This window comes from Monoglobus pectinilyticus (assembly GCF_002874775.1).
Lineage (GTDB): Bacteria > Bacillota > Clostridia > Monoglobales > Monoglobaceae > Monoglobus > Monoglobus pectinilyticus.
The window spans coordinates 2,438,164-2,495,834 of record NZ_CP020991.1 but is presented as its reverse complement, the minus strand read 5'-3'; the positions used below and the strand labels follow the sequence as shown (position 1 = coordinate 2,495,834).

Sequence of the window (57,671 nt, the reverse complement as noted above, 5' to 3'; positions counted from 1 at the left end):
GAATACTTTTTGTAATGTTATTGACAGAATGACAATAAATATAACTGGTGAGAGTCAAAACAATATTGACCCTGAGGAACTCCTTCGACTTAAACCAAGACACCACCACTGCGAAAAGTTCAACGACTGTATAGATTTTTATGACAAGGAGGACAATGATAAATGATAAAGACCCTGGTAAAACAGATGTCCAAAAAGGATAGAAAATTTTCTATAATAACTCCATTTCTGATTATTGGAGAAGTAACTATGGAAACCACAATTCCTATGCTTATGGCAACTTTGGTTGATGTCGGAATTCAAAATTCCGATATAGGCTATGTTGTTAAAATGGGATTATTAATGGTGCTTATGGCAATGCTTTCACTCGCGTTCGGAGCCGGAGCCGCCAGAACCGCTTCTGTCGCTTCAGCAGGATTTGCGGCGAATATAAGAAAAGCATTATTTTATAAAATTCAGGACTTTTCTTTCGGAAACATAGATAAGTTCAGCACCTCATCATTGGTTACAAGAATGACTACTGATGTTACAAACATACAAAACTCTACTATGATGATACTTCGAATGTGCGTCAGAGCCCCTGTTATGTTTGTAATGGCGCTTATAATGTCTATCTCCATAAACGCAAGACTAGCGTCTATCTTTTTAGTCGCTATCCCTATAATCGGAATAATGGTTGTTATTGTCTCTAAATTCGCTATGCCGAAGTTCAGAATAATGCTCAAAAAGATGGACCAATTAAACCGAGTTGTTCAGGAAAACTTATCCGGAATACGTGTTGTAAAGGCTTTTGTCCGCGGAGAATATGAAGACGGAAAGTTTGAAACAACAACGCGTGAAGTAAGAGACACCCAAAAAGCCGCTGAAAAACTTATCGTTGTGAATATGCCGATAATGCAGCTTGTTGTTTACTGCTGTATAGTAGCTATACTGTGGTTCGGCGGAAACATGATAATGGTCGGCGATATGCAGACCGGTCAGCTTATTAGTTTTATTTCATACGTAACCCAAATACTTATGTCGCTTATGATGATTTCTATGGCTTTTATTATGCTTGTAAACTCAAAAGCCAGCGGCGATAGAATTGTTGAAATAATAGACGAAAAAATTGATATTACTGACGAAAAGGCTAATGATAAAATTCTGCTAGAAGACGGATCAATTAAATTTGAAGACGTTGCGTTCAGTTACCACAATGATATTATGAACTGCGCCGTTCGTCACATAAACTTGGATATAAAATCCGGTGAGACGGTTGGTATTATAGGCGGAACCGGTTCTTCCAAAACATCACTGGTACAGCTTATCCCACGTCTTTATGACGTAATCCAAGGCAGGGTAATAGTCGGAGGGCACGACGTCCGCGAATATAAACTGGACCATCTGCGTGAAGAGGTTGCTATGGTTCTGCAAAAAAATGTTCTGTTCAGCGGAACCATTATTGAAAACTTACGCTGGGGCGACGAACATGCGTCTGATGAAGTAATAAAGCAAGCCTGTATAGATGCTTGTGCAGATGACTTCATAATGTCTCTCCCTGACGGCTATGAAACCAATTTGGGTCAAGGCGGCGTTAATGTTTCGGGCGGACAAAAACAGAGACTTTGTATAGCGAGAGCTCTGCTTAAAAAACCGAAAATTATTATTTTGGATGACAGCACCAGTGCGGTAGATACCGCTACAGACGCTCAGATACGTGAAACTTTCAGAACCAAGCTCAAGGATACCACTACTATAATTATAGCCCAGCGTATCAGTTCTATTGAAGACGCCGATAAAATAGTGGTAATGGATAACGGCCGCATAAACGCCGTTGGAACTCACAGCGAGCTTCTTGAAAACAATGAAATCTACCGTGAAGTATATGAATCTCAGAAGAAAGGAGCTGAATAATATGCCGCCGATGGGAAAAGGAAAACAAGGCGTAATAAGAAAGCCTAAAAACACTAAAAAGACAGCCAAACGTCTGTTTAGCTATTTTAAAGAATACAAGTTCATGCTATTTATAGTTGTGCTGGCGGTTATAGTTTCCAGCGGAGCCAACGTTTTGGGCACATATCTTCTGAAACCGGTAATCAACGACTATATAGTTCCGTTTATTGGAAGTCAGAACCCAGACTTATCAGGTTTCATACAAGTGATAGTATTCATGCTGGTTATTTATGTTATCGGAGCGCTTTCCTCATGGGTTTATAACAGGATTATGGTAAGCGTGTCGTGCGGTGTGCTGTATAAGGTAAGAAACCAAATGTTTGAACATATGCAAAGGCTTCCTATCAAATATTTTGACACACACTCGCACGGAGATGTAATGAGCCGCTATACAAACGATACCGACTCTCTCAGGATGATGATGTCTCAAAGCGTGCCCCAGCTGATATCGTCTCTTTTAACAGTCATATCCGTCTTTATTATGATGATTATTCTAAGTCCTATGCTTACTCTGCTGGTTGTTGGTATGCTGGTTATTATGCTGATAGTTATAAAATTTATCGGCAAGCGTTCAGCCCACTTCTTTAAAAGACAGCAAATATCGCTCGGAGCAGTAAACGGATATGTTGAAGAAATGATTGAAGGGCAAAAAGTTGTAAAGGTATTCTGTTATGAGGACAAATCAAAACAAAAATTTGCAGGCTTAAACGGTTCACTTGAACACGCCGCCTCCAACGCTAACACCTTTGCCAACATACTAATGCCTATAATGGGAAACCTCTCATATATTCACTACGCGCTCACAGCTATGATAGGCGCATATTTGACTATAATAAGCGGAAACAGCGACGCCGGATTTTTGGCGCTCAGTATTGGTTCACTAGCAGCCTTTCTGCAATATACCCGCTCATTCTCACAGCCTATCACACAAGTATCCCAGCAAATCAACTCCATACTTAACGCTATGGCTGGAGCGGAAAGAATTTTTGAACTTCTTGATGAAAACGTTGAGGTTGACAACGGAAAAACAACAGTTGTCAGAGCCGAAATTGACGACAATGGAAATATAACCGAAGTTAACCACAGAACCGGCAGATGGGCTTGGAAACAGGTTCACTCAAACGGTCAGATTTCATACACAGAAGTTTGCGGAGCAGTCGAATTTGAAAACGTAACATTCAGCTACGACGGCAAAAAGACCGTTCTAAACGATATTTCTCTTTATGCTAAACCGGGACAAAAAATTGCGTTCGTAGGCTCTACCGGAGCAGGAAAGACTACTATCACAAATCTTATTAACCGATTTTATGACGTTCCTGACGGAAAAATTAGATTTGATAAGATTAATATAAACAAAATTAATAAAGATGACCTGCGCCGGGCGCTTGGAATTGTTCTTCAGGATACACATCTGTTTACAGGCACCGTAATGGACAATATAAGATACGGTAACCTCGAAGCGAGCGATGAAGATGTTATAAAAGCCGCAAAAATAGCAAATGCACACTGGTTTATTACGCATCTTCCTGATGGATACAACACCATGCTGACCGCCGACGGTGATAATCTCAGCCAGGGACAGAGACAGCTTCTTGCGATTGCCAGAGCAGCCGTTGCAGACCCTCCGGTACTGATACTCGACGAGGCAACCAGCTCCATAGATACCAGAACAGAATCTCATATTGAGAAAGGTATGGACGCCCTGATGAAAGGCAGAACGGTATTCGTAATAGCCCACAGGCTTTCAACAGTAAGAAATGCAGACGCGATAATGGTGCTTGAAAACGGTGAGATAATCGAAAGAGGAAATCATCAGGATTTAATTGAGAAAAAGGGCAGATATTATCAGCTGTATACAGGAGCCTTTGAATTGGAATAAACACAAGTTTTGAGAATATAACAGACGGGTGGATTATGCGAATCCACCCGTGATGTTTTTTATAACGTCTTTATACAATATAGTACTCTTTTACAATACCTAATCTAACTGTTTTAAAAGTTTATAAAACTAAACCGGAAAGCTTACATCAAAACAGGTAGAAAAATTAAGGGTGTTTTTAAAGAACAACAGTAAGATGTGCTGGCACTCCTCGTTATATGAGCTGTCATATAACGTTATCTAATTAATATTTCATACCTGCTAAAATTATCTAAAAAAACAATATTAATTTTCTACTGACTTTCTAATACTTCCAATACACTATAAAACACGTTTATATTTTTGCTGTAATAACAAGTACAATGTTATAACTTCACAATAAAGCTGTTAAAACCTAAAACAGCTTAGTTGGCTCTGGTATATTTGGTTATATTATCCCTAAAATCTCTCGGTGACATGCCATAGATATCATGAAATACCCTGTTGAATGTACTTACACTTTGAAATCCTGAGTTCTCCGCCACCGTAATGATTTTATCATCTGTCATACGCAGAAGATTTGCTGCATATTCTGCCCGGACAATTCCTAAATATTTTCTGAAATTCATCTTTATCTTCTTTGAAAACACTCTCGACACATAGGTCTCAGCCACACATAATTCGTTTGCTATGGATTCCAAGCTTATAGGCTCAGTAAAATGCTCCTCAATATACTTCATAATTTTAAAGCTTATATCTTCAATCGGTGCATGTATTTCCTGCGATAGATTTACCGATTCTAAAATTCTGCTCAGAATTATTACCGTCCAGGCAATCTGAAGATTTTTTGACAGGCTGCTAGAAATACTCTCAAACGCATATTTAGCGTCCGGAGATAATTCTTCCTTTGCTATAATCGGATTTAATGGAAAGCTGTCGGTCATATCAGGGAAAAATCTGCCGTAAAACTTTTTGGAACATATTATCAGCATCTCATCAACACCGGAAACTGAAATATTTTCCTTATAATACTCATGTACAATATTTGGGAATATTACGGCTGTCTCCCCCTGCTTAAGCAAATAAGATTTTCCGTCAATCCTCAAATGCTGAGAACCTTTTCTCATGTGCAATATTTCTATATCCATGTGTATATGAGGGCTGTATGCCACTTCATATAGGTTATTTTTCACAGAAAATTCACTTTTTCTAACTTCATAGAATTGATTCATGACTTTTCACCTCTATATTATAGAGTATATCACATTTGTAATAAAGTTTCAACTACTCAGTTCAATTTTTGGGCAGTTTCAGTCTATAAATAAATAGATTATTACTGTCTGTCTGATATAATTAAGCTGATAGTTAAATAAATTAAGGAGATGAACAGTTATGAAAGGATTGTTTAAACGGCTTATGGGGGTATTTGTTATAGTTTCTCTTGTATGCAGCACTTTTGCTGTGCCGATAGAAGTAAACGCGGCTTCCGATACACAACAAGTCGATGGAACAACGGGAACTCCGCTCGGAGGATTCGGAACCGGCGGAGTAAAATTTAACGCAAGGCTCGGTTCTTTTGCCGCACTGACAAAGGCGCCGGCTGACGCAAACGATTACACCGCATTAAAAGACGCTAAATTTCAGCTTTACACAAACAGAAACGGCTCAATAAAAACGGTTGATACAATGAAATCAGCTTCAAGCAACGGCCGTTCAGAAGATGACGCAATATGGCCTATGCACTTCGCAAATATGGGTTCAACAAATGATGTTCAAGTTAATTTAAAGGCGTTTTCACCTTTGGACAATGTAGACTATGACAATATGAGTATGCCGTATGCGTTCTATGAAATGACGCTCGAGAACCTTGGTGATACAAGCGTTGACGCTTCATGCGCATTCCAGCTCACTACAAACGACATACCAGCCCTTGTTGACGGAAAAGGTTTTAACGGCAAAAAATGGGCTATATATGGAAACTCTGAACAAAACGGAGCAATAGTATCAGTTGGAAACAATTCTGATTTTAACACCACCGGCGTGCTTGACAATTCTATCAGCGGAAAGACCAATAAGGTTGCTGTTAAAGTAAATCTTGACGCTAAACAGAGCACCGTAATCAGATTTGTTCTCGCATGGTATGACGATTCAGAACCTGACTGGCATTATTATCTGAATCTTTACAATAATCCGGGAGATATAGCAGCAAGGGGTTTAGAGAAGTTTGACACTTTAAAAAACAATGCTGAAACTCTTGTGACCAAAATGAGAGACTCCAATCTACCTGATTGGTTTAGAAATCAAATTCAAAACACTCTTGTAAACATATCAAACAACTCGATGTATAAAAAAGATGGCAGAGTTGCATATTCCGAAGGACAATGGACCTGTTTCGGAACAATGGATCAAATGTGGCAGGCAAGGCAGGTTATTGCTCAGTTTATACCATTCTTTGCATGGCGTGAACTGGAATATTGGGCAAGAACCCAAAGAAACGACGGACAGATTCATCATGATTTCAACACAGCGGTAGAAAACAAAGCTGACCGCGCCGAGCTTGTTGACTGGGATTATACTGAGCATCCCGACTATAGAAACGTTGATAAATGGGTAGACCTTAACTGCGGTCTTATTATTTCAGTTTATGAAACAATGCAGGTTGCAGGCAATCCATCAACAGACGGCATAATCTTAGGAAAAGACCCAATTCCGGAAGGAACCACTATGCTGGATTACTTCTGGCCCTATCTGAAAAAAGCCGGAGACAGAATTTTAAAACAGGTTGAACTCTACGGAAATAAAACATATCCGTATACATTTGACAATTCTGAAAACTCGTATGACGCAGGCGGAAATCCAAACCCGTATAATGCAAGTGTTTCAGCGGTGGCTTATAAAATAATGGCACGTTTGGCTGATGAGATGGGTGAAACTGAAGAAGCTGCGAAATATACTACAGCATATAATACCGTTACTGATTCTTTTGCAAAACGTTATCTTTCAAACAACTTCCCGGAAGACAAACGTGTCAGCGAATCATTCTTAACAGGACAATGGCTCTCACTTCACCTAAAATTAGGTCAAATCTGGACAGATGAACAAACAGACTATGCACTTTCAGAACTCGACAGTTTCTATCATCCATACTATTGGGGTATGGGAACTTTAAAAGGTACCTACAACGAATGGACGCCGTACACTCTTATGCACTATGGCGGACTGCTTCTGCAAACAAGAAGAGAAAACATTTTTGAAGCAATGCAGCGTGATTCATACAACAGACAGTATACAGACAGAAACAAGGTATTCAATCATCCGCTTGATATTCTGCCGGCAGTAAACACACCGAACTATGCTGCAACAACTATATCCGGCGATAAACAATATATCAGCATGCCGGGACTATGGAGAAATTATAATGACGTAGTCGGATATTACAGAGACCAGCGCACAAAGGATATTTGGGTTCAGCCCAGACTTCTTCCGGAAATGAACAACGTAATGACAGACGGAATGTTTGTAATGCCTGAAGGATACGGAACAGTCAGCTGTGTTGAAAGCGGCGAAGCAAATCAAAATCAGAATATGACTGTGAAATCGGATAATCCAATTGCTGTCAAAAACATTCACCTTTCTGACAACTTCGGCGAAACCAATCCAGTCGTTCAGATAAACGGTCAGCCTGTTAACTTCACCAGAACCGGAACCGGATATGATAAGGAACTTGTCGTTGAATGGAACGGAACTCTCGACAGCACAGGCATTACTATCGAGACAAGCGGCGAAGCAGGATATACTGTTCCGGCACTTCCCGAAAAACCTGACCATGGTCCGGATGACAAACCATCTGGCGAAGTAAAAAATCCGTATGAATCTATTTCAGCTACCAGTGCTGAAGGAAAAGTTAAGGTTGATGTGGAAACCCCAATGGGACAGGATTGGTTTGTTAGAAATCAATTCAACTATGACTCACATATCATTTTTGAAAATGTTGATTTCGGAGATGTGGGTTCAAATATGATTTCAGCAAGAGTTGCAAGTGTCGATTCAGGATTCACTCTCCAGGTTAAGCTGGACGCGGTCAGCAACGACATAATAGGAACAATAGAGGTACCTAACACAGGTAACGAACAGACCTGGAAAGAAGCCTCATGTACATTGAATGAAACAGTTAAAGGAAAACATGATGTTATTATAGTTTTTGATGCTGCCGGAGCAAGCGGCGAGGACGCAAAGTTTGTAAACCTTAACAGTATAAAATTCCTGCAAGCGGACGGCAGACTTGACAGAAGTGCATGGAAAGGCTCGGCTTCAAACAATTCTTCCAGCACATTTGCAGCATGGGACGGAGACTTAGAAACAAAATGGCACTGCAGCTGGCAGGAAGTCGGCAAATACATGACTATTAATTTTGGTAAAACTGAAAAGTTTAACAAGATAGTTATTGACAATAACACCAAGACTACTGATCATCCTAAAGGATACGCACTATATGTATCAAATGACGGCAAAAACTTTGGAGACCCTATTGTTACCGGAAATCCGGAACAGGACACAAAACTCGTAATCGAGTTCCCCGAACAGCAGGCTCAGTATATTAAGATAGTAATAACTGAAGCTAACTCTTCAAAATATTGGGCTGTAAACGAGCTTAACGTGTTTATGGAAAAAGAGCCTGAACCGGAAGAGACAGACCCAGCACAAGTAGGAGTATTTTCAGGAACCTCCTCTAACCACCCAACCGGAACAAAATATTTCAATATAACAAAAAATGATTTAGGTTCAAAGCCTGCAAGAGTTAATTCTAACACTGAAAGAGCAAAATTTGTTGATGGAATCGACGCTAAAGTAAAAGCAATATTTGCAGATAAAACTGATGAAACGTTGCTGAGAGAAAAATTCACTCAAACTTTCGTCAACTATATTGGTAAAAGCGGAGATTATGATGTCAAACCAACTATTGCAGACATTTCACTCCCGGCCGGCAAGTATTCAATCTATTACTTCGGAGGTGAAGATTTGCCTGTAATCGTTGACCTGCCTGACGCGGCACCGGGTATGGTTACAGTTGACGCCTCAAAGCCTTCATACGCTTTTGCAACTATTGGAACCAAGACCCATAACATGAAAGAAATTTCTCTAACAGTCAATCAGGACTACACCGGAGATATTACATTCTATAACGAGAACGGATGGCTCCCGGACCTTTATTCTTTGGTAATTATGAATGACAACGCTCCTCAGCCTCAGCCTGTAACAGAAATAACAGGATATTCAAAAGATACCGGAGTTGTTTCTATCAGCAGAGGAGAAGATTTCCCGGAGAATGCTGTCGTAGTTGCGGCGGGATATACAAATGATGTATTAACTGATGTAAAATACGCAGCTGTAGGATCAAGCAACGAAATTGAAGTTGGAACAGTTGCCGGAGACACAGTTAAAGTTTATCTTTGGGATTCTCTTGAAAATATGAATCCGCTTTGTGAAGCATATTAAAAGCAAATTTATGGAGCAGCATTTTTGCTGCTCCATAATTATTATATAAACTAAAATAAAAATAATATTTTATAATTACAAACCCATTTTCTTAAATACCTTCCGCTATTACAGCGCGGCTGTCCACATTATTTTTGCGCTTGGATACTATCATGTTATACTCATCGGAAGCAAAACAAGCTTCCAAATTACTCTTATCTTCAAAACGCACTACTATAACGCGCTGTGGATTTCTCTCACCGGAAAGAGTTTGAAGATTTTCAGTCCGAACTAAATATTTTCCGCCATAGCTTTCAACAATCGGTTTTACAGCATTAATATATTCATCATACTCCCCACGTCCTTTTTCTTCGTTAATATATGTATCTACAATAAAATACCATGCCATAACATAACCTCCAAATAATAATTTTTGTTAGAATAGCAATAAGTCTGTGAATTTCAATTCATCTATAAATATCAAACACGGGTATAACCTAAAAATAAATACTAAATTTTAACTCGAAATACTTTCTGCATAAATCAAAAACTTTTTTCTTTCACTTATAATTATCATTCCCCTAAAAAACGGAAAGATTATACCCAAACTAAAAGTGTAAATAAAACAAGCATACCAAAATTGGTATGCTTTTAAATCTATTTCATATGCTGTCTTGAAACCTTTAACCTTGACAGCGCGCGGTTAAGCGCCGCCTGAGTTTGATAATATTCCCGAATACTCTGTTTCTGTCTCATTCTCTCTTCAGCGCGTTCTTTTGCTTCCTTGGCACGTTTTATGTCAATTTCTTCGGGTCTTTCTACGGTATCCGCGAGCAAGGTTACATACGTCGGCATGATTTCTACTATCCCTTTGCTTACAGCGGCATAATACCACTTTCCGTCAACCTTATATTTAAGCTCGCCTTCGCTGGTGCAGGTTACGGTTGCCTCATGATGTGGCAGGACTCCTTGGAGGCCGTCAAGAGCAGGAAATATCAGCATCTCGCATGGACCGCTGTAAAACGAACGGTCGCTGGCAAGAATATCAAGTTTAAAAGTTTTTTCATCAGACATGTGAATCCTCCTCACAAGTTAAAAAAAGTTATAATCTTAATTAACCTTTAAAATTCTTTACATCATCAATTGTCCCTGCCATCATAAAGGCGTTTTCAGGATAGTCGTCCATCTCGCCGTTTATAATCGCCTTAAAGCCTTTGATTGTCTCGCTCAAAGGCACATATTTGCCTTTAAATCCTGAGAACACTTCCGCTACCGAAAACGGCTGTGACAAGAACTTTTGTATCTTCCTTGCCCTAAATACCGTGACTTTATCATTTTCATCCAGTTCTTCCATACCCAGTATAGCTATAATATCCTGAAGTTCTTTATATTTTTGAAGAATCTCCTGGGTCTTTCTCGCAACCATATAATGCTCTTCGCCAACTATAGAAGGTTCCAAAATTCTGGATGTGGACTCAAGAGGGTCGACAGCCGGATAAATACCCTGCTCAACAATTTTTCTTGAAAGCACTGTTGTTGCGTCCAAATGCGCAAATGTATTAGCCGGAGCCGGATCTGTCAAGTCATCAGCAGGAACATAAACAGCCTGGACTGAAGTTATTGAACCGTCCTTTGTTGATGTTATCCTTTCCTGAAGTTCGCCCAGTTCATTGGCAAGCGTAGGCTGATAACCAACGGCGCTCGGCATACGTCCCAGCAATGCTGAAACCTCCGAACCTGCCTGAACAAATCTGAAAATATTATCAATAAACAACAAAACATTCTGCTTTTTAACATCCCTGAAATATTCGGCTATAGTAAGACCGGTTTGGGCAACTCTCATACGCGAACCGGGCGGTTCGTTCATCTGTCCGAATACCAAAGCGGTTTTATCGATTACTCCCGATTCCTTCATCTCATGCCAAAGGTCGTTTCCTTCACGTGAACGCTCTCCAACCCCGGTAAATATTGAGTATCCGCCCTGCTCTGTCGCTATATTATGTATCAATTCCTGAATAAGAACTGTTTTTCCAACTCCTGCTCCTCCGAACAGTCCAATCTTTCCGCCTTTTGCATATGGAGCAAGCAAGTCAATAACTTTAATTCCAGTCTCCAATATCTCAACAACCGGGCTTTGGTTTTCAAAACTCGGAGCCGCGCGGTGAACACTCCACTGCTCTTCCCCCTGAACCGGCTCTCCGCCGTCTATGGTCTCACCTAAAACGTTAAACATACGTCCCAGCGTCTGTTCTCCAACAGGAACTGTAATAGGTTTGCCCTCAGACACAACCTCCATACCTTTTTTAAGGCCTTCACTGGCGGCAAGCATAATGCATCTAACCACATTATTGCCCCTGTCCTGAGCCACTTCCATAACACAGGTTTTATCATTATTCTGAACTGTCAGTGCATCCCTGATATTTGGGAGCTGATCGGTGCTCTCAAAAGCCACGTCAACTACCGGTCCGGCTACCGAAACAATTTTTCCTATATTCATAACTGCTCTTACCTCCTATTTCCCATCTCATACTGTCATAGAGTTATACCGCGCTCATTTTTTATGCTGGCTTTTCGCGCCGCTGACAATCTCTGTTATTTCCTGAGTTATTGCGGCCTGTCTTGCCCTGTTATACGCAAGGTTAAGTTCCTGAATCATATCCTTAGCGCTCTTTGTCGCGGAATCCATTGCCATCATTCTGGCATGCTGCTCGCTCGCAAACGCTTCCACCATTGTTCCATATATTAATCCCTTGGCATAATTCGGGACAAGGTTTTCCATAACTATTTCAGGAGACGGGTCAAATGTGGCAGTATGGTGAATCTCACGATGTTTGCCGCTGTGCAGATTTTCAAATCTCTCACGCCTGAACGGCAGTATTTGAAGCAGTTTTGCTTCCTCTTTCATAGACGATATCATATCTGTATACACTACATAAACATCGTCCAGCTCCTCTGACAGAAACTTACTCAGTATCAACTCAGAAATTTCTCTCGCCCTGTACATACTGGGATTCTGAGCAGTGTATTGAAAATACGCTTCATACGGTATGCCCTTTCTTGCAAAATACATTCTGCCGACCTGACCTATTATAAAGAGCTTAATTTCTCCGCCCTTAGCAATCTCCTGCTCGGTAAGTTTAAGCACGTTATGATTATAGGCTCCTGCCAACCCCTTATCTCCTGTTATCACGATATAACCTTTTTTACGTTTTTCATTTGGTATCTCATCGCGGCGGTGAAAATATAAATTGCTTGTATGCGGGGTATGCTTCAAAATATGAGCAATAGTATTCTGCAAAGTATAAAAATATGGTTCTGTATCGTCAAGTCTCTGCTTAGCGTGCTTCATCTTTGATGAAGATATAAGATACATTGCGTTGGTTATCTTCATTATATCATTAACACTTTTTATTCTCGAACGTATTTCACGCATATTAGCCATTATCTCACCCGCTTTCAGTCTTCCTTAATATTGTTTTCGTTTAACACAACTTCCGCTTCTTCTCCCGGGTCATCAGCCAATGCTGATACATATCTTCCGGTCTTGAATTCCTTGCACAGCTCTATGATTTTTTCTTCGTCTTCATCACTCAGCGCCTTAGTTTCGCTTATTGTTTTTATTATTCCAGGAGCTTTCCGCTCAACAAAATCTATAAAGTCTGACTTAAAGTTTACTATTTCATTTATCGGTATATCAAGCAGCATTCTATTTTTGCTCACAGTGAGCAAAAGCACCTGAGCATATAGAGGCAGCGGATTCAGCAAAGGCTGTTTTAAAAGTTCCATTATTCTGTCTCCGGTGTCAAGCAGCTCTTTGGTTGCCGGGTCCAAATCCGAACTAAACTGACTGAACACTTCCATTTCACGATACTGCGCCAAATCAATACGCAGATTTCCGGCAACTTTTTTCATCGCTTTGGTTTGCGCTGCTCCGCCTACACGAGACACTGAAAGCCCCACGTTTACAGCCGGTCTTATACCTGCAAAAAACAGCTCGTTTTCCAGAAAAATCTGACCGTCTGTTATAGAAATAACATTCGTAGGTATATACGCCGAAACATCTCCTGCCTGGGTTTCTATAATAGGCAATGCAGTGATAGAACCGCCGCCGTGAGCCTCGTCAAGACGGCTGGAACGCTCAAGCAGACGAGAATGCAGATAGAACACATCGCCCGGATACGCTTCTCTGCCCGGCGGTCTCTCCAATAGCAGAGACATTGCCCTGTATGCAACCGCATGCTTAGACAAATCATCATATACAATCAATACGTCTTTTCCGTTGTGCATAAAATATTCGGCCATAGCGGTTCCCGAATACGGGGCTATATATTGAAGCGGCGCCATATCGCTGGCGGACGCTGAAACAACTATAGTATAATCCATTGCTCCCATATTCTTGAAGTCGCTGACAAGTTTTGCAACCGTAGAAGCTTTCTGTCCAACAGCCACATAGATACATATAACGTCTTTGCCTTTTTGATTAATTATTGTATCAGTCGCTATTGAGGTTTTTCCAGTCTGTCTGTCCCCGATTATAAGCTCACGCTGACCCCTGCCGATAGGAAACATGCTGTCTATCGCAAGTATTCCGGTTTCCAGCGGAACCGTTACAGGCTGTCTTTCAATAACTCCAGGCGCCGGGCTTTCAATTGGATAGAAATCGTCTTGCTTTATCTCACCCTGTCCGTCTATCGGGTTTCCTATAGCGTCAACAACCCTGCCGATTAAATTATTTCCTACAGGCACTCCGGCGCGTCTTCCTGAACATCTGACCTTTGAGCCCTCATGAAGTCCATGGTCGCTTCCCAAAAGCACACAGCTGACCGTCTGTTCTTCCAGCCCCTGAACCATGCCTTTTACTCCGGTCTCAAATATAACCAGCTCGCCGTACATAGCGTTGCTTAAGCCATACACTGTCACAATGCCGTCGCCCATGCTGATAATACTGCCCTCGTCAACAGCTGTCATTTTTACATCAAAATCAGATATTTCTTCTTTCAGCACTGAAATAACATCACTTGTGTTAATACTGCTCAAATCTATCACCTCCGCAAAAGTGTTCTGCGCATTCTGTCTAAAGCTCCCAAAACACTTTTATCATATACCTTATCATTTACATAAAGTCTGAAACCGCCTATTAAATCTCTATTTTCAACCAAGCTTAACTCAACAGACTTTACGCCATATTTTTTAACCAGCATTTCCTTAATACCGGATACCGATTTTTCACTAACCGGCTCTGCATATTCAAGAGAAGCTTCAAGCACTGAATTGTGTCTGTTCCAAACCTGCTTATAACTCTCCTCTATCAAAGGCAAAACACTGTAATCACCATTTTTACATACTGTCTTCATAAACTTTCCAAAGCCGCCGTCAAAAATTCTGTCTATAACCGCATATTTCTCTTTTAAGCTTATTGTTGGATTAACCAATGCTTGTCTGAGCTCATCCACAGCAAGCAGTGCGGTGAACTCCATGACATTTTTTATGTCACTGCTGATTTGATAAAGCGCCTCAGCATAATTCAAAGCCTCTTTGGTTATTATCTTTGCTCTGCTCATTTTGCTTCACCTACCTCAAGGATAAAGCTGTCAACAGCGCTCTCAGAAACATCACCGTTCTTCGCCGCCTTCAGCGCCGCGTCCATAACGAGCGAGGCTATCTCAGACTTAGCTTCAGATATTGAGCGTTCTTTTTCCAGCTCAATCTGTTTGTTAGCGTTTAAAACAATATTTCCGGCGTCTTCCTTGGCTTTGCTTATTATCTCATCACGTTTTGCTTTGGCTTCCTCTTTGGCGGACTTTATTATATCTCCGGCAGCCGCCTCAGCAGTTTTAAGCTTATCGGTGTAAGCCGCTTTTAAAGCGGCGGCTTCCTGTTTCGCCGCAGAAGCGTTGTCTAGAGACGATTTTATCTCGCCCTCGCGCTTCTCCATCATTGCAGTTATCGGACCAAAAAGAAACTTTCTAAGTAAAATATACAATATGATAAGATTTACAAAGGTCCAGATTATATTCCAATTTAAGTTAAGCATTCAAACCGACCTCCGTCATCCAAATAATAAAAATACCTCTCCTATTTCAAGAACAGGATTATCATGATTGCGATAACGAATCCATAAATAGCGGTTGCTTCCGCAAGAGCACATCCCAAAAGCAGAGCCTTATTGATGTCGCCTTTGGCTTCAGGCTGTCTTGCAATAGCTTCTGTCGCCTTTGAAGTTGCTATTCCTATACCAATACCTGCTCCTATACCTGTGAGTGCCGCTATACCTGCACCGATTGCTATTAATGCTCCCATAAATATACATCTCCTTTAAAATTTCTGATAAATTTATATGTAGTTTAATCAATTTTCTAATTTAAGACTATTCCGTTTCGGTTACTTCCTGAATATAAAGCGATGTCAGGAACACAAAAACATATGCCTGCAATAATCCGTCAAATATATCAAAATAAAAACTGAATGCAAGCGGAACAAAAACAGGAACAACCATTTTTATAAGCTCCATAATAACAAATGAGCCCAAAACGTTTCCAAAAAGCCGCATACAAAGTGAAAGCGGTTTAATTACGATTTCCAAAACATTAAGCGGCGTCATAAAAGCCATCGGCTGGGCAAAACCCTTTATCCAGCCTCCGGCGCCTTTCGCCTTTATCCCGGCAGCCTCCACCAAAACAATACTCATTATGGCAAGCCCCGCAGTAACATTTAAATCCTTTGTCGGCGGCGTAAGCCCAAAAAGACCAACTATATTAGAACATCCGATATATAACAAGACAGTTCCCAAATAAGGGATATACATCTTTCCTCCCTCGCCTAAAATCCCGGTAAAGAAGTTATTTATCCAGCCGATAAACGTTTCCAAATATACCTGCACTCCGCTTGGCGCAAGTTTCAGGTTTCGGACAAATATGATAGAAAACAAGACAAGAACAGCCATTATCCCCCAGGTTATAACCACGGATTCCGGCACCGGAATCCCTCCGAAAATCGGAATTGTAAAAGCAATGGTTGTTTCATTCAGCTTTGTATAAAGTTCCGCTGCAATATCATTCACAGTCTGTCACCGCCTTGTTAAAAATTTCTCAAACTCAAAGGGTAAAATAAAAAAGAAATACACCAGATGCCTCTTTGCATGCTGATATTAATTTCTTTTTTATCTTAAATTACTTTTCAAATTATCTCTCATATATTAACAATTCAAAAGTCATCACTAAAAAAGTCAAATTTTATAAAGCAACAGCTTGTTTGAAAACAAACAAAACTGTTCGAATTCAAACTCTTTACTTGAAGATAGTATATTCCCATTTTTTTGAATTGTCAATCTTAAAATTAACAAATATGTATATAGAATACAAAAGAAAATTGTCACAAATTCCTTTAAGGAATTATTTTATATCGTATTGATATGATTTTATTATTTTAGCAAAATAGCCAGTTCCGGAACGTTCTTTTTGATTTCCTCAGTAACCCAAAAGGCTATTTTGTCCGCTCCGAAGATATTCAGGTGAGTATCATCATCATCGCCGTTTTCGTAGAACTGTGAATTTAAGAACTCAGGGTTATACATAAACCTCTCATCATGAGGCTTTATAATTTTGTATAAGCTCTTTGCTTCCTCAAGACCGACCTCGTTTATCCAGTCGTTTGTCCTCTTATAGACATCCAGCACCGGAATATTCAGCTCTTTTCCCAGTTCTTTAGCGGCATTGACGTATTCTTCAAGGCTCTCGTCTGAAAGCTTACGTCTGCTCACCGAGGTTGCCAATATCGGAATTGCTCCGGCATCTCTCGCAATATTTATATATACGCTCATATAATTTTTATATGAGCCTTTTTCATCAATTTTACCAAATGCCGGAGCATATCTTGACGGATCCTGTATTTTAGAATCATTATGACCGAACTGTAATATCAGAAAATCGCCCTCGCTGATATTATCCTTAAAGACCTTAAAATTATCTTCTTCTGTGTAACTCTTTGCGCTCCTGCCGCTCATGGCTATATCCGCAACCACGGCTTTATCGCTTATAAAATACTTATCAAAATACTGAGCCCAGCCGGTTTGGGGAAACCTGTTGTTTTCTCCGCTGTGTGGATATATGCTTGCAGTGGAGTCGCCAATAACAAAAATGACCCGTCTTCCCCTTCTGTCGATTATATTTGAGTTTTTCTCCTGCCTTTTTCCGCTGCCTTTCAGAACGTTAAGCACAAAACTCTTGTCAATGTTTATTTCAGGATAATCCTGATACGAAAAATGAGCCGTTATAGTCACTTTCTTCTCCTCGGGCAGGCAAATTACCTCGCCCGATGTGGATACAGAATCCGGGTCTGAACTTGACCACGAAACATCGGCATAACCAAATTTAGTATTTCTGCCGTCCCAAAGGTTAAGGTCGCTGCAAACCCTCTCCTCACACTCATTTTCAAGCTTGACCTCGGCAAAATCAATGTTTTCAATCTCTGTCAATAACGCTTTGTATTCCTCATTACTATACTTTTTCACATCTTTCACCTCTAAAAATTTTTTCAGTGTTACACTCTATGATTAACATTATATATCAAATATTTTATTTACTCAAGTCATAACTTAAATCTATTAAATTATACAGCTCATCTATTGAAACAGAACCGTCCAGCAAAACCGTAATCCAATGTTCTTTATTCATATGATAAGCCGGAAAATAACCTTTTTCTTTAATTAAAGAACCTATTAAAACAGGGTCGCATTTTAAGTTTATAATATTCACAATTTCAGAGTTATTCAGCCCTAAACTGGTTTTCGCCACTGTCATTAACAAAGCGAACCATTTCGCATTGTCCTTATGCCTTAAAACAGCGCTTTCAGGTGATTTAACCCACGGATAGTCAGGCTCCGCACCGTATTTTTGTTTAGCATACTTAAAAATATCCTGCTTGTATCTTTCAGCAGTATCTTCGCTTCCTCTTATCATTTTACTCCCCTTCTTCTGATAAAGACTGATAACTTCCGTAAAATTCAGGTATATAACACAAATCGGACGAGCCTTCTTCCTGAACATAGACATTTTCCATTCCCAGGGACGCGCAGTAATCTACCAAAGTTTCATAATATCCTTTCGGCAAGTTCCTGTTAAGCTCATCCATACCTCTCACTCCGGGCATAATGGTATACTGGCTCATCAGGCTTAGCCAAATTTTGTCCTCATATTTTTCAAACAAATAGTCAACTATTTTTTTAGCCTCAAAAATCAGACCGGGCAATAACATATGACGTATTATGACCCCTTTTTTTATAAGACCGCTGTTGTCAAATTCCCACTTGCCCACCTGCCTGTACATCTCTGAAACAGCTTCGGAAGCCGTTTTAAAATAATCTTTTGCGCCGGAATAACGTTTGGCGTATTTGTCTGAATAATATTTCATATCAGGCAGATAGACGTCTACATACCCATCAAGAAGTTTCAGTGTTTCAGCTTTCTCATAACCGCCGCAGTTATATACAACAGGCAGATTCAGACCGCGTTTTTTCGCATTGTCCAAAGCGGAAACCAGTTGGGGAATATAATGGGTCGGAGTGACCAAATTGATATTGTTTGCTCCCTTATCCTGAAGCTCCAAAAAACAATCGGCAAGTTCTTCATCCGTCTTTTCAAACCCTTTTCCTTTTGAGCTTACATCATAATTCTGACAATACACACATCTTAACGTGCAGTTTGAAAAGAATACCGCACCGGAACCGTTTTCACCCGATATACACGGCTCCTCCCAAAAATGCAAATCAGCCCTGGCGATTCTGGCTTTGGCTCCCGCGCCGCAAACCCCTGTTTCGCCGCTGAGCCTATCCACACCGCACTCCCTCGGACACAGCCTGCATTCGCTCAAAATTTTATATAAATCCATTTGTATACATCTCCAAAATACCGCCGCTAAAGCACGCTGAGCGCATACCTGAACCCCTGACTTTCTACAGAAGCCGGATAATTTATGATTACCAAATCATCAAACTCCGTATGGCGGTAAAACTCGTCTATTTTAAACTCTCCTCCGCCGAAACCATATAAGCCGTTAACATGCCGCGGGTCGATTATATAAACAACGCTGTAGTTATTAAGCGCCCAGGCAGAAAACGCGTTGCCGTACGAGTCCTTAATAATACAAATTTTTCTGCCGTTATCAACATTCGTTTTAAATACGGTGACCGGATTGTCTCCGCCAATAAATGCAGAATAAGAGTTTATATTCTGGTCTACCGGCGCCACGCTCATCAGATAATCACGCATATATCCGTCACGATACACAGTCCCCTCGGCGTTTACTTTAGGCATAAAACGCTCCAGCGTTTCAAAGTTGCCTGAAATTTTCGCCAGCTTTCCCTTTTCATCATCTAACTCTGTCAAATACTTCTGCCAATATCCAATAAAATAATCAAACTTCATATTCTGAAAACTATTAATATCGTCAGCCGTTTCATTCTTGCATTCCAAAAACGACTTATAGGCGTAGTACGCCCCTCTTTGCGTCCAATGGTTATCCGTCATAAAATACAGCTTTTCTCCGCCATGCTCATATAAAGCTGTAACAGCGTCTATAGGTGTGACCCAGCTTTTCAGGCTGTCATAAACCATAGACAGCCCCTCAATTTGGCTCCTATAAATTTCTTTCGGTGCATAAAACTCGCTCATAGACGGCACAAGCAGCGAATATGTGTCAGCGAGCGGAACCTTTTCGGCTATGTGATTTATTATTTCCGCATATTCTTTTGCATTTTTCTCGGAAATACTTATATCCTCAAAACCAACGTTGCCTACAACATGCAGTCCCGGAAAACTTTCAACATCATTATACGCCATGCGGTATCGTCCGTCAATCCAAACACCGCCGGACTTCAGCGGATTAACAGCCGGTCTGTTATTAAACTGCGTTCTCTCTTCCAACGCAGTCTCCCCAAAATTCAATAAGATTTTTGCCGCGCTTGAAGTTTGACTGCCGTCGGTAACACGAACAATTTTATAAGCGTCAAAGTATTCCACCTTGAAACCGAAACTCTCGGCAAAGAATCTTAGCGGCAGCATTAATTTTTCATCGTTTATATAGCAGTTTACAGCGTCTTTGACCGCTGTTCCGTTCACGTAAACAGGAGTTGAGGCTCCCGGAAGGATTGTTATTATTATATCCCCCTTACTGAGGGTTGCACCGAACACAGTTTCGTCCCAAAAGATTTCCGCCCCCACGCTTTCCGCCAGCTCACGGACAGGAATATAAGTAACGCCGCCGAGTATTTCGGCAGGCGCGGCAAGCCTGTCATCGTTTACGACTATCATAACATAGTCGGTTTTTACCGCATAAGCGGAGAAGGACATACAAAGCGAAATAAACACTATTATTAATACGCCAAAACAGAATTTATTTTTCATATAATCACCGATATAACAATTTTACAAATTATGATTAAATTCACACAATAACTTTATCACACCGGTCATAAAAAGTCAACGCACTATCATATTAACTAAACGGATTTTAGCGATGGGATTTATTCTTTTCGCGTGGTTATTAAGATATTGAGTCCGTCGTTTTCCATAATAAAATCGCAGCTGTTTGACTTCTATATAACTTTCTGAAAATTTATCAGTTTATCTAAATATAAGTACAAAAAACTTGTTAAAATTAATTTAAACAATTCCGGTTAAGCAATTTTTAAATCTTGACAATTTACATCGATAAGAGAGTATATTAATTAATAATAGAAATATTTCTGAATATCTACACAACTAAGAAATTTAATATTTATCTATAAAATATTTTTAACAGACATGTTTACTAATGACTTTATAGTAAATGGGGTAGTTTCGCTTAGTTTTGCGAGACCTTTTACATTACTGACTGCTATATTAAAATTATGTGATGGATTTTTCATATTAGAGGAAGTATAAATTTTTAAATCATTTGTTCTAATTAATTCCGCTATACAAAAATTTAAAATATCAGAAACAGAAGCATCATAAGTTAAAGAAGCTTCTTCCAAAAAGTTATATAAATCATCTTCAATTTCATAAGTTTTACGTATTCTTTTTTCTCTTTTAGAGAATTTGTTATTTAAAAATTTATTATTCATCATTCGTTATGCCCCTTTTATGACCTAATATTACAATAATTTATAAGATGTCTTTTTTCATCCTTACCGTATTATATAATATGTTGTGATATAAGTCAGAACAAACTAGATAATTTATATCTAAAGCAGATAAAGTAATAAAAATTTTTTATAAATATTCAATTTAATTTAACTATTCCAGGCAAAACTCACTTAATATTGAGTTCTTACTCCTACCAAAGGCGTTAAACGTTTCAATAGAATGGTTATAAAGTAATTGATTGTTTATTACTCTCTTATTTTTACAATAACATATTTATTATTAATAAAACATTCACTAATTAGGTAGGTTTAGCAAGCCTCGGTAGGGAGGACTTTGTCCTCCTCGTGAGGTGCGCAGCCGCGGTTATATATAATAATTATAAATATCGTTTCACCAAAAACACACTTAATTATTCTATAATTGCTTACTTTGATGCGCCAGGCCCTGTTTCGCCCGCCGAGCCCGGGCGAGATCGTCTTCCCTAAAAGGGAAGACGATTAAGTCAAACCTATATAATAACATTTATAACAAAAAATGACGCTATAGCAGTTTTAGCTGCTATAAGCGTCATTTTAAAATATATTAAAATATTATCCCGATTATCTGTATGAGTAGCCGCCTTTTATCATTACTATAACATCATTACTGGCTGTGAAACCTCTGCCGTCGTTCACCGGAACAATCAGCATATGATTCGACGGCAGCTCTGTTCCGTCCGGCAAGTCATAACCATAAGTCGTGTCGGCTATTCCGCCCTTCTCTGTCCCGATTACCACACCGCTTCCTTTTCTCAGAATAAATTCTGCCCCGGCGTCAAATATAACCGTTTGTCCTGCATCCACATTTACAACAGAAAACTTCTCAGAATATGAATCCGAAGTCCCGCCTGACATCTTCTGCTCAACGTATGCTTTAAGCTGCGGCACCACCACATCAACTATATAGCTCTTTGTAACCACAGGGTCGTCTGTGTCCCCCGGCTCAGCCAATACCAGCGTTGCGCCCAAAACTGAGAGAATCGCCGCAACTGCAATAATCATCTTTAACCACTTATTTTTCATTTTCACGCCTCCTTTTCATATGTGTATATAACCGCCGTTCATTTTTTATTAATCCTCCAAACCAAAGCTGATGCTTATGGCATGGTTAACACGGTTCATCAGTCCATCGTCAAGATGACCAATTTTCTCTTTAAGACGTTTTTTATCTATAGTCCTAATCTGCTCAGCCAAAACAACCGAGTCCTTTGACAGCCCGTAGCCGCCTGCGTCCAGTTCTATATGCGTGGGCATTTTAGCTTTATTAAGCTGCGACGTTATAGCCGTTGCAATAACGGTTGGACTATACTTGTTTCCGACATCGTTTTGAATAATCAAAACAGGCCGTACTCCTCCCTGCTCTGAACCTACAACAGGGCTTAAATCAGCATAATATATATCTCCTCTTTTTACTACCAAATCAATTCACACTCCGCAAGTTAAATTCCCGTTTATGTCTTTGGTAATATTTTATGCTGAGAGACCTGTTTTTGTTCTGTGCTGCAACCGGACAACTTGCGGTAATGAACGGTTGTTTTATGTACAGGTCAATCTTTGAAAGGACTGTCCAAAAGGTAATTATGAACGTCTGCGACCTTGCCGCCCCTCATATATACCCTCGGAATTCTCTTACCAATGACACAAAGGATTTCATAATTTATTGTCCCCATAATGCTCGCTATATCCTCAATGGGTATTTCTGCGCCCTCTGAGCTTTTTCCGAACAATATGACCTCATCACCGATATTTATATTATTAACATCTGTGACGTCAATCATACATTGGTCCATACAAATATTTCCGACCTGCTTGCATTTTTTGCCTTTTACTATCATTTCTGTCTTATCTGAAAGGATTCTTGAGTAACCGTCTGCATATCCAATAGGCACCGTAGCGATTTTTGTTTCATTATTTTTTGTTTTAAATTTTCTGCCGTAGCTTACAGACGTTCCCTTTTCAACTGTCTTAATATTGGTTATCTGAGCCTTCAGCGACATAGCCGGTTTTAAGTTTAAAATATCTTTTGATACAAAATCACTCGGCATAAGCCCATAAAGTATTATACCCGGTCTGACCATATCCATGTGAAATTCCGGAAACCTCATCAGCGCCGCGCTGTTACAGCAGTGGCACAAAGGAACTTTTACCCCGGCTTCCCTTATCCTGCTGCACAAGGTGTTAAACCGGTTATACTGCAGCATTGTATACTCGTCGTCATCGTCATCTGCTATGGCAAAGTGGGTAAACAAACCGTCTATTTCCAAATACGGCAGTTTTGAAATCTCTATAATTTCATCAACCGTCTGCTTATTTATTTTTTCATCCTCTGTGTATCTGAATCCAACACGCCCCATACCGGTGTCAATTTTAATATGTATTTTGCCGGCCTTATTCAGCTTGGCTCCGGCGTTTGACATCGCGACTGCCAGCTCTTTGGTATAACAATTCGGCATTATATCGTTTTCTATTAACTCCTCGGCATATTTAGACGGAGTATTTCCCAAAATCAAAATCGGAGTATCAATACCGCACAGCCGAAGCTGAATAGCTTCATCCAAAAAAGCCACTCCCAGCGAATCAGCGCCATTTTCGAGAAGCGTTTTTGCAACCTCAAGATAGCCGTGTCCGTATCCGTCGGCTTTGACAACTCCCATAATTTTAGGCTTATCACCGACATGTCTGCGTATCTCTTTTATATTATTTTCAATTGCGTCAAGGTCTATCTCAGCCCACGCGCGCTTTTCAGTAACCATAATTTTCTCCTTCAAAAAACATCTTTCAAATTAAACTGCCGTGTTCACCAGCCTAAAAGCCTCCGGTAACATTTCAACCAAATCAGTTGCTATAAGCCCGTGCTCGCCCTTGTCACGTCTTGCCAAATCCCCGGCCGCTCCATGGAGAAACACGCCGAGAACAGCCGCGTCGTAACCGTTAAGCCCTTGACCCATTAACGAGCCGATAACTCCCGACAGCACATCTCCGGTACCCCCGGTCGCCATTCCGGCATTGCCTGAGTTGTTAATATGTACACCGCCGTCACTGTTGGCAATAACAGTGTCCTTTCCTTTCAGAACTACAGTTACGCCGAACTCCTCAGCAAAATCACGAGCGGTTCCAACTCTGTCATTCTGAACCGCCTCAATGCTCAAACCGCACAGCCGCGCCATTTCTCCAGGATGCGGCGTTATCACGACCTGGCACGATTTTCTGTTTTTATGCTTTCGCAAAATATCCATATCTCGCGAAATACAGTTCAAACCGTCCGCGTCAATAACAAAGTCTGTGCTTCCGCTCAGAAGCGAATCTATAAGTTTAGGAATATCATCATTATCCGAAAGCCCGGGACCAAAAACACAAACGTCACTTTTATTAAGTCTTCGCTTGATTTCGCCCAGAGCGTCGAGACTTATTGTGCCGCTCTCCTCAACCTCCGGCAAAGGAACCGTCATTGCCTCAGTGAGCTTAACGGCCATAATCTGCTGCTGTGATTCGGGAACTCCCAAAGTAACCAAACCGCTTCCGCTTCTAAGCGCTCCCATGCAGGACAAATATGCGGCTCCTGTCATACCGCGGCTTCCTGCAATAATAAACAACTTGCCGCAGTCGCCCTTGTTAGAGTCTTCATTACGAACCGGAATAAGGCTTTTATAATATTCCAGTCCGGTATAAAACGGAATCCCCATTCCCGGGATATCCTCAGATATATATACCACAGCAACCGCTGTCTTATTTGAATGCGAGATGCTTAATGCAGCATTAACCTTCATTCCTCCGAATTTAATAAACGGCTTTCCAAGCTCGTCGTGGCATACCTCAATATCTGACAGCGAAAATCCCCTGACGCCGCTTCCCAGAGCCTTTGAAAAAGCCTCCTTAGCCGCAAAGTGGCCGGCTATAGATTCATAAAAACCTTTAGCCGCAGACCCTTTTGAGACAAAATAGTCCGCCTCGTTTTGGGTAAACACCCGCCTTATAAACATTTCAAGATTTTTCATTTCACGAAACCGTGAGATTTCTATAATATCTATTCCAATCATATTATTCCGCACCTTTGACAAGCATAATTTTTAGTCCAGTACAACCTTCTGCGGATTAAACTTTTTAAAACCATCACGGATTTTCTCGTTAGGGTTAAATAACAGCATCTTTCCGCTTCCGTTTTCATTATACACTGCAAAATACAATTCACTGCTGTTTTTATCAACGCAGGCGTATACCTTCTGATAAGACTGGTTATTCATATATCTCTCAAAATCAGGATGAGAACGCTTCGCCATTATCTCAACCTCTCTGGCATTAAACTCTGTCAAACGCTTTCTCTTTCTGACATTGACTATAGCGTCCACATCAAACGAGCCGTTGGTAAAACAATACTCATACTCTAAATTTACTGATGTTATCAGCATGTATAAAAGATAAATTAGACCGCACGCAACTATAAAAATTATAAATCCCATAAGCGGTATAGAAAACATCAGCGCCCCTAAAACATATATAACTAATAGAGCTCCGATGATACCTGCCAAAATGATTAAATAATCCTTGCTGTCACGTTTTTTCTTTACTAATTGTTCCACAAAAATATCCATTAAATTGCCTCCTGTTTGTGTTTCATATTTTATCAGACGAATGTTCTGATGTCAAGCCGCCTATTCGGCAATAGGTATGTTCTCAGCGCCTATACCGCTCACACCGCTCAGTTTCAGCTTTCCGTCAGCATCGTCACCAACGGCATATATTGTTCCGTCATAGTTAAGTCCCAGTGTATGGCTGTTTCCGCAAGATACTGACATAACATTTGCCCAAAGCGAAACAGAACCCTGATTCTTATCGTTAACACCCTTAGAACTCGTCTTTCCGTCAGCGTTTACATAGACAATATACTGAGAGCCGACTGCCGCCGACACTATATTTTTAACTCCTGAGGTATCACACTGGCGGTAGCTGTTATCACCGACAGCCACAACAGATCCGTCATATTTTACCAATACAGTATTTTTTTCTCCGGTCGCTATAAACGCAACATCGCTTTGACCTGCAACGTCACACTGTCCATGGCTGTTCCAGCCGACAGCAAGCACAGTGCCGTCGTTTTTCAGACCTATCGTGTGATTGCCTGACACTGCAATCTGAACTATATCAGTCCATTCCTGAACATCACACTGGCCGTACTTATTGTTACCTCTGGCAATAACTCTGCCGTTAGCTTTAAGCGCCACAGTGTGTCCCTCGCCTGTGGCAACTGAAATAATATCAGTCCAGCCCGACACATCGCACTGACCATACTCGTTGTTACCGACTGCAACAAGATTTCCGTCATATGTAAGTCCAACGGTATGGTTTCCGCTGACCGAAACTCCTATAATACCGGACCAATCCTTAGTTTCGCATTGACCGTAGCTATTATCCCCGAACGACAAAACCTCGCCGTTTTTCTGAACAACTGCGCTGTGGTTGTATCCGGCCCCAATCAATCTGCCATACATATTCAATATTTTTCTGACGTTAACAACACTTTGCTTATATTTTCCGCTTTTATGAAAATATTTTAAGGCTTTCTGATATTCATGTATATTCATATAAGCCATTGCCGTTGAATAGTCAATCTCATGTTTCTCTGTGCCGAAATAGACAAACTCCTGTTCCAGCTTTTCAAGAGAGGGCGCGGCGTTCTGAAAATCACGGTTTATATAATAATTCATTGCTGTTTTATAGCAAAGCTGACGCGCCGAAAAATATTTCTGAACTCCCATTCCAACGAACGCCAATATACAGCATCCAACAATGACCGAAGCCCAAATTATAAGTTTTTTGTTGGCAGACATTCGCTTTTTCAGTTCCGTTTTTTCTTTGGTATCCTTGATAGCTTTGGTCAGTCTAAGCCTCAGCCAGTCCTCGCCCAAAGCATCCTCGGTTACTATATCATTATCAAGTTTTTGCTCTGAATTTATCCAAATGCTTCCATCGTCAAACAATATTTTTGAAACCTCAACAAAAACAGAACAGGTTATATCCGGAACCTCAACCGTTTGAGAATTACCAAACACGGCGTTGGGTTTTGCGTCAACATTTATATACGGAATATTTCTGAGCTGTACACAAAGATTAAGCTCCGAATCAAAACAACCTGCATTAAAATATACCGACTTCACCGTTTTTCCGCAGTTATTATATAGTTTAAGCTTCATGACGGTCTTTTTGCTGTCGCGCAGTATCTCGCTTGTATCAATATATACCGGAGCTTTGCCGCGGTTTTCATATTCTGTACGTTTTACCACTTTATATGTTTTTTCCGCCATATAATCACCTTTATCAACAATCTATTTATATTGAAACAAAATAACATAATTATACTTAGACATTATACTACAAACTTCAGCAAAATGTATTACAACACTGTTAACTCTGTTATACAAATCAAAAACAGGCGTGCAAAATATATCCTCAGTTTCCATTATATTATTAGCCTGGAAATATTGAGTAAATAAAAATAATGTGATATAATGATACAAAAATAACTGTAAAGGATGAGAGACCATGAATATAACAGAAGCGATAAAAAACAGAAGAACAATCAGAAAGTTTGAACAAAAGCCGGTCAGTAAAGACGACTTAATAAAACTTATCGATTTAACCAGATACGCGGCATATGGAGCGAACCTCCAGCCGCTTAAATTCGCGGTAATGGATAATCCGGATGAAATATATCCGCTGACACGCTGGGCGGCATATATGACGGAATGGGAACCGGCGCCGAACGAAAGGCCGCTTCACTATATAGCCATACTCGGTGACACAAGCATTAAGAAAAATTTTGAAACCGACGCCGGAGCGGCAATAACAACAATGATGCTGGCGGCTGAAGAAATGGGACTGGCAACCTGCTGGCTAGGGGCCATAGACAGGGACAAAATTAAAGAAATGCTCAAAACTGACTATCAGGTATTATATTTGCTTGCCGTAGGCTATCCCGCTCAAAAAAGCAAAATTATTGATATTGAAGACGGCAGCATAAAATATTTTGAGGACGAAAACGGAGTTATAAATGTGCCGAAACGTTCTCTTGACGAAATTATTGTTAATATATAGTTAAGGTTTTGAGATTAAAACAGCTTTCAATTCGGGAAGCTGTTTTACGTTAGTTTAATTAAAATATTAGAAAATGTTACAATAAATCGAACAGAGTTATTAATATCATATATAATAAAATATAGTGCAGTAAGCATCGGCTGAGCTGTGACCACACTTTTTTAAAGTGTGTGTGATACAAAATGACTTGTATTGATAAAACTAAATAATCAGACTTAGTTGTGATGTGCGTACGAAGTACGATGCGTGAGGCGCGCAGTTGCAGAAAAGTATATTATAAAAATGTTTATTACAAACCATTCTAAGTATTCATGCTTCGCGTGTGGAAATTCACCTAACGCGGCGTGTCTGCAAGCTATACATCACAATTAAGTAATTTATTATATGACAACTAAGTTAATTATTGGCATTTATAGTTTGTATAACATACACTTTTAAACAAAAGTGTAGCCAAAATTTACATTGTAGGCTAACCAAAACAGGTCACTTTGTATCACACCCCATTCCAGGCGGGGTCACAGTCACACCTACCAACCGTTTACAAAAAACACCTTGAATTTTTCCGTCTGTTTATGTTAACATTCCATTTTCTTCATGAATATAATAATAGTTGCTGACGTAAAAAAATTCTATAATAAACACAACTATAGATAATAAGATTATGGATAGTCAACACTAATTTAGACAACTTATTTAAGGTTAGTAAGTCGGTATTCTTTCGGGGTCATATAGCCCAGTGATGAGTGAATCCTGTGATTGTTACACCAGTTTACACAATTCGATAATTCATATTGCAATTGTTCCAATGTTTCATATTTTGACCTTTTACAAATTTGGCCTTTATGATTTTAAATGTGGCTTCCGCTGCCGCATTGTCATAGGGACAGCCTTTCTTGCTCAATAAGCAGTCGATGTGGAATGTCTCAAGCGTTTTATCAGTTGTCAAACCATTTTCTTCTGTTTTTTGTTTTACTTTATAATAATAAGTGCTTCTTGGAATGTTTAGGACTTTACACATTGCTGATACAGAGTATTTGTGGGCATTTGCCTTTATCACATTTACTTTCGTCCTAAAATCAGCGCTGCTTGTTTTAAAATGTCGTTCTCCATCTTTATTGCCGATTACGTTTGGCAGTTCTATTATTTTCTGCTATTCTGCAGAACGGTTATCTTTTTCGTGAAAAGAGCCGCTAGCTTTGGTCATCGTAGTTTCTCTTTCTATACTTTCTATTTTACATAACCTTAACTTTTTTGTCCAGTTTTTTGTAGCCTTTCCAAATGTATGTGCCCTCGCCTGTAGGCTGAGTGTGAGCCATAAAGGCTTGTTTTGATTGGCCTTAAATGCAATAATATAAATACATAAAATGTCACCGATATTAGTATATCATATTAAAATAATCTAGTACGTGAACATGTATTTTTTAAATATTATTTAGTATGCTTTTTTATTATTTAGTCAAAGAAAATTTATTTACCGTTATTTCCGAATAGAAAATTTACTTTGCATAAATCTATTGTATAAATCCTTTTAACGTTTTATACAATACATCGGCGTCTACCGGCTTTGCTATATGGGCGTCCATGCCGGATTCCAGCGCCGCCGCTACATCTTCATCAAAAGCATTTGCCGTCATCGCTATTATCGGTATAGTTTCAGCCTGCGGATGACTGCTTGATCTAATAGCCCTCGCCGATTCATATCCGTCCATTATTGGCATCTGAATATCCATTAAAATCGCGTCATAATATCCTTTCTCGGATTTCAGAAAACATTCTAAGGTTTGATTTCCGTCAACAGCAGATTCTACCTCAGCTCCAGTCATCTTTAAAATCTCAACCGCTATTTCTAAGTTCAGAGGATTATCCTCAGCCAAAAGTAACCTGTGTCCTGAAAAATCGTAGGCATTTGTTTTCGCTTCCACTTTAGGCATCTCATTTTTGCTTCCCGTAACCTCAAGCAACGTATTATATAATGATGATGCAAAAAACGGCTTTGACAAAAAGCTATTGACGCCTGCTTCACGCGCTTTGGCTTCAATTCCTGCATAATCATATGCTGTAATAATAATTATCAGAGTATCATGACCTACAACAGACCTTATTTTTTCAGCAGTTTCAACCCCATCCATTCCTGGCATTTTCAAGTCAATCAGACAAACATCATAATACTCATTTATATCATGTAATTTTTTAACCTCGTTTACCGCTTCAGCTCCGCTTTGAACCCATTTTGCAGAAATGCCGAATTTTTCTAAAAGCATTGAAGCGTATAAGCAAGCTGCTTTATCATTGTCACACACAAGAACTTTCATGGCGTTCATAGACGGATACTTAACGGACGCACTATGCTTATTTGCCAGTTCAAAAGGAAGTTCAACAGTGAACACAGAGCCCTCGTCTAAACGGCTTTTTACAGAAATTGTTCCTCCGAGTAACGTAACAAGATTTTTTGTTATAGCCATTCCAAGCCCTGTGCTTCCTAACCTCGGAACGCCATCCAGGTTCTCCTGCTCAAACGGAAGATATATCTTCTTTAAAAATTCCTCACTCATTCCTCTTCCCGTATCGCTGACAGTAAATTTCATCTTTATCAGCCCTTTTTTATGAGGCTGCTGTGCAACATCAAGACACACTTTTCCTCCTTCGGGAGTAAATTTCAGCGCATTTGACAACAAATTCAGCAAAATCTGATTCATACGCATGGAGTCTCCAATAAGCTCTTCGTCCAAAACCCCTCTGAGAGATTCCGTAAATTCCAATCCTCTGTCAGATGCCTGCGGATGAATTATCGCAGTTACCGACTCCAAAAGCTGTCTCAGACTAAATTTTTCATGGCTGACAGTAAGATTTCCGCCTTCTATCTTTGACATATCCAAAATATCATTAATAAGAGACAGAAGATGCTTAGACGAATAACTTATTTTTGCCAAACAATCCTGTATTCGGTCATCGTTTCCAATGTTTACCGCAGCAATAGTTGTCATGCCAATAATTGCATTCATCGGAGTACGTATTTCATGCGACATTCTTGAAAGAAAATCAGACTTTGCACTGTTGGCTCTCTCCGCCGTCCTCAGAGCATCTTTAAGCTGCTGTGCCTGAATCTCCAGCTTTTTCTGCATTTCTCTCAAATCTGTTAAATCGGTAACGTCAATATAAAGCAAAAGATATACAGGATAGCCATCTATCCAATCAACACAGTCGCCGTTTATCTGCATCCATGCAGTTTGACCGTCATAGCTCTGAAGCTTGGCCAGAAAATGTATATGTTTTCCCTTTTTTATATTTTCATTCTGAGAATTGATAACATCGTTATTGGTATCCATATTCATCTGAAGCAATCTATCTGAATCAACATCGGTTCCGACTTCGCCAAAAAAACCATAAAAACGGTCATTTGCCTCCAGAAGCTTCAGATCAAAATTATCTTTCACAAGAAATTTTGCCACAAAACCGGGAATATTATTGTATGTAATAGACTGCGCTTTTTTCATTTCAACAAGGTCGTTTACATTTGTTATAACAGTATATGATATGGGATAACCGTTTACATAAGTATCAGTATATATCCAGTTCATCCTTACCCAAATGTGTCCGCCGCCCTTAACCGGCATTCTGGTTATTGTGCTGTACTGAGATAGTCCTTTTTCAATTGTCTCCACAACCAAATCTTTAATCTTTTGAAGTTCATCCTCATAGTGATGATATTTGTAATATAATTTAGGGCAATTATGAAACTTTGCTTCATATTCTTCTTTGGGATAACCTATTAGGTCATAATAAAAATCATTTCCCCATATCATAGTAAAATCATCATCAAGCAAATGCTTGCTAACACTGACCTGCATAGCGCTCATAAGAAGATTATAATCCGTATCAACCGCACCGTTCATTAAGATATCATTCTTGTTTAACTCGTTTTTTTCCATACGCTTTGCCTCCTTTAGTTACACATATCACTCGTCCGAAACATCATTAGTATCTAATTTTTATCCGTTTTTAAATCCGTAATATTATGACAAGCTATAAGGCAAGCGTCTTGATTACCCCATCGTATACGGGAGGCGTCCGCCATAGACCAAATATTTGACGCAGGGTTGTAAATCTCAATAGTTTTATTTTTATCCTCTTTTATTCCGTTCATAGGGCACATCTCACATGGAATATCCCTATTATAAAACGCTCTGTAACATTTCATGCCCAATTTTGCTTCAGGCGCTATTTGCTGTATCTTTGCATTAATATATTTAAGTTCATAGCTGTGCGGGTCAAGAACATATATCCATGAGTTTTGACTGTCAAGTATCATTCTCAAATCCCGGGCTGCGCTAATAACTCGGTCCTGAGCACGTTTTTTCAGAAGAAAAGTTGATAACAGTTCCGAGATAAATATCAATGCGTCTATTTGATTTTTGGTCCACATACGGAGTATAACACAGTCGTCAAAGCCGACAAAACCAACAAACTTTTCACCGTCTCTCACGGCGCATTGAAGCACTGACCTTATTCCCTGCGGAAGCAAAATATTATAAAGCTCCTTTGACAGGTCTGATATATCCTGACAATAGAATATTCCGTTCTCATCAAAATTATCACGATAATTCTTACCCATTCTCTCATAGCTTATATGCTGAAGATTATCAATCTCAGGCTCAATACCGTCGTTGCACCACTCAAATGTATTTGAAACATAATTTCCGTCTTCCGAGTCCTCAAAAATATATACCCGGCTCACATTATACCGCCGTCCAACTAATTCCAGTATAGAATTAATCGCTTCATTTATATCATCAGACTCATAAAGCTTTTGGAAAGCAAGAGGAACAATGCTGTCTATATTATAATTATCCGAATCATCAGAATCAATCTGAGTCCCGGCTGCTGAAACTTGTTTCTGGTATACCCCAAAACTTTTCATCATAGAACTGTCGTCATACACTGCAAACTGGTTTTTGCCGTTATTTTTCGCATGATACAGAGCCAAATCACAACGCTTAAATAATCCCTGAAAGTCTGTTCCATCATTGGGATATATAGAAATTCCAATACTGGTAGTCAAACCGAATTTCTGAAACTCGCTTAAATATATATTTCTAAAAGTTTCAACAACTCTCTGCGCTACTTCCTCTATCACTGCCAAACCGCCGGAACATTCAATAAATACCAGGAATTCATCGCCCCCAAATCTTGCAATGATATCCCCGTTATTAAACGTCTCCGTAAGCCTGAAAGCACTTTCGGCCAAAATAGCGTCGCCGAACATATGTCCATAATAATCGTTTATTTGCTTAAAGTTATCAATATCAATAATAAGCATAGCATAACTTTTATTCTCATTATTACGTTCAAGTCTGTTCTGAATTATTTGAACCGCAGTCTCTTTATTATAGAGTTTAGTAAGAGCGTCTTTTTGAGCCCTGTCCGACAGCTCCTGTATACGGCGTTTTTCAGAATCTATATCCAGTATAACCCCCACCGCTTTGACTGCCTTTCCGGAATCATCAAACTGAGTGGTCATACGTATGCGGCACCATATATATTTTCCCTCGGCTCCGGCTATACGCAGCTCTGCTTCTGCATACGGAACGCCTTTTATCACTTTTTGCATTATCTTCTGCAATGCAGGAATATCATCCGGGAATATATGAGACAGCTTTTTTATTTGAGTGAAAATATTTCCTGATATTGGTTCATAGCCAAATTTGTTCTTCCAATTATTTGAAAACTTAACTTCTCCGCTTTCTATATCACCCTCAAAAATAATATCATTGGTCTGGTCTTGTATTATACGGTAACGCTCCATGGTTAGCCTGAGTTCTTCCTGAGATTGCTTAATTTGTGTTATATCCGTTAAAACACAGTTAAGATATTCGTTTCCGTCTTCTCCCACTACCCTTTTGCTTTTATCTAAAATCCAAACTGTTCTGCCGTCTTTAGTTTTCACCCTATATTCCAGTTCCTGCGTGCTTCCTAACGAAAGCTGCTCGTTAAACCAATGCCTTACCGCTATATGATCTTCCGGGAGAACCAAATCAATATACCGGTTCTGAAATTTCTCTTTAATTTCTTCTTTACTGTAACCAAACAAAGAAATAAAGCCTTCATTTATATATGTCACAGTAAAATATTGGTCATTCATACACTGAAGTATACCGGCAGGCAAATTTTTTGAAACCGAAGCGCCGGACTTCTCGGGTTTCATATTCTCAATATTAGAAGGTTCATCAATCAAGCGCCAAACTATGAGCGCTTTATGACTTTTTGGGTTTTCTATATTCACGCGAACAGCCGCAGCTTCATACCACACATATTTTCCTGAGGCTCTGTGAAACACTCTGTATCGTGTTGAAGATTTTATTAAACCATGGCTGAAAAAATTATCAATTTGATTTTTTAGTATATCCAAAACTAACTCACGGTCATTGGGATGAACTGAACTCTCAACAAAATTAATAACGGCTTCCTCAAAACTGTTTCCAGTTTTAAGCGCCTGAAAATCATCGTTCTGCTGATAAACCAAATGATAAATTCCGCTGTCTAAATCTATTTCAAAAACTGTCGAATCAACATAACGAAGCATTGCGAAATATTTTATTTGATCCTGAGCATACATATTATCAATGCCGGAATGCAGCGGAGACGGTACAGACAAAGACTTGGCAAAATCAAGCTTCGGCGAATGACCGTCAGCATATTCCCGGGCAAGCTCAAAAAAACTTGCCTTAACATTCTTCAAGCACTCTAACGTCTTTGGTGAAAACACACCGCACTCACCATTTAAAATCATAGTCATCGCTTTTTCAGGTTCTATAGCTCTCTTATACACCCTGTCGGTAGTCAAAGCGTCAAAAGCGTCCGCTATGCCGACCACCTGAGCACAAATCGGAGTATTGTCTCCCTTCAAGCCGTCAGGATAACCTCTGCCGTCCCAGCGCTCATGATGATATCGGCATATATTATAAGCATACCTCAAATATTCATCATCACCTACACGGTCAAGACCCGAAAGTATTTCACACCCCTTAACTGTGTGGGTCTTCATTATATCAAATTCTTCTTTTGTCAGCCTGCCGGGCTTATTTAAAATAGTATCAGGTATTGATATTTTACCTATATCATGAAGAGCTGCCGCCTCAGAGATAACACGTATGGAATGCTCATTAAGCTCATATTCAGGACAGCATTTCATAACCTCTTCCAGCAACACCTTAGTAAACATACGTATACGCAAAACATGCTGTCCTGTCTCAACACTGCGGTGTTCTATGATAGATGAGAGAGTATCCATTATTACGTCCCTGGATTCCCTAAGCTTTGCCGCCTGTTCTTCTACCATTTCCTCAAGATGCATTTTATGCCGGTTAAGCTCTACAGCATTCTGAACCCTCCGTCTGACAACATGAGACTCAAACGGTTTGATTATAATATCCGCCGCTCCAAGGTCAAAAGCTCGCACTTCGTTTTCCATCGAGTCAACCGATGTAATAACTATAACAGGAATTTTTGTCATCAATCCGTTTTGAGTCATTTCTGACATTACCTGATATCCGTCTTTAACGGGCATCACTAAATCTAAAAGAATAGCAGCAAGCGAGTCCTTATACTGGCGAATCATCATAAGAGCCTGCTCTCCGTTTTCGGCTTCAAGCAGATTATATTCCTGCTCAAAAAGATTGCGGAGAATTGCTCGGTTGATTTCCATATCATCAACTATCAAAATAGTATCTCGATTCATTATTTTTCCTCCATAGAACCTGCCCAAAATAACACAATTGTGCATCATACGGGAAAATTCAATTCATTTTTTCAATATAAATAAACAGCTTACCGAGTTTCAGGTATAAAATACATATTTCTGCCGTATTTCCGTTTAGTGTATAAATACCCTTATTTTAATTTTTAGATTAAAGAAGTATATCACGCAGCATCATTTTTGTCAAGAAATTAGACCTCCGAATATACAATAAAATATATGAAAATAAATAAAATATTTTCACTCATTATTTCATAAATTGTTTTTAGTATAAATATCTCTTATTTTGTATTATAAAGTAATTTTAAAACCTAACACTTATAAATTTTTTTGAAAATTTGTGAAATATAAAGACAAACATATAAATATAAAATTTCATATTTACAACATAGAAATCAATACCACGTGTAAACCGGCAGCATACTCAGCACCCATAAAGGAAAAATATATTCTTAACATCAAAAATCGGTCGAAATATATAAACCATTACTATCTCAGATAGCCGCTTTCGTACATCCGCTTTTTTCCTGCCTTTTATTTCTATTTAAACATAAAGATTATTCCACTTGAGTTTTTTTCTTTCGCCGAGACTTCTTATTTTGAAGCCTCTTCTTTTCTGGAACTCCTCTTTCGCTGGAGCCTTTTCTTTCAATGGAGCTTCTTCTTTTTCCGGCGTTTTCTCTTTTACTGAAGTTTTTTCTCCGTTAAAACGTAGAGTTATTTCCACACCTTAAGGTGGAAATCATAAAACCCATAAGATTAATATCTTATGGGTTTTAATAAAATTAGAAATTATTGGGAAGAAATCTAATAATTTTTATTAAATAAAAGCGTTAATTGTTTGCCATATACTCTACTTTATACACATTTAATCCGCTTTCTTTGGAATAGATGTATACAGGAGCACCCGCGGCAATATCCACCGTCATTGTCTGAGTTGCGCCGACCGCAGCTTCCTGCAGTATTTCTGTACCGTTTTGATTTACCGCCATAAATCTCGGCTCACCCTGAGATGACGCATGAGCAAAAGAAATTGAAAGCTTTCCTGCCGCGCCGGGTGTGAACGCCAAATGCTGGTCGCTGACAGAACCCGCTCCGGCAAGTTTCAGTCTCTCAGTAAACTTATCAGTGCCGATAGTTTTTGAACTGTAATCTACTACAATTGCCTTTTTGCTTGGATTAATATATAAATTATCATATATAACCAAACCTTCAGACATTGTCAATGTATCATGCTTTCCGTCATTTCCTTTTACGCCTAAAGCTTCCATTGGTACAACTCCAAATGTCCAAGTATGCGAGCCTTCCTGTGTCTCCATAGGATAAGGTGAAGAAGTCGGAGCCGCGGTAGGAGCGCTTGTAGCGTCAGGGTCGACTGTTGGTTTAGCTGTAGGGTCAGGATTTACCGACGGTTCAGTTGTAGGGTCAGGTTTATCCGTTGGATCCAAAGACGGCAATGGTGAAGATGAACTCTTTTCAATAGTCTTTGCCACACTGAGCGGTGCAATAGAATTATAATTATTCCATATCAAAACTTTAACCGTTTCATTTGCAGGCTCAGTAAATCCGTTTATAGTATACGTACCGGTTCCTGATATGTTTATTGTCTTTACATTTGTCATAATACGGTCTGTGCTGTAAGAAACAACCATCATAGAAGCCTCTCCGCTGCCGCTGCCGTTATACTGAACATTAACGCTCAAACCATCGTTTGTATACTCAGTTGAAATTATCTGATAGTCAAACGACGCCGGGTCAACTGTCGGCACAGGTCTGTTTGTCGGTTTTGCCGTAGGATTCGGACCGTCTGTCGGCGCCGGTGCACTGGTTGCAAAGCCTGCTCCAAAGAATTCAGCCTTTGAACCGTCTACAAATCCATAATATGTTTTACCTGCTTCAACAGCTCCTGATGTGCTCTTATATTCACTCGACGCTGAAGCATTTGTATAAGAAGCTACCGTGTTTCCGCTTTCATCCATAATATAGAAAGTCTTTCCTGCATTTACCTTATAATAAACTATAAACGTTCCGTCGCTCTCCGGTGTGAATTTCAGTGAAGCTCCTGTCTTTCCGTCCGGTGAAGCTGCTGTCAGTCCAACACACTTACCTGTAAATGCTACTCCGCCGATTGTCTGCTTCTTCTCAGTATATGTCATATTGTCTACCGGGCTTAATCCAGGTATACCTATAGTCTCACCTGCTGTAATATTCGCTGCCGGCTTCCAATATGTTGTCTTAGGCGCTGCTGTTGGAGGCGCTGTTGGCAATGCTGTGGCAGTCGGTGTTGGCTGCGTCGGGTCAAGAGTTGGTCCCGGTGTGTTTGTCGGTTTCGGTGTTTCTATAGGCTTGATAGTTGGTTTTGAGGTCGGTATAGGACCGTCAGTTGTTGCCGGATATGTCTTTCCGCTGACAATATAGTTCCAAGCCATTGATGTTGTGTATTCTTTCAGTTTTGCTTCCAATACAGTATCAATTGCATAGCTTTCATCAGCTACAGAATCATCGAAAGTATAAATAAAGTCTCCGCCCTGTGTTCTGCCGGCAAAAGCTGTTACATTGCCCGGAACATTTTCAGGGTCGTCAGGTGTATATGTATACATTGCTGCAGCAGTGTCAAAATTGTTATACTTTGTTCCGCCGGCTACTGTAACATATTGCTCAGGAACCTTTTCATCACGGCTATATGCTATATATGCGTCAAAACCTGTCTCAATCGGGGTTCTCGCATCAACTACCGGAACTGTACGGTCACCGGTTATAGTATTATTAAACATTTTTACCATACCGCCGTCTTCTCCTGAAAACGTTCCTTTTCCAAGAGCGTCTGTTCCCTGTCTTGAAGAGAGAACAGGATGATAGCAGTTTCTGAAATAATTATTTTCAACAAATGCTGAACCGCCGGTTGTAATACCAACTCCATACTTTGCGTTTCCATCAAAATAGTTATTGTATATATGTATTGTTCCAACTCTTATTCTGGGATGACGTGAATCCGAGTGGTCAAACCAGTTATGATGATAAGTAACAAAGAATTCTCCTGTGTTTGAATCCTGATGCATACCGCAAAGTGAACACTTTCCTGAATCAAAGAAATGGTTATAAGACACTGTTACATATGTTGATTTGCCTTTAACATCAACAGAACCATCTCCCTTTTCCTGGTCTCCGCCTTTGTTCTGTCCATAGAAAATATCATTGTTATGTACCCAAATATTAGTATTAGCAGTATCAAGTGAGATACCATCATCATTGAATCCCTTTACTCCAAAATTTCTTACCTCAATGTTATTTGCCATCCTTATTAGGAAACTCCAGCCATTAAGCATAGTATCGTCTCCAATACCTTCAACAGTCACATTATAACATCCCTTAACCTGAATATATCTATCACCGTTAAGTCCGCTTACATCTGTAGAGTTTATCATACCAATAAATCTGATAATAAGAGGTGTTTTATCATAACCTTTTTCACGGCCTGCCATAATATTGGCTAATCCTACTTCATGAGTAGTGCCGCCTTTGCTATTGGTAACAACATCTAACTCAACTGTGTTTATTGTATCCTTATCCATATAAAGTATTATTGCGTCATCTCCGGGAGTTCCGTTATCTTTATAACCGCCTGAAGCTGTCTTGTTCGGTGAAGCCGGGTCATGAGCATAACCGTCTCTGTTGTGAGCCAAAACATTAATCACTTCCGTCTCAACAGCCCCGGTCTCAGATCCATCCATTACAGACGCTATTTTAACGGTATATTGACCTGCTTCCAATCCTACTGCGTCTACCCTATAATATGAACCATAGTAACGGACTAATTCGTCGTCTACCTTAATATAATCTGTATCCCCAGCTTTTTTGGTATATACATTATATTTGTCTACTTCTGCCGTATTTGTCCATTTAACAACAGCTGATTCAAGCCATCCTGCCTGCTCAATAATTTTAATATCCGACGGCAGCGGCTCAACAGGTGAAACCTGTAACTCATTCGAATCTGTAGAACCGTTTTTATTTGAAGCTTTCACAACATATTTATATGCTGTTCCGTTTGTAAGCCTTGTATCCTGATACGTTTTATCAGTAAGCCCTGTAGCTATAGCTGTTCCGTCGCGGTACACATCATATGAAACCGCATACTGAGCCGCTGTCCAGCTAAGGTTTACTCTCTGATTTCCGGCGGTCGCCGTAAGAGTGAACGTTCCAGGAGGTTCAGTAGGCTCTTTAGGAGTGGCTGTCACTGTGACGCCGGCGCTTGAACCTGCCGAGTTTACAGCTTTAACCACAAATGTGTGTTCAACATCGTTTGTCAGTTCGCCAATAGTATAATTAGTTGATGTTGTTTCTATAGGAACACTTGAACCATCAACAAATATATAATATACTGAAGCAAGACTTGAAGCTTCCCAATCTAAATCAACCTGACTATCACCTATTGACGCTGTTAAATCAGTAACATCAGCAGGAGGTTCATTTGATTCAACAGTGAATACCGCTGTTGAAAGATAAGCATGATTAGCGCTTACATCCACTATGGTACCAGTTCCATCATCCATCTTAGTAGGCACTGTTACAGCCGTTATTTTATATGTACCGGCAGGCATATTAGACAATGTTAAACCGTCCTCAGCAGATTTTCTTCCATACATCTTTCCGTCCGGAGCTGTTATCATAAAGCCTTTTGCATTATTGCTGTGTAAACTTGAGAATGTTGCGCTCCATACGCTGTCAACGACGAATGTCAAAGCGTCGGTTGATGTCTTTGTAATCTGAACATATGATTTGCTGTCCGAGGCTGCGGCCGACACCGTGCCAGAAAATCCTTCAAATCCCTCTGTTCCTTCTGCAAGCGTCTTAGTGGTCAATTTTGTAAAATCATACACGGTAGTGCCAACCGGAACGACCGTGCCGCCTACCGCGTTAACTTCCATGAAACCAAGTCCGGCAAACAATGTTATCATCATTGCCAAACTCAATACCATAGCAATAGTTTTTCTTGTAAAACTACCCATTAGAAATTCCTCCTTAAATTTTTATATCTTTTCAAATATATTTGGTGTATTTATACTAATACATAATTTTTTTAAATTCAAGTGTTTTTTAACATACCGCAAAATAACCAGTAAAGTAAAACAAGAATTTTAGCCTCCTATTTTAATTGTGCAATTTGACGATGTTTTTTTCATTTTATCACATCCATATTATTAAAAACATCAGTTTTTCGGAATATTCAAGCACAAAAATATGCACAAAGCATATCGCTTCACCATTATAGTTGTTTAGTTTTTTGGCATTTCTTTATTTTTTTGCCATTTCTATAAATACCAGCGAAAGTGCTTTAGAATACCAAATGTTAAAAAAACTACAATATATACTGATAATTTAAAATCTATTATAACTAGATAGTGTATTAGAAAAAAGAATAAAATATACCCGCAAAATCTATAATATTATAATTTTTTATAAAATTTACAGACGAAAAATATCACTAAATAAATTTAAAAATCAGAATTCAATTCGGCTCCATACGGATTAAAATTATTTGATTCAGCAGAAATCCTGTAAAATCCGATTTTAACGTTTAACATAGAATAATAAATCAATTTAAAATGAGCAGGAACCATATAACAGTATTTAAATCTAAACATCTGTTATTAAATGTAACATTTAAATGTTAACGGCTACTAGGCGCGGAAAAGATTATGTCATAAGTAATTCACGCTTCGCGTGAGATGATGGCTCACCTAACGCGGCGTGATTGCACGCCCTACCGAAGTTCACCATATACACCGCATTAGATAATAAATATATAATTATTCTATAATAAATTATATAAAAACATGGTTTCGCAAGCTTCGGCAGGGCTGTGACCACACTTTTCTTAAAAAGTGTGTGTTATACATACTCATTTCTTTACAACCTCCAAGGTCTGTGACCCCACCATACAGGTGGGGTCATAGTCACACATGCCGTTGTTCACTAAAAAACACCTTTACATTTTACTGCCTTTTAACATTTTATTTACTATACTCTCCGTCTTAAACTTTACATCTTAATATTAGCTGCTTAATATCCAATTCCAATATACAAATAAAAAAACAATTATCTTAAATTTAAACATAAAAAATCCCACATCAGAGCTTAAAACATAAACTCTGATGCGGGATATATTATTTTATTCAATATACTCTCTAAGCCTAAACTTTACACCGCAGTCTTCAGCTATCTTTCTGCATATCTCAATATCACTTTCCGGTATAGTTTTATCTACCACACTAAAGACAACAAGTTTAACATAATCTTTCGCTCTTTTCGCAAAATCCTGCAAAGCCTCAAAAGACTCTTCTCCATATCTGCTCTTGCATATATCCTGATATTCTTTAGCGTTTGAAGCATTTAAACTGATTCCTATAATATCTATAGCGCCATCAAGCTCCGGAGTGACATCCCTGCCGTTAATAAGATTTGCCTGACCGTTTGTGTTTATTCTTATAACAGAATCAGGTTTTTTTGACTTTATCCATCTTGCAATCTCAATTAAATCGTCAAATCTTTCGGTTGGTTCTCCATATCCGCAGAATACTATCTCATCATATTTTGATAAATCTCTTTTCTCAAAATCAGCTTTTATCTCCTCAATACTCGGCTCCCTATCCAGCCAAAGGTCATCCTTTCCGTTAACATTATCATGTTTTGTCCTGACGCAGAAAACGCATGCATTCGAACAGCGGTTTGTTATGTTTACATAAAGTGAATTATGATATTCATATGTTATAGTCAATATTCTCTCATCCTTTCAAATTCAATCTAAAATTAAACAAGCTTCTCATTTTTTATAATCTGATAAAGCGCCAAAGCTATCAGTTCAACATCCACAAGATTATCATTATTCCCCGCTGAATCACGCAGCCTGAGAAAATCTCCGCTTTCCTCTTTGGCGGTCAAATTCATCACTACTGTAAATACTGAGCCGCCTTCTTTTATATTTGAGACAAGAATTTTTCCATCCATATTTCCGGCTAGTTTCTGACAAACCAAAAGGCCGTATCCCTTATATGACCTAAGCAAGGTCTTGCTCCCGTCAAAAACGTCATTGATGTTCCGTTCCATAATTGCATGAATCTTTTTCAAATCGACGCCTATACCATAATCCACAACAGAGATTGCAATAAATTTTTCTTTTTTAAAACTATTTAATATAATATCAACTTTTCTGTTTTCAGAGTGACTGTGAACTAAAGCGTTAACAAGCAGATTGACCAGTATATGAGTAAGCCCTGTCTGATTAATACTGGCGTATAAATCATTTCTTACGTTGTTACGCAAAGAAATATTTCTGCACATTGAAACCGGCAGACAGTTATGCACAGTTTTAACAAACTCATTTAAAAACGCACTGATTTCAACCGAATTTCTTGTTTTTAAATTTATGCCATATTTCCCCTGGGTAAGCTCACATAGATTTCTTAGGCGCAAATAAGTTGTTCCCATAGAAGAACTTGCCTTATATATAATATCAATATTATCAGGTTTAAGATCCTCAGACTCGACCAGGAGTTTAAGCAGATTTCTGACATAATATGTATTATCTTCAATAAGTTTTACTATATAATCAATATCGTTTTCAAATGTTGAATCAAAGGCGCCTACACGTAAAACCAACTTTTCGTTTTTTAAATTATTTGCTAAAAATGCTCTGAGATTTTTAGCGCTTAACTTTCCGTTTTCGCCTATACAAAGCTCTTTAACAGAATCGTTCATATCGGGCACCCCCAAATCTTTAGAATATAATAACACATTTTATATAATTTTTCAACAGTGATATTATATTATTTTATGCTGAAAAATTTTATCTACTATCCACTTTTCTTAGCGGCTACTTGATTTAAATATACTTTCAGCAAATAGTTCTATATTATAAACTTCTTGAAGAATACAATTATTCTGTTCTCACTTATTCCATATATATTATCCCATTACTTACTTGCAGCATATCAAGTAAACTAAATATATCCTTAATGAATCTAATATTTTGTATCTATTTATATATTCTCCTGCCGCTGCTAATAAATAAAAAGTTAAATCATTTTCAAACTCCAGCATTAAATATCCAACATCAACACAAATCAACAAAACCTGTAAAATGATATTTTATTTTTCTATACTATCTCAATTTATCTAACATCGTCTATACCGCTCTGCCCGGTTCATAATATTCCCTTGTTTAAGTCTTTCTCATATGGTCAGCATGACTCAATACATTTGGATATCAATAGTATACAGTACTTTAAACTAAATAAACATAAAAAACTAAAACAGAGCTATATAAATTTTTAGCCATTTAAAATTAAAGTGTTTGATGAATTTTATTTTAAATAGTTATTTCTTTATATATTCAAAAACTTTCTGATGTTTTTACTTCGTTTCAATTTTTTATACGTACTCTTGTCCAACTTTTTGGAGTTACCGGAGGGCGTAAATCAATACGCCCTCCACAACAATTTTAGTTTGAATAAATATCTACCCTTTGTAATTCTTCATTCCATTCCACCTGACAGCCAAATGCTTCTGATATTGCCCTTAATGGTACCAATGTCCTGCTGTCTTCTACTAACCTTGCAGGAACATCCAGTTCTATTTCTTCTGCATTTTTCTGCATTTTATTACTGTCAATTGTCACCGACACTGTTATTCCATCCTTTGTTGCTGTTGCCGTTTGGGTTTCATTTTCCCATTCTACTTCTGCTCCCAGTGCTTCAAATATTGCCCTCATTGGCACTAGTGTTCTGTCATCTTCTGTTATCGGTGCTATATCAAAATTTAATCTTTTATTATTTAAGTATATATTTATTTCACCATAAACACCTTTAGGTTCAACATATTTACTTATTCTATTTTTATCTACAAGCAAATTATCATTACTCAATTCTTTTTTATTATTATAAACTATATATACATTACTTAACTGATAAAGACTTTTATCAAATATACTCTCTGATGAATCTACATATTTTAGTAAACTGCATATTAATTTTCCTTTGTCTACAAAAATTTTAACTTCATAATTGTCATTGTTATATAAATGACCCACATATTCTAAGTTATTATCCATAACAATTCCATTATCAAATACTAACATATCATAAAAATTATATACTTGCTCAAACGGAAATCCATCTTTAAAATAATAAGATGTATAACAATCACTTGTTAATGCAGAAAATAGTACAATGCAATGTGTATCGTTTTCAACATTTAAACATAAAATCAGATCCCCATTATCTAATATTTGACTTGTAAAAACATTAAATTTTTTACCAATTTTATCACTTAAATTTAGTGCGTTTAGTAATTCACCTTTTGAATTATACCCATTTATTATTATATCGTTATTTTTTTCATCAGCTCTATAATATATATTATTTTTAATTCTATTATCAAAAGTGATATAACCTCCTTGACTTACTTCCTTTTCTTCTTTTGAATTTAAATTATACTTATTTATAATATTAAAACTATTATCCAACAAATATTGACTCTTAGTCTTTAGATTACTTAATTTTAAAATAACATCACCAGTAGAAAACTCTGCATAAAATTCATCTTGTCTAAAAGAAATTTGTACTTCTCCGTAAATATTAAATATATATATTCTTTTGTTTCTCTCAGCCATAATAAAACCGTTATCGCAATACACTATTCTCTCATATATAGGTGGAATTATCCATTCATATTTACTATTTATACAGCCATATTTATAGTTTATTTTCTGCTCATCCAAAGTTTCTTCTGTAGTTTTTATAATTGCAATACCATCCTGAAAAATTATTGGATTCAATGTTATATTACCATCATAATCTATAAATATTTCATTTGATATATCATTCGATATATCGTAATAGTGAAATGTAGTTCCAAAGTCATATACACCTGAACAAAAATACATTCCAGGACTGAACTGTTCTTTGGGGATGACATTTTTCCAATCTAACTCAAAATTTTTCTCCGCAATATCCTCAATTGTCATATTTCTTATAACCCGTTCACTTGCAAACACATTACTACAAAAAAATGAACATATAACAACTAATAATAACAATATTTTTTTAAATATATTTTCCATTTATAAATTCATCTTCCTTTTTAATAAAATTTTAGTCTTCATAAAATCTTTTATAATACCATCCTTGAGAATATCTATCTAAAATATTAGTATAATCTGCACAAAAAATCCCTTGCGAAAAATTACTTATTTTATAATTTTTTATCATAAACGCCAAATCTAATGTTGATGATGATAGACCTATCATGTTAGTTCGCGTCATTACCGAGTACGCATGTATAGATTTACTTTCGGGAACATTTTTGTGTCTTGCATCTCTACAATTATCATTAATATTAAAAAATAAATGTCCAAACTCGTGAGCCGCTACTATTTTAAATAGATCAGTATTAGGATTTATATTTTCGCTATTGTTTTGCCAAAGTACCCATGATACTCCATTAGGAAAAATGTTATTTGTACCTTGACTTGTACTTGAATCCTTATAACTGCCATTATCAATTTTCATATCTTTCCTTTTATGTATTCCATCATCTGTTGTAACCACATTAGTAGTTACAGTAATACCATATATAGTGCCACTCCAATAATTTTCAATTCCTTCAGTTGCATATTCTGAGTATGTTTTACCTTCATAACTTACATTACTTAAATTCCCAGAATATCTTATATATGCAGTTACCGCAAAACCATTTTTTGTTTCCTCAACTTGTATAGCATCAAGTTTCTTTTCTTCCTTTATGGTTCCACCATTGAGTACAACATTTTTTAACATATCCTCATAGGACAAAACCCCATCTTGATAAGCATGAATTGCGCTATTAATATTTATTCTTTCCTGTCCAACAACTTGACCTTGATTTGAACAATAATCATGTATAGGATCTTCATCCTCAACATTTACCAGCCCGCTTGGGTCAACGAAGTTCACAGGATTATTACCGCAGTATGCGTACCAGTTCAATCCGTCTTTTGCCGGGTCTTCCTGCGTGAAGCGTCCTTCGTTTATTTTGTAATACCTGTTTCTCAGATATACCATTCCACTTTCGTTGTCCTGGTATTCTCCGCAGTATTTGAACGGCGTATTTATATAACTCTTTATTGACGTTCTATTCCCATACGCACTATAGTCACATTTGGATACTGTCGCCCCGTTTGCGTCCGTCAGTGTTACTGTATTCCCATGTCCGTCATATACATAGTAGTTCACCGCGTTGTTCTTGTTCTGTGCTATTATATTTATTCCTCTATAATACGTTGCCGCTCCTGTTCCGCTGTCTCCTACTATGCTGCTTCCGTCCCATCTGTGCATTGTCGTCGCTCCGTCTACCTTTTTGCTTGCTCTCCTTCCTATCGCGTCATATGTATACGTTGCTGTTGTCTCATCCTCATAGTCTCCTACATAATCTACTTCATAATTATAATAACTTATTTGTCTGTTATACGCATCATATCCATATTTAAATTCGTCATATCCCGTTTCTTCTGAATTATCTCCATCATCACTATAATATGACCTTCTCATCGTTAGACAATTTCCATTCGCATCATACGTATAGTTCTCATAGATATCATTACTATCATCTGCCTGCTGTGTTGTTCTTGTAATTCTATTATTTGCGTCATACGTATAATTCTTCCAATAACTATTTCCTTCTTTTATTTTACTCCTGTTTCCTCTTGTATCATACATATATCCCTGCGTCCTGCTTCCATTTGTCGTTGTCATCACCGACAGCTGTCCGCTTTCTCTATACGCATAAAAAACTGAAACGGAGCTATATGTACTTTTTAACTATTTAATTTTAAGGTGTTTAATGGATTTTATTTTAAATAATTAAATATTTTTATATATACAAAAACTTTCCGGTGTTTTTTACTCCGTTTCAGTTTTTTATGCGCACGCTTGTCCAGCTTTGGGGGGATTACCGGAGGGCGTAAATTATTACGCCCTCCGTAACAATTTTAGTTTGTATAAATGTCTACTCTTTGTAATTTTTCGTCCCATTCTACCCGACAACCGAATGCTTCTGATATTGCTCTCAATGGCACTAATGTTCTGCTGTCTCCTACTAATCTTGCAGGTACATCCAATTTTATTTCTTCTCCATTTTTTAGCATCCTATTGCTGTCAATTGTTACTGATACTGTTATTTCATCCTTTGTTGCTGTTGCCGTTTGTGTTTCATTTTCCCATTCTACTTCTGCTCCCAACGCTTCAAATATTGCTCTCATTGGTACTAATGTTCTGTCATTTTCCGTTATTGGCGGTACATCAAAGTTGAGTTGTTTTTTGTTTATAAACACCATTATGTTCTTTGGTATATTCTGTTTTAAATTTACCTTATCAGGATCAACCAGTTTAATATTGGGAGCGATTTCTGTTTTCACATCTCTTACTATAACTAATTTATTTATTGTAATTTCATTTAATTCTTTATTTTCTATTATTTCCAATCCGCCGACAACACTTCCATCATTAGTATCAAAGTATTCTCCTTTTAAACTTATACTATCTAATTTTTTTAAATGAGAATCATAAAAGTTTCCTACATAACATACTTTATCACCTATACTAACAAAATTCATTCCATCGTATCTATCAAACTCTCTATTTTCTGCTAAAACTTCACCATTATTTGTAACAAGAGATACTTTTGATTTACAAAAGTTGTCGTTAAAATCATCTGGAGTTTCAAAGACAACATTTCCATTTGCAAGTATGTTTATATAATCATAGCTATTTACAGGTTCTAACTCAGGAAGATCAACTATATAACGATATTTTTCTTTACCATCGTGTCCGAAAACGCAGTAAATTTGTTTATGTGTATAATTGCCATCTACTATCTCGGGATACATATAAGCCAATGTGCCTCCGTTAAACATAAACTTTCCATCATTAAAATTAAACTCATCATCTAACATGATTTTAGTAGAATTTAAGTTTTCATCTAAATAAAAAAATTCTTCATTTTTAGAATATGCCGCATATCCATTTTGAAATGCAGTTCCCGAATAATTTGTATCCGAACCATTATAATAAAAATCATCTGCTTCCATACAAACTTCTCCATTTATATTCAACAAATAACTTTTTCCATTCACCTTCTTTACCGCTCCATAACCGTTTGAAAAATTCGAAATAGAATAATAATCTAAATTAGCTATCCACTCATATTTTTCGTTAATATAACCTTGCTTATTTCCCTTTTTTATCCTAGCAATTCCTTCACAAAATACACTTGGATATTTAAAGTAGTCAGAAGACAAATCATCAAAAAATTTACATTCAGTAACATTTCCATTATAATCAATATAAATATATCTCGAATTATCAATTTGTTTATTAGTATTTAAATCTCTTACGTATGCTATAATACCATTTTTATCTCCAACCATCGAAGTAATATAAGTAGCATTTTTTAAAACATATGTAATATTTATTTCTTCAACAATAGAACCAGTTTTGTTTTCAAAACTTTGATAATTGGGGGTTGCAAAAATTTGTAATGTTAATATACTAGCTATCATTACGCTTATTATATTTATGATTATTAATAATTTAAAAGATTTTTTCATTTTATTTTCTCTCCTTATATTTCCAACCCGGAGAATATATATTTAATAGGTCAATATTCTCTTGATATTTCATATTAATATTAAATCCATAAGTATATGCTCTAAGAAGCATTGCTCTATCTAAATCAGTAACATATTGAATGCCATCACCCATTATGGAACTTATATTAGTAATTCCAGAAGACTTTACGTATGCATCACTAAAATTGAATGCTGCATGACCTCCAGCTTCATGACCACAAAGTATAGAAAAGTTTCTAACTGACATATCATTCGAATCTACACGCATCTCATAATAAATATTTGAAACTAAACCAGGTGACTCACTATTTTCTCTTTTTCCATACAGAAAATTCACTTTCACCGTTTTATTGGTATTACTTTTTCCATATACAACATTTACATTTATATTTATTCCATTAACACTACCAGACCAACTTTCTATGCCTTTACAAAGAATTTCCTTAAAAGTAATTCCTCCTGAGTTTAAGTATTCTATATCACCTAGGTCATCTTTATTTAACATCATTGAATAGTTTTCTTGCGTATAAATTCCTTTTACCTTTTCTCCAGAATCCAAGGTCGCCATAATTTCTATAGATTCTATATTTGCATAAACCGTTATGTTCAAATCACTTCCCACCATTTCTGCTACTACAGCAGGTCCCTTTGCCAATTCACTTATAGTTCCTCCGTTAAGTGCTAAATTTTCTAACATATCTCCATAGGATAAAACTCCATCATGATATGCATTTATAGCTGAGTTCATTGCTTTTTTCTGTTCTAATGTTAATTTATCTTCATTAGTACAATAATTTTTTATACTATCCAATCCAAACGGGTCAACAAAATTTACAGGATTATTACCGCAGTATGCGTACCAGTTCAGTCCGTCTTTTGCCGGGTCTTCCTGCGTGAAGCGGCCTTCGTTTATTTTATAATACCTGTTTCTCAGATATACCATTCCGCTTTCGTTGTCCTGATATTCTCCGCAGTATTTGAACGGCGTATTTATATAACTCTTTATTGACGTTCTATTCCCATACGCACTATAGTCACATTTGGATACTGTCGCCCCGTTTGCGTCCGTCAGTGTTACTGTGTTACCGTGTCCGTCATATACATAGTAGTTCACTGCGTTGTTCTTATTCTGCGCTATTATATTTATACCTCTATAATACGTTGCCGCTCCTGTTCCGCTGTCTCCTACTATGCTGCTTCCGTCCCATCTGTGCGTTGTTGTCGCTCCGTCTACCTTTTTGCTTGCTCTTCTTCCTATCGCGTCATATGTATACGTTGCTGTTGTCTCATCCTCATAGTCTCCTACATAATCTACTTCATAATTATAATAACTTATTTGTCTGTTATACGCATCATATCCATATTTAAATTCGTCATATCCTATATCTACCGATTCATCTCCTCCATCATCATAATAATTTCTTCTCGTCTTTACACGATTTCCATTTCCATCATATTCATATATAGAATCTTCAAATGTATATAACCCATATTCATTTGATGAAAATGTCAATCTATTGTTTTTGTCATAACTATAATATGTTGGATTATTGTCTCCTTCTTTCTTCTGCTTTATATTTCCTCTCGTATCATACATATATGCTGCGTAGTAATTAGCTGACGTCTCGCTCAACAGCTGCCCTAAGTTATCATATGTATATGTTGTGTCATCAAATATATTATTCTCTGAATCTATGCTTCTTTTTAATATCTGATTTCCTGACAAATTGTAATCATACATATATCCCTGCGTCCAGCTTCCATTTGTTGTTGTCATCATAGACAACTGTCCGCTTTCTCTATACCCATAACTTGTTATCAGACTTCCTCTCGTTTCCTTTGACACCTGATTATTTGCATTATATGTATATCCCGCGCTTATCCCGTTTCCGAAATTTACATTCGTCATTCTGCTTAGTTTGTCATATGTATATGACGCGTTTATATATGTATTTGTTCCCTCTTTTTGGGTATAGTTCCTTCTATTTCCTTCAACATCGTTTGTGTATGTGTTTACTATACCGTTGCTGTTCTCCGTCTTTACATATCCATAGTCGTCATACGTGTACGACACCGTGCTGCTTCCCTGTTTGGCGCTTATCAGCAGATTGTTTTTGCTGTATGTATTTGTTATTGTCTCTCCGTTTGTTACGCTCACCGTCAGCGGACTTCCGTACGCGTTGAAGGTCATTGTCTTTACGTTTCCGTTTCTGTCCGTCTCTGTCACCGGCAGTCCCATTAGATTATAAGCTGCCGTACTGCTTTTTCCCAGTCCGTCGGTTGCCTTTATCACGTTTCCGAATCTGTCATACTCATATGTTTGGCTGGCCGCTGCATCCGGCAGTGTCCCGTACAGATCAGCTATTTTGCTTGTCTGTCCTGTTACTGTCTTCACCATATTTCCTGCATTGTCGTACGCATATTGAGTATATATATCCCTGGTTCCGTCATAGTATGTCAGGGTTTTGCTCTTTTCTGAACCATTAAACGGCGCCGCTGCCTTTATCGCTCTTCCCAGCCTGTCGTATTCCATTGTGGTTGTGTTTCCCATATAGTCAGTTTGGCTCAATACATTTCCGTATCCGTCATATGCGGCGGTCATATAGCTTCCGTCGGTTCTGTAGGTTTTTGTCGGATTTCCCATATAATCATATTCCGCTTTCGACGTATAGTCTCCCAGGTTTTCAGTATAGGTTCTGCCGCCTTTTGTCTCCAGGACGTTTCCCATATAGTCATACTTATATGTGTTTTTATTCAGCACCGTACTCGTTCCATGCTTATAGTACGTCTCAGACGCCTTGTTTCCCAAACCGTCCAGCACTGTCTCAACTGTTGGCTTTACATATGTGCTGTCTCCTGTGTATGTGGTCTTTACCGTTTGGCTGGCTCCTCCCAGCAGTGTTATATTCTTTGATAAATCATCATCAGTCAAATATTTATAATATATTTTCCCGTACATTTTATTAAGCGATACAGTTGACAGATTTGACACATCCACCAATACCGAGCGCGCTCCTTTTGCCGAAACCGAGTCGGCAAAGTATACAGTGCTTCCGTTTTTAACACTGACTGCTGAACTTGCTGATACCGATGTGTTATGAAATACCGCCAAAAGTTTTTTTGCGCTTGACGGAACCGTTATTGTAATATTAGATTCACTTTTTGAAAAACCGTCTCCGTAACTATACTCATATCCTACTGTGTCCAGCGCAGTATTATCCTCTTTGCTTGTTTGTGATACCACTCTGTCAAACTGGTCATACGTATAATTTTCAGTTACCTTTTTTCCGCCTATGCTTTGGTATGCAGTCTCGCTCGTCTTTCTTCCGTGATTGTCATATGTATATTGGGCGGCTATGTTGTTCTGATTATTATCCAAATATATTTTATCCAAATATCCAAGAGGAGTATAATCCTGAGTTGTTACATTCCCATTCTCATCCGTTACCGTTACGCTGTTGTCTGCTATATTATAGCTAGCTGTCTGGTATGTTCCGTCCGGGTTTATCTGCTTTACTAAACGCCCCAAACCGTCATACTGATATGAGAAAGTATTTCCGTTAGGGTCGGTTGCGGATACTAGATTTCCCAGCCAGTCATAATTCTGAACAGTAGTCACCGACGAATTATTCCCGTCAGTATCAGACACATTATTGACGGTTGATGTTAATCTATATGAGCCGTCCGGATTGTATGTATAGCTATATACGGTTGTCACCTGCGCCCCCACTGACGGAGTTACTGTCTGACTTGCTATTGTACCGTCACTGTTATATGTATATGAAGTCGTTGACTTCTCTGCATTATTTTCATAAATTTTAGAGCTTGCTATACTCTTACCATCTGAAGTTTTACTGTTTTGTATTCTTATGGGCGTACTGTCATCCTTTTTATAATTCTTCGTCAGCAGAAGCCCAAAACTGTCGTCATAAGTATAAGTTATTTCTTTCTCACCATTAAGGGAATATGTTGGCTGATTTCTATTATTATATTTATTATATGTAACATTTATTATATTCCCGCCATAGGTAGTTATAACGCTTTGCATATTCGCTTTTCTCAGTGCAAGCATCGTTGATGAACCAAGACTGCTCAAATCTTTATTGGAATTACTGGAATATGTATACTGCTCGTTATACACCTTGCCATCAATACTTCCTTTTATCTCATATAGTCTTCCGGCATAATCATAATTATAATTCATACTCTTACTTGAACCGTCGTCATAAGTTTCATTAACCGTCACATAGCGCTCCTTATCACCCGGCACCGTAGCGGCATTTTGTATGTACTGATAGAAGCTGTATGTTTTTGAATACTTTTCTGACCCGTCTTCATAAGCAATTTCTTTTTTAATATGATAATCCTTATGTGAAATTTTATACCGTCCTGTGCTTGAAGAGAACTTTTTCACTGTCGGCGTTGTCTCATACTCATATTCCACCGAGGCGTTTGTCGGATATATAATCTTTTCGATTTTATCATAATAGTAAACTTCTTTGCTTATAAATTGAATTGAGCTTTTGTGTGACACATATTCTGTAGTCTCATATCCCGAGCCATTATATTTTCTCACCTGCAAAGAATATTTTGAAAAACAGCTGAGAAGCCCCGATGGATCCCTGGTTGTGTCATTTGACCTTACCAGCCGATACTCGACGCTTTTGACATAGCTGCCTTTGGTAACGGTTATACCTGATGACGATACCTGAATGTTTCTGCCGAAAGTATCTGTCACAGCAACACCGCTGCTGTTTGCGGCATAGCGGACAGTGTTTCCGTATCTGTCTATAATGGCGGCAGGAAGACAATTTTTATTTATCCCCTTTAAAAAGTAATATGACTTTCCGTCTCCGTCTGTTATAACAACATCGTATTGAAATCCCAAAGCATGCGTCTGATTATCGCTGTAAACTTGAGCGTTGTACTGGCTGTCAGGCGCCGACACATTGCAGCTTTCCGGGTCAAACACCCACTTTGTTCCCTCAAGGTCAAACTCATATGTAAAATTCATTGTCTGTCCGTTTTCATCCTCAAACAGATAAGTATATCTTTTTATATAACTGCTCCCCGAAACATTTACTTGGCTTATCTGCGGCATCGCGACATACCAGCCATAACCAATTTCAACATCGGAATTTTTGCCCATATACGCAAACACTTCATTCGACAGCTGATAATTTTGAACCGAAGGTTTATTCTTATCCCTAGTCATTAATATTCCAGAAGCACTTTTTATACTGGAATATTCGTAGTATTTTGTTCCATGAGTATCAGTGCTCATATTTGAACCCAGCAATGAAGATGTTGTATAAAACTCATCTGTTAAATTTTCTTCCTTATCAAAGGCCACATATGCGGTTTTTGAAACTCCGTTTAAAACGTAATTATATAAATACATCGGACTTGTTGCCACACTTCCATTAGTGCTTACTCCGTAATAGCTGCCCGGCTTGCCGTTAACATAATGAATACGCCTGATATTAACGTCCATACCATTTTTCCCCGGCAGGCTCAAATCAACCTCATTTACGTTGACATTTCCGTCGCTTAATTCCACATTGCCGCCCGCGGCTATAAACGGACTTTCATAATTCGAACCGTTCTGAGCTATCATGCTTTCAACCAAAGACTGCTCATAAAGCGAATCGGATGTTGAAGCATAACACGAAATACTAAAGCAGCTTACAATCAGTACAGAAATAAACAAAAAATATTTCAGCTTACTCATCAAAAATCACCCCCAAATCCTCATCAATTCTACCCGGGATAATTCCGTTAACTACAAGCTGTTCTACAAGCCCTGCGTTTTTCTCATTTCTTTTCTTAGAAAGTCTTTCCGAAACGCCGCTGTCAGACAATATTTCTTCGGCAGATTCCTCAATCTGCTTATTCTCAAGCCCGGCCAATTCTTTACTGTCTAAAATATTTTCATCCGCTTCCTCATTTTCATTAAGCCCAAATAAACTGACAGGCTGAGTTATATTAGTCCCATAAACGTCATTCATAACATCTACTATTGTTTCGCCGCCGATGATTCTGTCCAGTATCTGCTGAATGGTATAAACTCCCCTTCTGCTCAAAATATTAGCATTTTGTATATCAACAGCGGCTGCACCCGCCTCAAGATAATGATTAACGTCGTCCACAGACAGCTCGCCATGTATATATTCAGTCACGTCGTTGTAAGCGTTTTCAACCCAAAACTTACCGCCTTCATATTCACTTTTCTTATTGTATATCTGTTCAATAATTGATATATCCTCGCAGGTATCCAGCCAAAAATATGCGGCTTCCATAATATTGCTAGGTTCAGCGCCGCCGATAATCAGTCCTGCGATGTATTCAAGCTCCTGATTACTGAGACCGTATACGTCCCGCAGATATAAATAACTGGTTAATATATCGCAGACTCCTACAGTGTTTATATCTCTACTATTTAAAACCTGAGCTAACTCATAAAAATTTGATGGATACTGTGACGCTGTTGTCTCAGTTTCATTCTCTCCGGCCTGACCGCTCAAATCCTCTTCCTCCGCAGCCGCAGAAGCAGTCGGTTCAGCAGTTTCCGAATCCGGCTCAGGAGATGTTTCGATCACTATTTCCGCTGTGGAGTCAGGTTCAGCAGATTCAGCGGTTTCTGCAATTTCCAAAACATCTGTTTTATCCTCTTGATTAATCAGTGCGTCACTGGCAAAAACGTAAAATGTTCCAACCAAAAAAACGACGCACAAAATGATTACCGCAACTTTTCTTTTCATAAATACTCCCCCTTTATTATTGGTAAAATTTACCTGAAACCCCTTACTGGTATTATAGCACACTTTAGCGTTTTATACAATATATAATTAAAATATTTTTATTATTTAGTAAAAATAACATTTTCGCTTTATCTGTTTAAATTAACAGCTAAATAATTTGCTTTATAACTTTATAAACATTATTTATATTAAGTAAATCAATATAACTTTAAATAATAAAAGCTGATAACATAGCGTCATCAGCTTACTAAAGTTTAATAAATAAGATATTTTGCAGAATTATAAGAACTCACAGGCGGAGTTTTAAAGTAATGAATATAAAAATATATAAATAAAATGTAAAATTTTTTTGAAAAAGTACTTGCATTATAAAATAGTTTCTGTTATAATATTTCGAGTTGAGTTAATTTTTAAACTATTAAGGAGGTGTATATATATGGCAAAGTGCGAAATTTGCGGAAAGGGCGTTAGCTTTGGTATCAAAGTATCTCACTCACACCGTAGATCAAATAAGGTTTGGAAACCAAACGTTAGACGTGTCAGAGCTATTGTCGATGGTACTCCTAAAAAAGTTTACGCTTGTACCAGATGCATAAGATCAGGCAAGGTTGACAGAGCGGTTTAGTCTTGAATTTAAAGTTTCACAAAGCCGGTGTTTTGCGAAGCTTTTATAAACACTGCGAGGCTTTGGCAAACATAATTTTATAAAAATAAAAACACCGCAGAGGTGTTTTTTATTTTTGTCTTTTTTTCGTCATATCAATTTTAACATCAGCCGCACATTCTATTCTTGTATAATGCTGAAATTTTGTTTTAATCCCTATATCAACGGACTGTCGCCACGCGAGAAATCCAGCCTGCATCCCACTGTCTCCACTCTAGCTCCCAAACATTTTATACACTCGGCCGCCTCGTCGCCCATACATATCTTTCCGTCATATAATGAATAGTCCCGCCTTACGCCTATAGGCGACAAATTC

Annotated in this window: 39 protein-coding genes and 1 pseudogene (2 of these 40 only partly in view); 6 read left to right on the top strand and 34 right to left on the bottom strand. The window is 38.2% G+C overall.

What is annotated here, in order from left to right; all coding sequences use genetic code 11:
• The 3 genes in view from B9O19_RS10485 to B9O19_RS10475 are tightly spaced (at most 1 nt apart) and all read left to right on the top strand, a layout consistent with a single transcriptional unit that may run on beyond the window.
• A protein-coding gene (locus tag B9O19_RS10485; RefSeq protein ID WP_102366364.1) for a MarR family winged helix-turn-helix transcriptional regulator crosses the window boundary here: on the top strand, positions 1-166 show its final stretch. It extends 371 nt beyond the left edge of the window; the window shows 166 of its 537 coding nt (coding positions 372-537); its start codon lies beyond the left edge, outside the window; the stop codon is at positions 164-166.
• Positions 163-1,893, top strand: coding sequence for an ABC transporter ATP-binding protein (locus B9O19_RS10480; RefSeq protein ID WP_102366363.1), 1,731 nt, complete (start codon positions 163-165; stop codon positions 1,891-1,893). The genes B9O19_RS10485 and B9O19_RS10480 overlap by 4 nt, the downstream gene beginning before the upstream one ends.
• A 1-nt stretch (position 1,894) precedes the next feature.
• Entirely contained in the window at positions 1,895-3,811 is a 1,917-nt protein-coding gene (locus tag B9O19_RS10475) for an ABC transporter ATP-binding protein (RefSeq protein WP_102366362.1), read from the top strand.
• A 404-nt stretch (positions 3,812-4,215) separates the two neighbouring features.
• Here B9O19_RS10475 and B9O19_RS10470 read toward each other — a convergent pair whose 3' ends face one another.
• Positions 4,216-5,022, bottom strand: a complete 807-nt coding sequence (locus B9O19_RS10470; RefSeq protein ID WP_102366361.1) for an AraC family transcriptional regulator — start codon at positions 5,020-5,022, stop codon at positions 4,216-4,218.
• A gap of 160 nt (positions 5,023-5,182) precedes the next feature.
• Between B9O19_RS10470 and B9O19_RS10465 the strand changes: the two genes are divergently transcribed.
• Entirely contained in the window at positions 5,183-9,286 is a 4,104-nt protein-coding gene (locus B9O19_RS10465) for a discoidin domain-containing protein (RefSeq protein WP_102366360.1), read from the top strand.
• A 91-nt stretch (positions 9,287-9,377) separates the two neighbouring features.
• On the opposite strand, the gene B9O19_RS10460 is transcribed toward B9O19_RS10465, so the two are convergent.
• The 20 genes from B9O19_RS10460 to B9O19_RS10365 form a co-directional block, all read right to left on the bottom strand.
• The gene (locus B9O19_RS10460; RefSeq protein ID WP_102366359.1) at positions 9,378-9,674 is read right to left on the bottom strand and encodes a DUF1330 domain-containing protein; all 297 of its coding nucleotides are present in this window, start codon (positions 9,672-9,674) and stop codon (positions 9,378-9,380) included.
• 248 nt (positions 9,675-9,922) lie between these two features.
• The gene (gene atpC, locus B9O19_RS10455; RefSeq protein WP_102366358.1) at positions 9,923-10,339 is read right to left on the bottom strand and encodes an ATP synthase F1 subunit epsilon; all 417 of its coding nucleotides are present in this window, start codon (positions 10,337-10,339) and stop codon (positions 9,923-9,925) included.
• Between the two features lie 40 nt (positions 10,340-10,379).
• Entirely contained in the window at positions 10,380-11,762 is a 1,383-nt protein-coding gene (gene atpD / locus B9O19_RS10450; RefSeq protein ID WP_102366357.1) for a F0F1 ATP synthase subunit beta, read from the bottom strand.
• 54 nt (positions 11,763-11,816) lie between these two features.
• Positions 11,817-12,707 (bottom strand): ATP synthase F1 subunit gamma, encoded by an 891-nt coding sequence (gene atpG, locus B9O19_RS10445; protein WP_102366356.1) that lies wholly within the window; start codon positions 12,705-12,707, stop codon positions 11,817-11,819.
• Positions 12,708-12,721: 14 nt separating this feature from the next.
• Entirely contained in the window at positions 12,722-14,302 is a 1,581-nt protein-coding gene (gene atpA / locus B9O19_RS10440) for a F0F1 ATP synthase subunit alpha (protein WP_407937701.1), read from the bottom strand.
• 5 nt (positions 14,303-14,307) lie between these two features.
• Positions 14,308-14,826 carry an ATP synthase F1 subunit delta gene (atpH, locus tag B9O19_RS10435; RefSeq protein WP_102366354.1) on the bottom strand — a complete coding sequence of 173 codons (519 nt, stop codon included), beginning with the start codon at positions 14,824-14,826 and terminating at the stop codon, positions 14,308-14,310.
• A complete protein-coding gene (gene atpF / locus B9O19_RS10430; protein ID WP_102366353.1) occupies positions 14,823-15,299 on the bottom strand; it encodes a F0F1 ATP synthase subunit B in 477 nt (158 codons plus the stop codon). Before atpF ends, atpH begins: the two co-directional genes overlap by 4 nt.
• Before the next feature lie 41 nt (positions 15,300-15,340).
• Entirely contained in the window at positions 15,341-15,565 is a 225-nt protein-coding gene (gene atpE / locus B9O19_RS10425) for an ATP synthase F0 subunit C (protein ID WP_102366352.1), read from the bottom strand.
• A gap of 67 nt (positions 15,566-15,632) precedes the next feature.
• Positions 15,633-16,325, bottom strand: coding sequence for a F0F1 ATP synthase subunit A (locus tag B9O19_RS10420; RefSeq protein WP_102366351.1), 693 nt, complete (start codon positions 16,323-16,325; stop codon positions 15,633-15,635).
• A 360-nt stretch (positions 16,326-16,685) separates the two neighbouring features.
• On the bottom strand, positions 16,686-17,774 hold the full coding sequence (locus B9O19_RS10415) for a rhamnogalacturonan acetylesterase (protein WP_158648985.1): 1,089 nt from the start codon (positions 17,772-17,774) through the stop codon (positions 16,686-16,688).
• 64 nt (positions 17,775-17,838) lie between these two features.
• Complete coding sequence (locus B9O19_RS10410) at positions 17,839-18,222, bottom strand: MmcQ/YjbR family DNA-binding protein (protein ID WP_102366349.1); 384 nt, start codon at positions 18,220-18,222, stop codon at positions 17,839-17,841.
• Between the two features lies 1 nt (position 18,223).
• Positions 18,224-19,150: a radical SAM protein gene (locus B9O19_RS10405; RefSeq protein WP_102366348.1), complete on the bottom strand. Its 927-nt coding sequence runs from the start codon at positions 19,148-19,150 to the stop codon at positions 18,224-18,226.
• Between the two features lie 26 nt (positions 19,151-19,176).
• The gene (locus B9O19_RS10400) at positions 19,177-20,664 is read right to left on the bottom strand and encodes a DHHW family protein (RefSeq protein ID WP_102366347.1); all 1,488 of its coding nucleotides are present in this window, start codon (positions 20,662-20,664) and stop codon (positions 19,177-19,179) included.
• A gap of 377 nt (positions 20,665-21,041) precedes the next feature.
• Entirely contained in the window at positions 21,042-21,368 is a 327-nt protein-coding gene (locus tag B9O19_RS10395) for a hypothetical protein (protein WP_102366346.1), read from the bottom strand.
• 618 nt (positions 21,369-21,986) lie between these two features.
• Entirely contained in the window at positions 21,987-22,448 is a 462-nt protein-coding gene (locus tag B9O19_RS10390) for a hypothetical protein (RefSeq protein ID WP_102366345.1), read from the bottom strand.
• A 48-nt stretch (positions 22,449-22,496) separates the two neighbouring features.
• Positions 22,497-22,844 carry a type II toxin-antitoxin system PemK/MazF family toxin gene (locus B9O19_RS10385; RefSeq protein ID WP_102366344.1) on the bottom strand — a complete coding sequence of 116 codons (348 nt, stop codon included), beginning with the start codon at positions 22,842-22,844 and terminating at the stop codon, positions 22,497-22,499.
• Between the two features lie 128 nt (positions 22,845-22,972).
• Positions 22,973-24,178 (bottom strand): alanine racemase, encoded by a 1,206-nt coding sequence (alr, locus tag B9O19_RS10380; RefSeq protein WP_102366343.1) that lies wholly within the window; start codon positions 24,176-24,178, stop codon positions 22,973-22,975.
• Positions 24,179-24,208: 30 nt separating this feature from the next.
• Positions 24,209-25,462: an NAD(P)H-hydrate dehydratase gene (locus B9O19_RS10375; protein ID WP_102366342.1), complete on the bottom strand. Its 1,254-nt coding sequence runs from the start codon at positions 25,460-25,462 to the stop codon at positions 24,209-24,211.
• Positions 25,463-25,492: 30 nt separating this feature from the next.
• Positions 25,493-26,014, bottom strand: a complete 522-nt coding sequence (locus B9O19_RS10370) for a DUF6106 family protein (RefSeq protein WP_102366341.1) — start codon at positions 26,012-26,014, stop codon at positions 25,493-25,495.
• 60 nt (positions 26,015-26,074) lie between these two features.
• Positions 26,075-27,724 carry an RCC1 domain-containing protein gene (locus B9O19_RS10365; RefSeq protein ID WP_102366340.1) on the bottom strand — a complete coding sequence of 550 codons (1,650 nt, stop codon included), beginning with the start codon at positions 27,722-27,724 and terminating at the stop codon, positions 26,075-26,077.
• 238 nt (positions 27,725-27,962) lie between these two features.
• Here B9O19_RS10365 and B9O19_RS10360 point away from each other — a divergent pair, with 238 nt between their 5' ends.
• Positions 27,963-28,514, top strand: a complete 552-nt coding sequence (locus B9O19_RS10360) for a nitroreductase family protein (protein ID WP_102366339.1) — start codon at positions 27,963-27,965, stop codon at positions 28,512-28,514.
• 689 nt (positions 28,515-29,203) lie between these two features.
• Here B9O19_RS10360 and B9O19_RS12350 read toward each other — a convergent pair.
• From B9O19_RS12350 to B9O19_RS10300, 12 genes and pseudogenes are all read right to left on the bottom strand, one after another.
• Positions 29,204-29,451, bottom strand: a pseudogene (locus B9O19_RS12350) (IS3 family transposase); the annotation flags it as partial.
• 574 nt (positions 29,452-30,025) lie between these two features.
• A complete protein-coding gene (locus tag B9O19_RS10350; protein ID WP_102366337.1) occupies positions 30,026-32,443 on the bottom strand; it encodes a response regulator in 2,418 nt (805 codons plus the stop codon).
• A 53-nt stretch (positions 32,444-32,496) separates the two neighbouring features.
• Entirely contained in the window at positions 32,497-36,249 is a 3,753-nt protein-coding gene (locus B9O19_RS10345) for a diguanylate cyclase (RefSeq protein ID WP_102366336.1), read from the bottom strand.
• A 562-nt stretch (positions 36,250-36,811) separates the two neighbouring features.
• On the bottom strand, positions 36,812-36,994 hold the full coding sequence (locus B9O19_RS10340) for a hypothetical protein (protein ID WP_102366335.1): 183 nt from the start codon (positions 36,992-36,994) through the stop codon (positions 36,812-36,814).
• 106 nt (positions 36,995-37,100) lie between these two features.
• Positions 37,101-41,276, bottom strand: a complete 4,176-nt coding sequence (locus B9O19_RS10335) for a pectate lyase family protein (RefSeq protein WP_102366334.1) — start codon at positions 41,274-41,276, stop codon at positions 37,101-37,103.
• A 1,163-nt stretch (positions 41,277-42,439) separates the two neighbouring features.
• Positions 42,440-43,045: a TIGR04100 family radical SAM protein gene (locus tag B9O19_RS10330; RefSeq protein WP_102366333.1), complete on the bottom strand. Its 606-nt coding sequence runs from the start codon at positions 43,043-43,045 to the stop codon at positions 42,440-42,442.
• Positions 43,046-43,077: 32 nt separating this feature from the next.
• On the bottom strand, positions 43,078-44,025 hold the full coding sequence (locus B9O19_RS10325) for a sensor histidine kinase (RefSeq protein WP_102366332.1): 948 nt from the start codon (positions 44,023-44,025) through the stop codon (positions 43,078-43,080).
• 742 nt (positions 44,026-44,767) lie between these two features.
• A complete protein-coding gene (locus B9O19_RS10320) occupies positions 44,768-46,387 on the bottom strand; it encodes a stalk domain-containing protein (RefSeq protein WP_102366331.1) in 1,620 nt (539 codons plus the stop codon).
• Between the two features lie 31 nt (positions 46,388-46,418).
• Positions 46,419-48,056 carry an RHS repeat-associated core domain-containing protein gene (locus tag B9O19_RS10315; protein ID WP_102366330.1) on the bottom strand — a complete coding sequence of 546 codons (1,638 nt, stop codon included), beginning with the start codon at positions 48,054-48,056 and terminating at the stop codon, positions 46,419-46,421.
• Positions 48,057-48,292: 236 nt separating this feature from the next.
• Entirely contained in the window at positions 48,293-49,909 is a 1,617-nt protein-coding gene (locus tag B9O19_RS12055; protein ID WP_102366329.1) for a stalk domain-containing protein, read from the bottom strand.
• Between the two features lies 1 nt (position 49,910).
• The gene (locus tag B9O19_RS10305) at positions 49,911-55,661 is read right to left on the bottom strand and encodes an RHS repeat domain-containing protein (protein ID WP_102366328.1); all 5,751 of its coding nucleotides are present in this window, start codon (positions 55,659-55,661) and stop codon (positions 49,911-49,913) included.
• A complete protein-coding gene (locus B9O19_RS10300) occupies positions 55,654-56,691 on the bottom strand; it encodes a hypothetical protein (protein WP_102366327.1) in 1,038 nt (345 codons plus the stop codon). Before B9O19_RS10300 ends, B9O19_RS10305 begins: the two co-directional genes overlap by 8 nt.
• 436 nt (positions 56,692-57,127) lie before the next feature.
• On the opposite strand from B9O19_RS10300, the gene rpmB reads away from it, so the two are divergent.
• Positions 57,128-57,316, top strand: a complete 189-nt coding sequence (rpmB, locus tag B9O19_RS10295) for a 50S ribosomal protein L28 (RefSeq protein WP_102366326.1) — start codon at positions 57,128-57,130, stop codon at positions 57,314-57,316.
• Positions 57,317-57,511: 195 nt separating this feature from the next.
• Here the strand turns inward: rpmB and hydE are convergent, their stop codons facing one another.
• On the bottom strand, positions 57,512-57,671 hold the end of the coding sequence (gene hydE / locus B9O19_RS10290; protein ID WP_102366325.1) for a [FeFe] hydrogenase H-cluster radical SAM maturase HydE. 848 nt of this gene lie beyond the right edge of the window; the window shows 160 of its 1,008 coding nt (coding positions 849-1,008); the start codon falls outside the window, past its right edge — the gene reads right to left on this strand; the stop codon is at positions 57,512-57,514.

Bases quoted from the DNA above. Each gene is read 5' to 3' on its own strand.
- B9O19_RS10480 (WP_102366363.1), top strand. From the start codon at position 163: ATGATAAAGACCCTGGTAAAACAGATGTCCAAAAAGGATAGAAAATTT.
- B9O19_RS10475 (WP_102366362.1), top strand. From the start codon at position 1,895: ATGCCGCCGATGGGAAAAGGAAAACAAGGCGTAATAAGAAAGCCTAAA.
- B9O19_RS10470 (WP_102366361.1), bottom strand. From the start codon at position 5,022: ATGAATCAATTCTATGAAGTTAGAAAAAGTGAATTTTCTGTGAAAAAT.
- B9O19_RS10465 (WP_102366360.1), top strand. From the start codon at position 5,183: ATGAAAGGATTGTTTAAACGGCTTATGGGGGTATTTGTTATAGTTTCT.
- B9O19_RS10460 (WP_102366359.1), bottom strand. From the start codon at position 9,674: ATGGCATGGTATTTTATTGTAGATACATATATTAACGAAGAAAAAGGA.
- atpC (WP_102366358.1), bottom strand. From the start codon at position 10,339: ATGTCTGATGAAAAAACTTTTAAACTTGATATTCTTGCCAGCGACCGT.
- atpD (WP_102366357.1), bottom strand. From the start codon at position 11,762: ATGAATATAGGAAAAATTGTTTCGGTAGCCGGACCGGTAGTTGACGTG.
- atpG (WP_102366356.1), bottom strand. From the start codon at position 12,707: ATGGCTAATATGCGTGAAATACGTTCGAGAATAAAAAGTGTTAATGAT.
- atpH (WP_102366354.1), bottom strand. From the start codon at position 14,826: ATGAGCAGAGCAAAGATAATAACCAAAGAGGCTTTGAATTATGCTGAG.
- atpF (WP_102366353.1), bottom strand. From the start codon at position 15,299: ATGCTTAACTTAAATTGGAATATAATCTGGACCTTTGTAAATCTTATC.
- atpE (WP_102366352.1), bottom strand. From the start codon at position 15,565: ATGGGAGCATTAATAGCAATCGGTGCAGGTATAGCGGCACTCACAGGT.
- B9O19_RS10410 (WP_102366349.1), bottom strand. From the start codon at position 18,222: ATGATAAGAGGAAGCGAAGATACTGCTGAAAGATACAAGCAGGATATT.
- B9O19_RS10405 (WP_102366348.1), bottom strand. From the start codon at position 19,150: ATGGATTTATATAAAATTTTGAGCGAATGCAGGCTGTGTCCGAGGGAG.
- B9O19_RS10400 (WP_102366347.1), bottom strand. From the start codon at position 20,664: ATGAAAAATAAATTCTGTTTTGGCGTATTAATAATAGTGTTTATTTCG.
- B9O19_RS10395 (WP_102366346.1), bottom strand. From the start codon at position 21,368: ATGATGAATAATAAATTTTTAAATAACAAATTCTCTAAAAGAGAAAAA.
- B9O19_RS10390 (WP_102366345.1), bottom strand. From the start codon at position 22,448: ATGAAAAATAAGTGGTTAAAGATGATTATTGCAGTTGCGGCGATTCTC.
- alr (WP_102366343.1), bottom strand. From the start codon at position 24,178: ATGGTTACTGAAAAGCGCGCGTGGGCTGAGATAGACCTTGACGCAATT.
- B9O19_RS10375 (WP_102366342.1), bottom strand. From the start codon at position 25,462: ATGATTGGAATAGATATTATAGAAATCTCACGGTTTCGTGAAATGAAA.
- B9O19_RS10370 (WP_102366341.1), bottom strand. From the start codon at position 26,014: ATGGATATTTTTGTGGAACAATTAGTAAAGAAAAAACGTGACAGCAAG.
- B9O19_RS10365 (WP_102366340.1), bottom strand. From the start codon at position 27,724: ATGGCGGAAAAAACATATAAAGTGGTAAAACGTACAGAATATGAAAAC.
- B9O19_RS10360 (WP_102366339.1), top strand. From the start codon at position 27,963: ATGAATATAACAGAAGCGATAAAAAACAGAAGAACAATCAGAAAGTTT.
- B9O19_RS10350 (WP_102366337.1), bottom strand. From the start codon at position 32,443: ATGGAAAAAAACGAGTTAAACAAGAATGATATCTTAATGAACGGTGCG.
- B9O19_RS10345 (WP_102366336.1), bottom strand. From the start codon at position 36,249: ATGAATCGAGATACTATTTTGATAGTTGATGATATGGAAATCAACCGA.
- B9O19_RS10335 (WP_102366334.1), bottom strand. From the start codon at position 41,276: ATGGGTAGTTTTACAAGAAAAACTATTGCTATGGTATTGAGTTTGGCA.
- B9O19_RS10325 (WP_102366332.1), bottom strand. From the start codon at position 44,025: ATGAACGATTCTGTTAAAGAGCTTTGTATAGGCGAAAACGGAAAGTTA.
- B9O19_RS10320 (WP_102366331.1), bottom strand. From the start codon at position 46,387: ATGGAAAATATATTTAAAAAAATATTGTTATTATTAGTTGTTATATGT.
- B9O19_RS10315 (WP_102366330.1), bottom strand. From the start codon at position 48,056: ATGACAACGACAAATGGAAGCAGGACGCAGGGATATATGTATGATACA.
- B9O19_RS12055 (WP_102366329.1), bottom strand. From the start codon at position 49,909: ATGAAAAAATCTTTTAAATTATTAATAATCATAAATATAATAAGCGTA.
- B9O19_RS10305 (WP_102366328.1), bottom strand. From the start codon at position 55,661: ATGAGTAAGCTGAAATATTTTTTGTTTATTTCTGTACTGATTGTAAGC.
- B9O19_RS10300 (WP_102366327.1), bottom strand. From the start codon at position 56,691: ATGAAAAGAAAAGTTGCGGTAATCATTTTGTGCGTCGTTTTTTTGGTT.
- rpmB (WP_102366326.1), top strand. From the start codon at position 57,128: ATGGCAAAGTGCGAAATTTGCGGAAAGGGCGTTAGCTTTGGTATCAAA.